56 protein-coding genes (2 of these 56 cut by a window edge) are annotated in these 57,671 nt (G+C 35.2%); 18 read left to right on the forward strand and 38 right to left on the reverse strand.

Annotated elements, in window-relative coordinates; genetic code table 11:
- On the forward strand, positions 1 to 395 hold the 3' end of the coding sequence (locus tag ACXY7N_RS17315) for a TerD family protein (protein ID WP_033659719.1). Its footprint begins 1,717 nt before the window's first position; 395 of the gene's 2,112 nt are visible here — the last part of the coding sequence; its start codon lies beyond the left edge, outside the window; it ends in the stop codon at positions 393 to 395.
- Between the two features lie 212 nt (positions 396 to 607).
- On the opposite strand, the gene cypD is transcribed toward ACXY7N_RS17315, so the two are convergent.
- Together cypD and ACXY7N_RS17325 are read right to left on the reverse strand one after the other, a co-directional pair.
- Positions 608 to 3,805, reverse strand: a complete 3,198-nt coding sequence (gene cypD / locus ACXY7N_RS17320) for a bifunctional P-450/NADPH--P450 reductase (protein WP_488592514.1) — start codon at positions 3,803 to 3,805, stop codon at positions 608 to 610.
- Between the two features lie 508 nt (positions 3,806 to 4,313).
- On the reverse strand, positions 4,314 to 5,792 hold the full coding sequence (locus ACXY7N_RS17325; RefSeq protein ID WP_033660094.1) for a DHA2 family efflux MFS transporter permease subunit: 1,479 nt from the start codon (positions 5,790 to 5,792) through the stop codon (positions 4,314 to 4,316).
- A 287-nt stretch (positions 5,793 to 6,079) separates the two neighbouring features.
- On the opposite strand from ACXY7N_RS17325, the gene ACXY7N_RS17330 reads away from it, so the two are divergent.
- Complete coding sequence (locus tag ACXY7N_RS17330; protein ID WP_016134888.1) at positions 6,080 to 6,682, forward strand: hypothetical protein; 603 nt, start codon at positions 6,080 to 6,082, stop codon at positions 6,680 to 6,682.
- A gap of 316 nt (positions 6,683 to 6,998) precedes the next feature.
- On the opposite strand, the gene ACXY7N_RS17335 is transcribed toward ACXY7N_RS17330, so the two are convergent.
- From ACXY7N_RS17335 to ACXY7N_RS17345, 3 genes are all read right to left on the reverse strand, one after another.
- Positions 6,999 to 7,634 carry a YwbE family protein gene (locus tag ACXY7N_RS17335; RefSeq protein WP_088084493.1) on the reverse strand — a complete coding sequence of 212 codons (636 nt, stop codon included), beginning with the start codon at positions 7,632 to 7,634 and terminating at the stop codon, positions 6,999 to 7,001.
- A gap of 287 nt (positions 7,635 to 7,921) precedes the next feature.
- Positions 7,922 to 8,308 carry a DUF1259 domain-containing protein gene (locus ACXY7N_RS17340; protein WP_016134890.1) on the reverse strand — a complete coding sequence of 129 codons (387 nt, stop codon included), beginning with the start codon at positions 8,306 to 8,308 and terminating at the stop codon, positions 7,922 to 7,924.
- Between the two features lie 301 nt (positions 8,309 to 8,609).
- Positions 8,610 to 8,771: a hypothetical protein gene (locus ACXY7N_RS17345; protein WP_488592515.1), complete on the reverse strand. Its 162-nt coding sequence runs from the start codon at positions 8,769 to 8,771 to the stop codon at positions 8,610 to 8,612.
- Positions 8,772 to 9,141: 370 nt separating this feature from the next.
- Here ACXY7N_RS17345 and ACXY7N_RS17350 point away from each other — a divergent pair, with 370 nt between their 5' ends.
- From ACXY7N_RS17350 to ACXY7N_RS17365, 4 genes are all read left to right on the forward strand, one after another.
- On the forward strand, positions 9,142 to 9,498 hold the full coding sequence (locus ACXY7N_RS17350) for a hypothetical protein (protein WP_016134891.1): 357 nt from the start codon (positions 9,142 to 9,144) through the stop codon (positions 9,496 to 9,498).
- A gap of 104 nt (positions 9,499 to 9,602) precedes the next feature.
- Positions 9,603 to 9,980, forward strand: coding sequence for a hypothetical protein (locus tag ACXY7N_RS17355; protein ID WP_098646106.1), 378 nt, complete (start codon positions 9,603 to 9,605; stop codon positions 9,978 to 9,980).
- A gap of 832 nt (positions 9,981 to 10,812) precedes the next feature.
- The gene (locus tag ACXY7N_RS17360) at positions 10,813 to 11,604 is read left to right on the forward strand and encodes a collagen-like protein (protein ID WP_488592516.1); all 792 of its coding nucleotides are present in this window, start codon (positions 10,813 to 10,815) and stop codon (positions 11,602 to 11,604) included.
- A gap of 384 nt (positions 11,605 to 11,988) precedes the next feature.
- Complete coding sequence (locus tag ACXY7N_RS17365) at positions 11,989 to 13,422, forward strand: IS4 family transposase (RefSeq protein ID WP_488592517.1); 1,434 nt, start codon at positions 11,989 to 11,991, stop codon at positions 13,420 to 13,422.
- 420 nt (positions 13,423 to 13,842) lie between these two features.
- Here ACXY7N_RS17365 and ACXY7N_RS17370 read toward each other — a convergent pair whose 3' ends face one another.
- Positions 13,843 to 14,166 carry a PepSY domain-containing protein gene (locus ACXY7N_RS17370; RefSeq protein ID WP_016087219.1) on the reverse strand — a complete coding sequence of 108 codons (324 nt, stop codon included), beginning with the start codon at positions 14,164 to 14,166 and terminating at the stop codon, positions 13,843 to 13,845.
- A gap of 20 nt (positions 14,167 to 14,186) precedes the next feature.
- On the reverse strand, positions 14,187 to 14,657 hold the full coding sequence (locus tag ACXY7N_RS17375) for a hypothetical protein (protein WP_098506123.1): 471 nt from the start codon (positions 14,655 to 14,657) through the stop codon (positions 14,187 to 14,189).
- Between the two features lie 175 nt (positions 14,658 to 14,832).
- Between ACXY7N_RS17375 and ACXY7N_RS17380 the strand changes: the two genes are divergently transcribed.
- The gene (locus ACXY7N_RS17380; protein WP_016087217.1) at positions 14,833 to 15,507 is read left to right on the forward strand and encodes a response regulator transcription factor; all 675 of its coding nucleotides are present in this window, start codon (positions 14,833 to 14,835) and stop codon (positions 15,505 to 15,507) included.
- Positions 15,504 to 16,877, forward strand: coding sequence for a sensor histidine kinase (locus tag ACXY7N_RS17385; protein WP_098560883.1), 1,374 nt, complete (start codon positions 15,504 to 15,506; stop codon positions 16,875 to 16,877). Before ACXY7N_RS17380 ends, ACXY7N_RS17385 begins: the two co-directional genes overlap by 4 nt.
- A gap of 192 nt (positions 16,878 to 17,069) precedes the next feature.
- Here ACXY7N_RS17385 and ACXY7N_RS17390 read toward each other — a convergent pair whose 3' ends face one another.
- The 3 genes from ACXY7N_RS17390 to ACXY7N_RS17400 all read right to left on the reverse strand — a co-directional run bounded on the left by ACXY7N_RS17390 (position 17,070) and on the right by ACXY7N_RS17400 (position 20,520).
- Positions 17,070 to 17,285, reverse strand: a complete 216-nt coding sequence (locus tag ACXY7N_RS17390; protein ID WP_016087215.1) for a hypothetical protein — start codon at positions 17,283 to 17,285, stop codon at positions 17,070 to 17,072.
- 364 nt (positions 17,286 to 17,649) lie between these two features.
- Positions 17,650 to 19,095 carry a L,D-transpeptidase family protein gene (locus tag ACXY7N_RS17395; protein ID WP_016134893.1) on the reverse strand — a complete coding sequence of 482 codons (1,446 nt, stop codon included), beginning with the start codon at positions 19,093 to 19,095 and terminating at the stop codon, positions 17,650 to 17,652.
- A 1,002-nt stretch (positions 19,096 to 20,097) separates the two neighbouring features.
- Positions 20,098 to 20,520, reverse strand: a complete 423-nt coding sequence (locus ACXY7N_RS17400) for a YhfM domain-containing protein (RefSeq protein ID WP_488592518.1) — start codon at positions 20,518 to 20,520, stop codon at positions 20,098 to 20,100.
- A gap of 101 nt (positions 20,521 to 20,621) precedes the next feature.
- Between ACXY7N_RS17400 and ACXY7N_RS17405 the strand changes: the two genes are divergently transcribed.
- A complete protein-coding gene (locus tag ACXY7N_RS17405; RefSeq protein WP_016134895.1) occupies positions 20,622 to 20,912 on the forward strand; it encodes a hypothetical protein in 291 nt (96 codons plus the stop codon).
- A 170-nt stretch (positions 20,913 to 21,082) separates the two neighbouring features.
- On the opposite strand, the gene cuyA is transcribed toward ACXY7N_RS17405, so the two are convergent.
- From cuyA to ACXY7N_RS17460, 11 genes are all read right to left on the reverse strand, one after another.
- Entirely contained in the window at positions 21,083 to 22,078 is a 996-nt protein-coding gene (gene cuyA, locus ACXY7N_RS17410) for a D-cysteate sulfo-lyase (protein ID WP_488592519.1), read from the reverse strand.
- Positions 22,079 to 22,301: 223 nt separating this feature from the next.
- Positions 22,302 to 23,534, reverse strand: a complete 1,233-nt coding sequence (locus ACXY7N_RS17415; RefSeq protein WP_488592520.1) for a DUF4073 domain-containing protein — start codon at positions 23,532 to 23,534, stop codon at positions 22,302 to 22,304.
- 281 nt (positions 23,535 to 23,815) lie between these two features.
- A complete protein-coding gene (locus ACXY7N_RS17420; RefSeq protein ID WP_098646082.1) occupies positions 23,816 to 24,928 on the reverse strand; it encodes an aminopeptidase in 1,113 nt (370 codons plus the stop codon).
- Positions 24,929 to 24,987: 59 nt separating this feature from the next.
- Complete coding sequence (locus ACXY7N_RS17425; RefSeq protein ID WP_116363702.1) at positions 24,988 to 25,323, reverse strand: hypothetical protein; 336 nt, start codon at positions 25,321 to 25,323, stop codon at positions 24,988 to 24,990.
- A 75-nt stretch (positions 25,324 to 25,398) separates the two neighbouring features.
- Positions 25,399 to 26,544 carry a hypothetical protein gene (locus tag ACXY7N_RS17430; RefSeq protein WP_016087208.1) on the reverse strand — a complete coding sequence of 382 codons (1,146 nt, stop codon included), beginning with the start codon at positions 26,542 to 26,544 and terminating at the stop codon, positions 25,399 to 25,401.
- Positions 26,541 to 27,878: a F390 synthetase-related protein gene (locus ACXY7N_RS17435; protein ID WP_488592521.1), complete on the reverse strand. Its 1,338-nt coding sequence runs from the start codon at positions 27,876 to 27,878 to the stop codon at positions 26,541 to 26,543. Before ACXY7N_RS17435 ends, ACXY7N_RS17430 begins: the two co-directional genes overlap by 4 nt.
- Positions 27,871 to 28,722, reverse strand: coding sequence for an MBL fold metallo-hydrolase (locus ACXY7N_RS17440; protein WP_016087206.1), 852 nt, complete (start codon positions 28,720 to 28,722; stop codon positions 27,871 to 27,873). Before ACXY7N_RS17440 ends, ACXY7N_RS17435 begins: the two co-directional genes overlap by 8 nt.
- Positions 28,719 to 29,705: an NAD-dependent epimerase/dehydratase family protein gene (locus ACXY7N_RS17445; RefSeq protein WP_016134897.1), complete on the reverse strand. Its 987-nt coding sequence runs from the start codon at positions 29,703 to 29,705 to the stop codon at positions 28,719 to 28,721. The genes ACXY7N_RS17440 and ACXY7N_RS17445 overlap by 4 nt, the downstream gene beginning before the upstream one ends.
- Positions 29,702 to 30,865, reverse strand: a complete 1,164-nt coding sequence (locus ACXY7N_RS17450) for an ATP-grasp domain-containing protein (protein WP_116363692.1) — start codon at positions 30,863 to 30,865, stop codon at positions 29,702 to 29,704. Before ACXY7N_RS17450 ends, ACXY7N_RS17445 begins: the two co-directional genes overlap by 4 nt.
- The gene (locus ACXY7N_RS17455) at positions 30,855 to 31,844 is read right to left on the reverse strand and encodes a beta-ketoacyl-ACP synthase III (protein WP_016134899.1); all 990 of its coding nucleotides are present in this window, start codon (positions 31,842 to 31,844) and stop codon (positions 30,855 to 30,857) included. Before ACXY7N_RS17455 ends, ACXY7N_RS17450 begins: the two co-directional genes overlap by 11 nt.
- A 431-nt stretch (positions 31,845 to 32,275) precedes the next feature.
- The gene (locus tag ACXY7N_RS17460) at positions 32,276 to 33,196 is read right to left on the reverse strand and encodes a class I SAM-dependent methyltransferase (RefSeq protein WP_488592534.1); all 921 of its coding nucleotides are present in this window, start codon (positions 33,194 to 33,196) and stop codon (positions 32,276 to 32,278) included.
- A gap of 202 nt (positions 33,197 to 33,398) precedes the next feature.
- Between ACXY7N_RS17460 and ACXY7N_RS17465 the strand changes: the two genes are divergently transcribed.
- Both ACXY7N_RS17465 and ACXY7N_RS17470 read left to right on the forward strand, forming a co-directional pair.
- Complete coding sequence (locus ACXY7N_RS17465; protein WP_488592522.1) at positions 33,399 to 33,992, forward strand: ATP-binding protein; 594 nt, start codon at positions 33,399 to 33,401, stop codon at positions 33,990 to 33,992.
- 149 nt (positions 33,993 to 34,141) lie between these two features.
- Entirely contained in the window at positions 34,142 to 35,260 is a 1,119-nt protein-coding gene (locus ACXY7N_RS17470; RefSeq protein ID WP_488592523.1) for an LPXTG cell wall anchor domain-containing protein, read from the forward strand.
- 64 nt (positions 35,261 to 35,324) lie between these two features.
- Here ACXY7N_RS17470 and ACXY7N_RS17475 read toward each other — a convergent pair whose 3' ends face one another.
- Both ACXY7N_RS17475 and ACXY7N_RS17480 read right to left on the reverse strand, forming a co-directional pair.
- Positions 35,325 to 35,996 carry an ABC transporter ATP-binding protein gene (locus tag ACXY7N_RS17475; protein ID WP_016512575.1) on the reverse strand — a complete coding sequence of 224 codons (672 nt, stop codon included), beginning with the start codon at positions 35,994 to 35,996 and terminating at the stop codon, positions 35,325 to 35,327.
- Positions 35,996 to 37,060 (reverse strand): ABC transporter permease, encoded by a 1,065-nt coding sequence (locus ACXY7N_RS17480; protein ID WP_016087195.1) that lies wholly within the window; start codon positions 37,058 to 37,060, stop codon positions 35,996 to 35,998. Before ACXY7N_RS17480 ends, ACXY7N_RS17475 begins: the two co-directional genes overlap by 1 nt.
- 185 nt (positions 37,061 to 37,245) lie before the next feature.
- Between ACXY7N_RS17480 and ACXY7N_RS17485 the strand changes: the two genes are divergently transcribed.
- Together ACXY7N_RS17485 and ACXY7N_RS17490 are read left to right on the forward strand one after the other, a co-directional pair.
- The gene (locus ACXY7N_RS17485; protein WP_016087194.1) at positions 37,246 to 37,866 is read left to right on the forward strand and encodes an ArsR/SmtB family transcription factor; all 621 of its coding nucleotides are present in this window, start codon (positions 37,246 to 37,248) and stop codon (positions 37,864 to 37,866) included.
- A 165-nt stretch (positions 37,867 to 38,031) separates the two neighbouring features.
- Entirely contained in the window at positions 38,032 to 39,291 is a 1,260-nt protein-coding gene (locus ACXY7N_RS17490; protein ID WP_353811153.1) for an MFS transporter, read from the forward strand.
- Positions 39,292 to 39,408: 117 nt separating this feature from the next.
- On the opposite strand, the gene ACXY7N_RS17495 is transcribed toward ACXY7N_RS17490, so the two are convergent.
- The 6 genes from ACXY7N_RS17495 to ACXY7N_RS17520 all read right to left on the reverse strand — a co-directional run bounded on the left by ACXY7N_RS17495 (position 39,409) and on the right by ACXY7N_RS17520 (position 44,556).
- Positions 39,409 to 39,879 carry a DinB family protein gene (locus ACXY7N_RS17495; RefSeq protein WP_016134906.1) on the reverse strand — a complete coding sequence of 157 codons (471 nt, stop codon included), beginning with the start codon at positions 39,877 to 39,879 and terminating at the stop codon, positions 39,409 to 39,411.
- 200 nt (positions 39,880 to 40,079) lie between these two features.
- Complete coding sequence (locus ACXY7N_RS17500) at positions 40,080 to 41,456, reverse strand: sensor histidine kinase (RefSeq protein ID WP_000839488.1); 1,377 nt, start codon at positions 41,454 to 41,456, stop codon at positions 40,080 to 40,082.
- Between the two features lies 1 nt (position 41,457).
- Positions 41,458 to 42,135: a response regulator transcription factor gene (locus ACXY7N_RS17505; protein ID WP_000781965.1), complete on the reverse strand. Its 678-nt coding sequence runs from the start codon at positions 42,133 to 42,135 to the stop codon at positions 41,458 to 41,460.
- Positions 42,136 to 42,287: 152 nt separating this feature from the next.
- Positions 42,288 to 43,127, reverse strand: a complete 840-nt coding sequence (locus ACXY7N_RS17510; protein ID WP_000747488.1) for a YitT family protein — start codon at positions 43,125 to 43,127, stop codon at positions 42,288 to 42,290.
- 339 nt (positions 43,128 to 43,466) lie between these two features.
- Positions 43,467 to 43,736: a 2TM domain-containing protein gene (locus ACXY7N_RS17515; protein ID WP_000438995.1), complete on the reverse strand. Its 270-nt coding sequence runs from the start codon at positions 43,734 to 43,736 to the stop codon at positions 43,467 to 43,469.
- Positions 43,737 to 43,914: 178 nt separating this feature from the next.
- Entirely contained in the window at positions 43,915 to 44,556 is a 642-nt protein-coding gene (locus tag ACXY7N_RS17520; RefSeq protein ID WP_016134908.1) for a F0F1 ATP synthase subunit alpha, read from the reverse strand.
- Between the two features lie 467 nt (positions 44,557 to 45,023).
- Between ACXY7N_RS17520 and ACXY7N_RS17525 the strand changes: the two genes are divergently transcribed.
- The 5 genes from ACXY7N_RS17525 to ACXY7N_RS17545 all read left to right on the forward strand — a co-directional run bounded on the left by ACXY7N_RS17525 (position 45,024) and on the right by ACXY7N_RS17545 (position 49,423).
- A complete protein-coding gene (locus tag ACXY7N_RS17525) occupies positions 45,024 to 45,527 on the forward strand; it encodes a hypothetical protein (RefSeq protein WP_353811150.1) in 504 nt (167 codons plus the stop codon).
- Positions 45,528 to 45,823: 296 nt separating this feature from the next.
- Entirely contained in the window at positions 45,824 to 46,927 is a 1,104-nt protein-coding gene (locus ACXY7N_RS17530) for a tetratricopeptide repeat protein (protein WP_088084502.1), read from the forward strand.
- Positions 46,924 to 47,142, forward strand: a complete 219-nt coding sequence (locus tag ACXY7N_RS17535; protein ID WP_016134911.1) for a hypothetical protein — start codon at positions 46,924 to 46,926, stop codon at positions 47,140 to 47,142. The genes ACXY7N_RS17530 and ACXY7N_RS17535 overlap by 4 nt, the downstream gene beginning before the upstream one ends.
- A gap of 657 nt (positions 47,143 to 47,799) precedes the next feature.
- Positions 47,800 to 48,831, forward strand: a complete 1,032-nt coding sequence (locus ACXY7N_RS17540; RefSeq protein WP_016087187.1) for a S66 family peptidase — start codon at positions 47,800 to 47,802, stop codon at positions 48,829 to 48,831.
- Between the two features lie 196 nt (positions 48,832 to 49,027).
- The gene (locus ACXY7N_RS17545; protein WP_088084503.1) at positions 49,028 to 49,423 is read left to right on the forward strand and encodes a DUF3224 domain-containing protein; all 396 of its coding nucleotides are present in this window, start codon (positions 49,028 to 49,030) and stop codon (positions 49,421 to 49,423) included.
- A 200-nt stretch (positions 49,424 to 49,623) separates the two neighbouring features.
- Here the strand turns inward: ACXY7N_RS17545 and ACXY7N_RS17550 are convergent, their stop codons facing one another.
- The 9 genes from ACXY7N_RS17550 to ACXY7N_RS17590 all read right to left on the reverse strand — a co-directional run.
- A complete protein-coding gene (locus ACXY7N_RS17550) occupies positions 49,624 to 50,001 on the reverse strand; it encodes a hotdog family protein (protein ID WP_016087186.1) in 378 nt (125 codons plus the stop codon).
- An 86-nt stretch (positions 50,002 to 50,087) separates the two neighbouring features.
- Positions 50,088 to 51,335, reverse strand: a complete 1,248-nt coding sequence (locus ACXY7N_RS17555; protein WP_098486728.1) for a DUF1015 domain-containing protein — start codon at positions 51,333 to 51,335, stop codon at positions 50,088 to 50,090.
- Positions 51,336 to 51,350: 15 nt separating this feature from the next.
- Complete coding sequence (locus ACXY7N_RS17560; RefSeq protein WP_353811149.1) at positions 51,351 to 52,523, reverse strand: 3-phosphoglycerate dehydrogenase family protein; 1,173 nt, start codon at positions 52,521 to 52,523, stop codon at positions 51,351 to 51,353.
- Between the two features lie 12 nt (positions 52,524 to 52,535).
- The gene (gene serC / locus ACXY7N_RS17565) at positions 52,536 to 53,618 is read right to left on the reverse strand and encodes a 3-phosphoserine/phosphohydroxythreonine transaminase (protein ID WP_353811148.1); all 1,083 of its coding nucleotides are present in this window, start codon (positions 53,616 to 53,618) and stop codon (positions 52,536 to 52,538) included.
- A gap of 212 nt (positions 53,619 to 53,830) precedes the next feature.
- Positions 53,831 to 54,022, reverse strand: coding sequence for a DUF378 domain-containing protein (locus ACXY7N_RS17570; RefSeq protein ID WP_000670802.1), 192 nt, complete (start codon positions 54,020 to 54,022; stop codon positions 53,831 to 53,833).
- A gap of 89 nt (positions 54,023 to 54,111) precedes the next feature.
- Positions 54,112 to 55,179, reverse strand: a complete 1,068-nt coding sequence (locus ACXY7N_RS17575; protein WP_353811147.1) for a glycoside hydrolase family 113 — start codon at positions 55,177 to 55,179, stop codon at positions 54,112 to 54,114.
- Positions 55,180 to 55,383: 204 nt separating this feature from the next.
- On the reverse strand, positions 55,384 to 56,157 hold the full coding sequence (locus tag ACXY7N_RS17580) for a DUF6612 family protein (RefSeq protein ID WP_098506108.1): 774 nt from the start codon (positions 56,155 to 56,157) through the stop codon (positions 55,384 to 55,386).
- An 85-nt stretch (positions 56,158 to 56,242) separates the two neighbouring features.
- On the reverse strand, positions 56,243 to 56,608 hold the full coding sequence (locus tag ACXY7N_RS17585) for a hypothetical protein (protein WP_016087180.1): 366 nt from the start codon (positions 56,606 to 56,608) through the stop codon (positions 56,243 to 56,245).
- Positions 56,605 to 57,671: the 3' portion of a tetratricopeptide repeat protein gene (locus ACXY7N_RS17590; RefSeq protein WP_353811146.1), read on the reverse strand. It continues 673 nt past the right edge of the window; 1,067 of the gene's 1,740 nt are visible here — the last part of the coding sequence; its start codon lies beyond the right edge, outside the window; its stop codon occupies positions 56,605 to 56,607. The genes ACXY7N_RS17585 and ACXY7N_RS17590 overlap by 4 nt, the downstream gene beginning before the upstream one ends.

Here is a 57,671-nt window from a genome sequence, read left to right on the forward strand (position 1 = left end):
GGATGGTTCGTCAATATCCTGGTTCAGGTGAAATATTTGAACCTTCTACTGTTCAAGATAAAGTGGATATTACTGCCGACACCCAAATATCTATTCCAGTTATCTTAGACTTAAAGGAACGAAAATTGATTTGGACAGATTTGTCTCTTACAAGAGATCTAACTTATGATAATACCATCGAGGCTAATCAAAAAGGTATGATACTAGTTGGAAAGGCTTTTACTAATTTAGTTAAACCGAATTTATATGATTTGTTCCGATTACATATTGAAGCTAGAGGTGAACTCGTTCAAGACATCGAAGAAGCAGAAAGCATTTTTTCTTTGGATAAAGGGATTACTCCTTTTGATATCGAAAAAATAATATCTGATTTTATCGCTGACCCACAAGACTAACTACATTACAAACATTGATAATGTGTGGAAAATATCCATGTATAATGTCTATGTGAAACAGGACCTGATAGATGAATATCAGGTCCTGTTTTTTTATTTAGTAGATACTAAATAGTCCGGTTAATCACTATTCATCTAAATACACTATACTAATAAAGTGAAATTTATTCGAAAGAAGTTCATTAGTTAATATGTATCTAATTAAGAAACATTCATATACCAGCCCAAACATCTTTTCCATATCGCCCTTCATCTTGCACACGATCCAACCAATTCCTTGCTTCTTGTTCACTGACTTCATGAATTTCTTGATATGCTTGACAAAGGGTATCTTCTACGTCAGGAGCCATTTTACTTCCATCACCACATATATAAAGATGGGCCCCATTATCTAATAACGAAATTAAATGGATTCTATCTTCTTTTATTACATGCTGTACATATGTTTTAGGGTGTCCTTCTAAGCGAGAAAAAGCTGTGTGTAAAGAGATTAATCCCTCTCTTTCATCATTTTCTAATTCTGTACGATAGAGATAATCCTTTTCAGGATGACGACAACCAAAGTATAGATGTGCTTCTCCTACCTTCATACCTTTTTGCTTTTGCACACGACGCGCTTGTAAGAATCCACGGAATGGTGCAATTCCAGTGCCTGGTCCAACCATGATAATTGGTGTTTCTGGATTTTCAGGTAATTGAAAGTTTGATTGTGGCGTTCGAATGAAACAGATAATCTCATCTTTATTATGACGCTGAGCTAAATAATTAGAAGCGACTCCTTCATATGTTCCTTCCCCACTCCATGCAGGCGCATGAACAACACCAACCGTAATGCTCAAACGATCCTGTGCAACGAGTGGAGAGCTCGAAATAGAATAGTAACGCGGTTTAAGCGCAGGAAGAAGTTCTAAAAAGCGTTCAAATCGGATTTCACAAGCCTCATACTTTTCAAGAAGATCCAACATTGAAATACGTTTCTTTAATATTTGTTCATGATAAACTCCTTCTTCCAATAATGATTCCAATTCCTTTTTATGAGGAGGGCATGCTGTGAATGTCACCATTTCTCGTATTTGTGCTCGAGTGGCTGCTTCTTGAACTTCAATACTATAACTAAGAAGCTCAATTAAACTAACAGGACTGTCTAAAGGTATGTGATTTACACTGCGTCCACTTGCGCTCAGTATGACTTGATCCTTCCCATTTAATCCAAAGCGTTTTAAAATTCGGTTGACATTTTTCTCACTATTAATTGGCAGCACCCCAAGGTGGTCTCCTTCTTGATACGTAGCGCCTTCTGGCAAGGATATCTCGATATGTCGTGTGCTTCTATCACTGCTAGATGATTGAAGTTCACGATTTTCCAATATAGATGCATAAACTGCTTCATATGTTCGCGCAAGAGGCGATCCTCCAAGACGACTAACAAATTGTAAACTTAATGTACTGCGTTCTTTCTCAATGTTTTTGTTAAGTTCCAATCCAAATGCCTTCATCGCATCAGACCACATACTTTGTTTCCATTGCTCGAGCTGTTCCTCGAAATCACCACTTGCATCCGCTTCTCCACGTGTAGAAAATCTTGTTGCTCCTTTTTGAGCCATTTGCTCATCAATGTATCTTGGAATTCGCTGATAAGTACTAGCCCAATTATGATCTCCACAACCAAAAACTGCGTATTGAACACCTTTTAGTTCATCCGGTTTTAATTCCTCCAACCATTGCACAAACTGCCCTGCATTACTTGGTGGTTTTCCATTATAAGAAGAAGTTACAATAAGAACCGCCCCTTCTTTTGGCAGACTTCCAATTCGATCGTTAAGAGCTACCACTTCCGTTTGAACACCTTCTAAACTAGCTGTATCTGCTAGTTCTCTTGCAATACCTTCTGCTACCCCTGTATCCGATCCATACAGAACAAGAAGCGAAAGATTATCGGCTCCAATAATAGAAGGAGTCTTCTGAACTTGCTGTTCGATTTCATCGTTTTTCAATTTCTCCTCTATAGGCGCAAGAACAGTAGTATGGCTAATAGTTTGATTTCGGGGTAGAATCCTAATTTTAAAATCACCAGGCTTTAGCGTTAATGTTTGTTTTACGTCCAGCTGATAGTCTTGATAATCGATGAATTCAAAATGTTGAAGAAGCATTCCCATTACGAGTGTGGCTTCATGAAGTGCAAACTGCATACCGATACATGCTCGTTGACCATTTCCAAATGGCTTATAAGCATGATGAGGAACCTTATCCAACTCTTCAAATCGTTCAGGTTGGAATTCTTCCACATTATCTCCCCACGCGTCTTTATCCCTATGTAGCTGCGGAATAAGAACAGAAATACGATCTTCTCCTTTTTTAATTGGATATTTCCCACCAATCACTGTATCTTCTTTTGCATAGAGACTGAATGCTGGAGCAGTAGGCCATAGACGTAGCGATTCATTTAAAATCATCCGGATATACTTAAGTTTCATAACTTGTTGGTATGTTGGTGTAGGATCTGTCAAAACACGATCTACTTCTTCATAGGCTTTTTTCAATTTATCTGGATTCTTTAATAAAAAATAGATTGCAAAAGATAACAATCCACTTGTTGTCTCATGCCCAGCTATTAAAAAAGTGATAATTTGAAAACGAATATTTTCATCATCTAATTTTTCACCAGTTTCCGGATCCTGCACATTTAACATACGGGAAAGTAAATCATTTTCTTCCTGATTTCCACTACTTTTACGTTCAGCAATAATATTATCTACTAAAGAAAACATGGATTGAATATCATGCTGAAATTGACGTTTCGTTCTCCACATGAGTTTGTCTTCTATATCCAGTCGCTGTAATTGGTGCATCGCCTCATCTAGAGCACGGGTCATGCTAGTGATAAAAGGATGAGAGGTCTCACGATAAAAGCTATTGAATCGGTAATTAAAACCACACAGACCAATTGTATCTAATGTAAGGCGAGTCATATCCTCCGGAACATCCACGTTTTCATTTGGATTAAGCCGTGCCCATTTTTGAACGAGTTGTACGGCAATATCGACCATCATGGCATGGTAATCTTTCATTGCCCGTTGGCTGAATGTGGGCATCAAAATATTATGAGCTTTTTTCCAGTTAGGCTCGTGAGTCTCGCTTGTAAATAATCCGTCTCCAGCAAAGGCACGAACCTTTGCTAAAGCACCCTCTATACTTTTATCGAACCGTGTTTCGTCACAGACTTCTGCTACCAGTTCATGTCCAGAAACGACAATGATGGTATCACTTAAAGTTTGAATTCGAAAAATGGGACCATACTCTTCCGCCAACTTGATAAACGATAAGGTCGGTTTATCTTTATCGATTAATGGGAGATTCCCCAGCGGTCCATATGTTTTCGGCTGAGGAATGGCAGATACTTTTTTATCCATTAAAAACACCCTTTCAAAAAAGCATGAAATAAAATATCCCATTCAATAAAAAGAAGATAACAATGAATCGCCTGGGATAAAGATATGTAATTGATTACCTTATTTTATCTTTTCCCTAACTATTCACGATTATGATATTGCTTATAAGGTTGGTAATCTAAGTTGTTTGTTGACATTAGTTTTATAACTTGCAGAAAAAAATACTAAATGAAAATGAAGCGTATTATTATTATGTTTATCAGAAATTGAGAGCTAAAGATTGTAGTATTTGGAAAATCAGTAATTTCTAATGTCTATTCAAACAAATACGATAAGCAAGTATACTGCGTTACTAGTGAAAAGGATCTGATATGAATATCAGATCCTTTTCACTATGTGTAATTATTTCACTGGTTCTTTTCCAGGTTTAAATACCAGCGCCTTAGCAACAGAAATTTGCATTTTTTCATGGTCTAACTAATCAGCAAAAAAAACTTGTAGGAATCATTATCTCGCGTTTTATTTTGCTCTACCGATTTAACCTCTCGACAGCTTCCGGGCTTGTATCTACACGTTTAACGAAAAAAACTAATAGTAGTGCAACAACATTCATGCCAAGCGCTACATAGAATGAATATTGAATTCCGGATAATAATGCCTTCTGAGTTAATATTGCCTTCGTAGCTTCTGTGAAGGTTGTTGGATCTACTTCAGACATTAGACTTTCAGCTTTTGTTTTTGTTACTGAATTCATAATCGTAACAAGAATAGCAGTACCAATCGAACCGGACACTTGTTGAGCTGTATTATTAACAGCCGTACCGTGCGGATTTAAGCGAGTTGGCAATTGATTAAGGCCATTTGTCATAAGTGGCATCATCACCATCGCCATCCCAAACATCCGCAGTGTGTAAATAAGAATAATATGTGTGTGACTAGAGTCGATTTGCAGGTTTGCCAGCATATAAGTTGAAACAGCTGTAATGGAAAGTCCTACTATGCCAAGAATTCGCGGGCCATATTTATCAAATAGTTTACCTGTAATTGGTGACATAACCCCCATTATTACCGCACCTGGAAGCATCATCAGCCCAGAGCTCAGCGGCGAAATACCGCGGACATTTTGTACATAAGCTGGTGTTAAAATCATACCCGAAAACATAGCCACCGCATTGACAATTGCAATTACAGACGCAAGTGCAAACATTGGGTACTTGTAAACACGTAAATCCAATAAAGGCTCATTCATTTTTAATTGACGGATAATGAAAGCAATTAGGGAAATAGCGCCTATGATTAAGGCTGTTAAGACCACTTTATTCGTCCAACCATCGGAGCTTGCAGAACTGAATCCATATAACAAACCGCCAAAACCGACAGAAGATAATAGTAATGAGAGATAATCAAGTTTTGCATTTTTGTTTTGTCTCATGACATTCTCCGATTTCCAAATCCCTAACAGTAAGCTAATGATTGCTAGCGGTAAAATCATTTCAAACAGCAAACGCCAGTCATAGTACTCTACAATATAACCTGATAGTGTCGGTCCGATTGCTGGAGCTGTAATCATAACTAATCCAAAAATCCCCATTGCTGTTCCCCTTTTTTCTCTTGGAAAGCTTACTAGCATAATATTCATTAACAAAGGCCCCATGACTGAAGAACCTGCTGCTTGAACCATCCGGCCAGTAAGTAATAAACCGAAGTTCGGTGCTACAGCTGCTAAGGCCGTACCAAAAATAAAAATCACCATAGATGTAATAAATAAGCTCCTATTGGAGAAGCGGGTTATTAAAAATGCTGATGCCGGAATTAATATACCACTTACAAGCATATACCCTGTAGAAAGCCACTGGATTGTTGAATAATCTTTAATGTCTAAATCCTTCATGATTGATGGCAAGGCTACATTTAAAAGGGAGTTATTTAAAAATGAAACAAATGCCCCAATAAAAAGGATTACAAGCATTAAATATGGTGGTTTTCTTTTATGTAATGTTTCATTCATATATTTATTTGCCCCTTCATTATAAATTCCATTGATTCGTTTAAATCGTTTGCATATCTGCACAAAAATACATTATCCTTGCAGTATTTTGCCAAACTCTTCGTATAGATATTCTCTTTTTAACAATTCCACTTGATCAACATAACATTTTAAAATTTTTTTATTGATTACACTTTTATAAACATTTAAATACAGGCTTGTAAATCTAGTTATGTAACCATCCATAAAAAGGAATATTACATAGGCTAAGTCAAACATTACATTTTTAAAGTGAGGGGATTAAGCTTATGTACCAATATTGGTATTTGAATTCAAAGGGAAACGGTGAAACATATAATAACCAAATTTCAATGTCGTCATTATATTCACAGCCCCAAATAACTAAAGCGGAGGGAATGGATAGTCTGAAGGTTCCTGAGAATTGGAGTTGTCGAGTCTATCCATTTGGTTGGGATTCACCAGCCAATTATACGGGTTTCAATCCCCAATTCCCTCCCTTCTCTTGGGGGCAGCCAAGCCATTATGCAGGGATGATGCCCCAAGGTCATCCTGCTAATTGGACTCCATTACCAGGCCATGCTGCTTTTAATTTTCAAAAACCTCCCTTCCCCTGGGCCCAACCATTCAATCATGCAGGGATGTTCGCACACGGTAATCTTGCCGCTTTACTATCGCCGCCAGCTAAGGCTTTTAAATTCAGTACCAATAACTGGGGTATTTTCGGAAACTCTCCAGGATGGGGCGGACAGATAAGTCCCATGGGATGGGGGAATAACGGAGGTTACGGTCAGCCAGGAATGCTTGGAAACTTACTTACAGTGGGAAAAGGCACCATGAATGGAATCGGAATGCTTAGTAGTCTAATCGGTATGGGGAAGTTCTTCTTTTAGTTCATTAGCACGGGCGGATAGGTCCATAGCCCAGACAAAAACACATTTCCTTTTCCATTGATTTAATCTTCTCAAATATGCCCCCTGAGTGTATTTATTGTATGGTTCCAGTACTCCCTCCAAGCTCGTTTCCTCTCCTTTCAAATTATAAAAACATCTATTACCTTGTATGTGATAACTTGATAGAGGTGTGGTGACATCAACAAAACGCAAATTTCGTACACTAAGCAAAACGTTACAAAAAAACGGTTCCTTTACGAAAGAACCGTTTTTTTGTAGTTTTTATTTATTTGAAAAGTAGTCAAATCTTCTTTCACTAGTTAACACTTTGAACACGGCCAATTTGTCCATCTTGTAATCGAACTTTAATGCCGTATGTATGTGTTTCACTATGTGTTAAAATGTCTTTCACAACACCACTTACAGTTTTGCTATAGTCATTATCTAATTGAATAACTACATGTGAACCAACTGAAATTTGTGATCTTGTTGGTTTCCCACCTGTTGCTTGTGTTGTTTTTTCTTGTTTTTGTGTTCTCTGTTGTTGCTGAGTCTTCTGCTCTTCTTGTTTACGCTTCTCTTCTTCTGCTCTTTGCTGCTCTACTTGCTTGCGTTTTTCTTCCTCTACTCTTTGTTGCTCTTCTTGTTTACGCTTCTCTTCTTCTACTCTTTGTTGCTCTTCTTGCTTACGTTTTTCTTCTTCTGCTCTTTGTTGCTCTTCTTGCTTACGCTTCTCTTCTTCTGCTCTTTGTTGCTCTTCTTGTTTACGCTTCTCTTCTTCTGCTCTTTGTTGCTCTTCTTGCTTACGTTTTTCTTCCTCCGCTACTTTTTTATCTTCATCTATTTTTTGCTCATCTGATGCTACTTTTAATTTTTCTTCTTCACCTTTACAAGCACTTAAAGACATTACACACAAACTCAAAAGTACAAAAAATAACAATTTCTTTAACATTAAAAAATCCTCCTATATATACATTACAAATCAATAACTTTCATATCATAACAAAAATGTATGTATTTCTTTGTCAAAATTTGTCGTATATATTTAATTTTGACTAACACTCACGCTACAATAAAGGCGGAGATTATTATTATATCGATTCGTGCATAGGAATTACGTTCGTTTGCTAGTCAAGTGAACTTAATTAATGAAATACAAAGAAAAACCTTCACCTTATGTATAAAAGGATCTTTCGATTGAAGATCCTTTTATATTGCTCATTTAACTAAATAGATTGGTTAATTACATAACGCTTTTCTAACTTTCCTTGCGAAGCTTAGCGGATCATCAACGTCTTCGATATTAACGTAAATTAAATTTGGATCATCACATAACCACTCATTGTGTATAGACGAAACGATTATTCCTTGTTTAATAATTGTAGCAACAAATCCATTGACCTCTTTTTGTAAGAGCGCTACCCGTCCTAAACATAATGCCCGTCCAGTTTTATTATCTCTTGATTCGAATGAGAAGGAAGTTGTTACTCTAAAACGTTTTCCTAAAATTGTTGCCTTTATTTCATCCCGATTTATTGTTGCCACGCATTTTCCACCGGCGAATCCTTCTTGGCCACCGATAATTCTTACAAACTGTTGACAAATTAATTCATCATTACACGCCATACCTTGAATCATCCCCCTTTTACTGTTAGGTTATGAATGAATACGTCGGTCTGAAACGGTAATGAATCTATTCTATTACAAAAAAGATTATCGGAATCTCACGAAATCTATTATATGGTAAAACATTTTTAGAGAGCATAAAAAAAAACACCCTAAGGTGCCATCCTCCGACTTGAGAATCATATCTATGTATGGAGAAATTTTGAAAAGAGAAGTTTCTAACTATAATTTATAGAGCTCTTATACCATGAATTACTTACGTACATATTCCCTTATTTACCCGAAGAAGAATCCCGTTATATTACTTTCTGACCAGTCTCGTTAAAGCCATCCCAATAAATCCAGCACCCATCCCTATTAGCCATCCAGCATGCGTATCGCCTAATATAGATCCCACTCCTCCGCCAAGAAACATGCAGCCAATGAATACTAATCCTCCAATTCCCCAATTCGGTCGTTCCATAATGCAATCACATCCCTTCAATAAAACATATGCGATTAACTAGCCTAACTTTCTTGCATAGGATAGTTAATTATTTTGCTTATGCTTAGCACTTCAGGGAATTCAAAAAAAGCGGAGATTGAGCCATTTGAATGGATTGCAGAAGGAGAGTTTCATTTTTTCATATTATAATAACTTAGGAATGTGTTCCACAATTTATGACTCACCCCACCGCTATCCAGCTCAGAAAAGAAAGCAAAAACGAAAATTATATGCATCATTGACTACTGTTAATGAGACGTTATGTTAACCTCACATGAAGACCCTATTCATCCAAATTTATACAAAGTTGTCCTTGCTGATGGTACAATTAAAGTCATGGAGGGATATTATGGGAATTTATTATGTAATAACATTACTTCTTATAAACGGCGCTGCAATATTATTGTTTTTCTTGTCTGTTTCACCAAAAATTAAGGCTAAAAATCTATCATCAATAATGGTCTGTTTAGGGATAAATCTAATCATAAGTCCAGCGGCTCTTCTTATAGGTGGGATAACTGATTATGCAGGTGTGGCGGCTAATTATGGAGCTTATTTTGCGGGTGAGTCGGCAACGGCCCCTCCTCCAGTTAGTCGTGCACTTTATTTTTTAGGAGGATTTCTCTTCATTCAGGGAATACCGCTTCTCATACTACTTGCAGCTTTTTGGAAGTTTGCAAGAGCAAAGAAAACAAAACTAGTATAGAAGAATGAGTGGGTGCCTTTTTAGAGTAGGGATCCGTTTTTTTCTTGCTACCAATAATAGGACGTTATGTCATACAATGGAGTTACTATTAGAAAACTATGAGGATGATTACGTTGATAAAATTTGTAATTAGTTATGCTGCAAGTCTGTTTGCTTTTATTTTCGGATGGTTCTTGATTTCATATATTTCTCATCCTAGCTTTATTCACCCGAACGTTGTATTAGAATTCATTAAAACGATCGTCACTTATGGTAGTATACCGGCTCTTGTAGCTTGTCTAATTGGGGAAGTGTTATACAGGAAAATCAAACGATGTAGAGAATTTCAATTTGGAATTCCTGTATTTATAGGACTAGCAGTTATCTATACACTTATACCCTTTCTTTTTCTTTTTCCTTTTAATTTTTCCCATTTCTTTGATTTCGTTGCACCTGTTATTATGGGGGCCTTATCTTTTTATTTAGTACGTAGAAAAATATAATTAACTTCCATTAACGAGAATGATGTAAATAAGCTGTCCATATGGGCTAGTTTATTATATTTTTTTCTTAGCGTAGTTTTTTTCCGAAATGCTGATGTGGTACCCTTATATAGGGCTTTTTCTCAATAAACCATACAACTTAACATGGTAAAATAATAGTTGGATGGGAGCCCAATACATATGATGGTTCAAGTTGAAGAAAGACACCTTAGAGTGTCTTTTCTTTATAAGGGTCCCGCCCCATCGCCATCAAGCTAAGAAAAGCAAATACCCCCAAAAAAGAAAAATTGAGCCAAACTCTAATAAATAACTGTGAAAAGGTAAAATTTTTGTTATGGGAGGTTTCTCAAAATATTAGCTTGATGGGCATGTTGTGGTACCTATTTAAGGGGAATTATGGATGAATTCCTCTCATTCTTTATTTTTATGACATTAGGAGGGGCTAGTCCCTATTTTGTAAAAGAGAAATAGAAAAAGAGTGCTTTTGTAAATAACACTCCCCCATTATTCTGCCATTCTCTTTTATCAATAGGCCCAACAGGAACAGCAATAAAACTAGTATTTGGATCAGTAACTACTGTACTTAGATAGTTCAGACTGCTATATCTAACACAAATGTTAACTTTCAGGAGGGGGACCCCCTTTTATATATTGAAAGCTATTTGGAGTGAATCTGTGTTCCTTATATATTATGAAATGGGTTTACAATTGTGACATAAGGGCTTGTTTTTAATATTTTTTTAATTTTTATAGGTTTTTTCCTTATACTAGTACGTTTGCGGATTCATAAGTTATAAGGTGTAAGTGGGTGAAAGATAAGGTTGGTGTATAAATGAGTGAATTTAGAAAGAGATTTGAGATTCCGTGTGAGTGTTTTTTCCCCCCTGTACCTCTACCTCAAATAGGGCCGACTGGACCAACAGGACCTACTGGACCAACGGGACCTACTGGATCAACTGGGCCGACTGGACCAACGGGACCTACTGGATCAACTGGGCCGACTGGGCCGACTGGGCCGACTGGGCCGACTGGGCCGACTGGGCCGACTGGGCCGACTGGACCTACGGCAGTAGCGTGTTGTCCATGTACTAATATTCTTGATAACCCTGGATTTGACGAACCGCCATTAGTAGGCGATCTAGTTCCAGGTTGGAATCAAATTGGGGATGTTACAGAAGTAGGTTTTCCAAACGCCCATAGTGGTCGTATTCTTTCAAATGGGACACTTAGTATCTTAGCTGCGTCAATTGAACCAGGTGGAAGTATTAATCAATCGGTTGATGTTGGCGAAGGTTGTTGTTTTACGTTTTCTTTTGCTGCGGATATAAGGGATGGTGCACTTCTTATAGCTTCTGTATCTTTCCCAGAACTTGGACATGGATGTCCTCCTCTCCCTGCAACTCTTGGACCATCGAATATTCCGAATATTATCCCAGCTTCGAATCAACCGCAATCTAGCTTCCAACATTATACTCTTGTTGTGTGTATACCTGCTGGTGTGACTACAGCATGTGTTGCTTTCCAAAATATTGCTACAGGTGGGGAAGGAGCAACAGCTTTTGTTGATAATGTTGTATTCCAACCTACTGGTGGACCTTGTACTTCATGTTCACAAAACTTCTAATGTATTGATGCACTTGCAGTTTTTTAATGAGGTTTTTAGTATAAAAAAAGAGAAAGATTATAAAAATCTTTCTCTTTTTTATTTATAAATTATTATCTATTGTAATAAATCTCAAAAAAGGAAACAGGTTTTTTACTTCCAAAAATATCTTAGCGTATAATATCCGCTTTTTGACGTCAGGACCCATGCCCATTTTTAATGGATAAATAGTGTTTTAAGAGTTTTTTAGTTTATTTGAACGAAAGTTCACTTTGTTTCCGTTCTTAAGTTGATGGGCATGGGGTACCGCCACATTGCTAGTAAGCTAACAAAAAGAAATCCCCTCAAAGTGAAAAAAATACGTTATTCTTTCTGTAGAATCATAGGAAAGGATGGCGTTTTTTTATGAATCTTTCGATTCTTGATGAACTTCAACCGATTGCTGAAGAATTACAACGACATATGTCCCCTCATGTTCTAGAACACCTAGCTAAAGAAAAAGGATTCGTTCAGCGAAAGAGTAAATATCAAGCAAAGGAACTAGTTGCTTTATGTGTATGGCTTAGCCAACAGGTTGCAAGTACATCACTCACACAATTATGTAGCTGTCTTGAAGTATCTACAGGTGTTCTTATCAGTCCTGAAGGACTTAATCAACGATTTAATGCTTCCGCAGTACAGTTTCTTGAACAAGTTCTAGCTAAACTTCTAACTCAAAGAATTCATTCAACACAAGAAATAATTCATCAATACACCACGACCTTTAAGCATATTCGGATTTTAGATTCTACAACATTTCAGCTTCCAAATAAGTTTTCTTCACATTATCAAGGTTCGGGTGGAAGTAGCCATACGGCAGGAGTTAAAATTCAATTGGAGTATGACCTATTGAGCGGAAAGTTCCTGCACGTTTATATAGGAGAAGGAAGAGAAAATGATAAAACCTTCGGTTCAACAAGCCTACAAACCATTCAACCCAAAGACTTGTGCATAAGAGATCTAGGCTATTTCGACTTACAGGACTTACAGAAGATCCATGATAAAGGAGCTTACTATGTCTCGCGTTTGAAATTAAATTCTCGAATCTATCGTAAGAATGATGAGCCAGATTATTTTCGAAATGGGATCGTAAAAAAAGGAACACTCTATATTCAGTTAGATATGGAAGAACTCATGAATCAATTGCCCCCTGGTCAAACAATGGAGATTTCAGATGCATACATTGGACAGTATCAAAAATTACCAGCTCGTGTTATTATTCATCGATTAACAAAGGAACAAACAGAAAAAAGGTTGAAAGAACAAGTCAAAAAAGAAAAAAAGAAAGGTATTACCTACAAAGAACGAAGTAAACGGTTGAGTGGAATCAATGTGTATATTACGAATCTTTCTGTAGAAAATGTTCCAACGGAACATATCCATGACTTGTATTCATTACGCTGGCAAATTGAAATTTTGTTTAAAACATGGAAGTCTTTCTTTCAAATTCACAAGTGCAAAGAAATCAAGAAAGAACGCTTAGAATGCCATTTATATGGGCAACTAATTAGTATTTTACTCTGTTCATCAACGATGTTCAAAATGCGGCAATTACTTTTGGATAAGAAAAAGAAAGAGCTAAGTGAATACAAATCCATCTATATGATAAAAAATTATTATCTATTGTTTTATGCAGGATTACAGAAGGGCATCCATGAATTATTAAAAGTTTTGCTACGTTTGTTTTATCTTTTAGAGAAAAATGGGCGGAAATCTCACCGGTACGAAAAGAAAACAGTCTTTGATATCTTAGGCATTGTGTATGATTGTACGTTGTCTCAAAGTTCCAAAGTTGCATAATATTTTTTTAAAACACCTATTTAATAGGTTTGTTTGTTATGCATATCTTTAGTATAGTCGTAGAAATTTTAAAAAATAACACTCACATATCCCCTCCTGGCATCCTTAGCTTGATAGCGATGGGGTACCGCCAGTATTTCGGAAAAAACCACGCTAAGAGTATACAAGATTTTATACAGTTTTTCGGTTAATCCAATAACAGACAAGAACCCTAAAACCGCACCAGGATAGGAATGTATAAAAAATGCATAGATCCATAGAACAAAAAAGACGATTCCCTTGTGAAAGTAGGGATTCTTCTTTTTCTTCGCTACCGTTAACAAGAATTGTGTAAATACGCTGTCCATATGGGCAGCTTATTTTATTTTTGCTTAGCCTGGATTTTTTCAAATATACGATATTTTATTTGTCGATATTTTTTTAATCCTCATTATTGATTTCTATCGTACCTGTTCTAGCACTAACTTTTAAACTATTTAACAGATTATCAGGTGTCTTGATTTCCACTTCATATTCAAATTTAGATTGTGTTAAGTTTTCATCTTCTAATTCGAATTCTTTTTTCACATTAATAATTTCCCCATTTGTATGAGCTAAAGAAATTTCACGAACTTGTTTCTCTGTGTAGTTTTCATTCTTTTTGGCATAATTGTAGCCCATACCATAATATCCACCAACAATAGCAATACCACTTACTAAAATTGCAATTACACTTATCATTATTTTCTTTTTATGTTTTAACATTTTCATCCACTCCTTCATGATTAATCATCTATTCCAAATCTTGCTTCAAGAGCATTTTCTGCTTGCTCTAATTGATCTTCCAGTATATCGTGTTCTCTTTCTTGCTTTTGATATTGTTCAATAGTTATCGTTCCAGCACGATAATCCGCTTCTAGCTGATTATCAGATTGTTCTATCTTGTCATCTAATTGATCAATTTCTTTTTTGGCTGCTAAGTACGTATTTAAGTTTTCTTCTTTTGCTCCAACTGGTTTCGTGTTATTTGCCTTTTCTACAATAGATGAGACTTCGTTTTTGAAATCTTGTATTGGCTTCGTATCATTCGCAGCAGGCCCTGTTTTGTTTGGTTCTTGTTGTAGTTGCGCAACTTCTTTTTGTAATGTATCATTTTCCACTTTCAGTTGTTGTACTTCTGTATTGTTATCAGCTTGAGTAGAACAAGCTGTTAAGAATAAACAAGACATTGCTCCAATCAGCATCCACTTTCTCATTCTGTTTTCCTCCCTTTACATGTGCACCTTATCCTTGCCTTTATATTACTGAACAAACATTAAAGGAAGATTAATGTACAAAAAATAAAATGATATAATTAAATCGTTTCTAATCTTTCTTTAATGTTTTGGAATTATAGTGATACATATTAATAAGAAGAAAAGGAGAATGTTAATGCGAGTTCTTATTGTCGAAGATGAACAAGACTTACAAAATATATTAGTAAAACGATTAAATGCAGAACACTATAGTGTCGATGCATGTGGGAATGGAGAAGATGCCTTGGATTATATAAACCTGGCTACCTACGATTTGATTGTGCTTGACATTATGATTCCCGGAATAGATGGTTTACAAGTATTACAAAGATTACGCGCGGACAATAATACAACCCCTGTCTTGCTTCTTACAGCTAAAGATACAATTGATGATCGTGTAACAGGACTTGACTTAGGTGCGGACGATTATTTAGTAAAGCCGTTTGCTTTTGACGAACTGTTAGCAAGAATTCGAGTGTTAATGCGAAGAAATACAGGAAACACATCTAATGTGTTTGAAATCGCTGACCTAGTGGTAGATTGCAATATGCATAAAGTAACAAGAGGAGACCAGGTTATCACTCTTTCCAGTAAAGAATTTGCTATTTTAGAATATATGATTCGTAATAAAGAAGTTGTGTTGACACGAGATAAAATTGAGCAACATGTGTGGAATTACGACTATGAAGGTGGCTCGAATATTATTGATGTTTACGTCCGCTATCTTCGTAAAAAAATTGATAGCCAGTTTGAAACGAAGTTAATTCATACAGTACGAGGAACTGGTTACGTATTGCGAGTAGAATCATGAAAAGACTATCAATAAAAATGAGAGTAACCCTGTGGTATACGGGGCTAATTGTAATTATTATGGCACTCGTGTTAGCTTTTATTTTAACTTCTTCAGATAAAGTTTTGCTTTTTAATATGAAAGATCAATTGAAGAGCACAGTAAAAGAAAGCATTGAAGATATCGAATATAAGCATGGTCAATTAAAGATGGACGATGATTTTGAAACCTTTGAAGATGGAGTAAATATCATCATTTATAGTAAACAAGGTGAGCCGTTGGCAGGACATAGTCCAACAAGCTTTAATAAAAAGATATCGCTTAAATCCGATGAAATACAAACTATTAAAGACGATAATAAAGAATGGATTGTATATGATTTTCTCCATAATGCAGGCGGCGATGAGCAAGTGTGGGTTCGTGGAATAATGACTATGAACCAATTATCATCAACGATGAATACGCTTATTGTGATAACACTCATCTCATTCCCATTACTGATTCTCATTGCCGCAGTAGGAGGATATTTTATTACGCAAAGAGCGTTTCGACCTGTGCAACAAATGAGTGACTCAGCTAGTAAAATTGGTGATGGTAAAGACCTTTCGAAGAGAATTCATTTACAAGGTTCACCGAAAGATGAAATGTATCATTTAGCACAAACCTTTGACAAAATGTTTGAGCGATTGGAAACATCATTTGAAAGTGAAAAACAATTTACATCTGACGCATCTCATGAATTAAGAACACCAACATCTGTTATTATTTCGCAATGCGAATACGCTTTATCGCAGAGGAATAATCCGAAAGAAATGGAAGAATCGTTAGAAGTAATTTTAAAGCAATCACGCAAAATGTCCGCGCTAATCTCACAACTCTTATTATTAGCAAGAGCTGACCAAGGAAACCATAATACTTTTCAATTTGAATGTATCAATATGAGTGAATTAACGGAAATCGTTGTAGAAGAGCTTTCACTAATGGTTCAAGAAGCTTCAATTGATATAACAACTACTATAGAGGAAGACCTATTTATGAAAGCAGATCAAACATTAATGATGCGTTTATTAATGAATTTACTAACGAATGCAATTGCTTATAGCAAAGCGAACGGAACTGTTCATATGCAACTGTTCCGTGATGAAACCAACATAATAGGTAAAGTTTCCGATAATGGCATCGGCATCAGCGAGCAACATATTGATAAAATATGGGACCGTTTCTATCGAGTTGACGCAGCACGAACATCTTCAAGCACCGGAAACACAGGTTTAGGATTGTCGATGGTAAAATGGATTGTCGAACTACACGGAGGAGAAATTACGGTTGAAAGTGAATTAGGAGAAGGCAGTACTTTTACATTTAAACTACCAATTGAAAAACGAGCATAATTTATGCGCATCTGTAGCTTCAGAATAAAGATTGATTCAAAAGCTCTCTTCAATCCTTATGTAAAAATAACTGAAACATTTTAAACAGCATCGATTTTATCATTTTGGACAACCTGGTCTGTTAAGCTGATATACATGTGGGAAAAACGATCGAAATAAAACCCCAGAAATCCAAAGGTCTCTGGGGCTTCATTATATATTTAGCTCTTTTTGCTTTTTGTTTTGTTTATGTCTATGCAGCAATTTTCGACTTATGAGAGATATCAGTAATAAGATCAGTATTAGTACGCAAAGTTGCATAAATGACAAATCAAAATATTTAGCACCAGTAACGATTAAAAGTGTAGAAATCGTGCCTTTTACAACGAAAAAAATAATAACCCATAATCCGCCTTTTTTCCAGTTCATTTTATATTACCCTTTCCTACGTTTAAATTCTTAAAAGATTTAATGATAGTTCCTAAATATGACAATTTAATAGAAATCTATTATATTAACAAAAAATTCATGTCTAATTAAATGCGACGATTCTATATTAAGTGAAAATGATATTCATTGTCAATTTTATTGACTATTTGAATACTTATTCTTTATTTTAATCTCTTTTTACTTTGTTTCTTATAAGCAATTAACTCTTGTATACAAACAAAAAACACCTCCATTGAATTCCCACACTTAGTATGCGAATTCAAGGGGTGTTTTTTTTCATGGACCATCAGGTAAGATTTTCTGCTTTGTTTATTCGTATAAGTTCTTAATACATAGCGATTTTTTAGTACACGATAACTGGATCATAAGTATTCAAACTATCATACACAGTTTTTGCAACATTAGGAAGAAGGTTCACACACCCACCTGATCCCCCTGTTAAATAAGCATTATTTCCCCAGTCTTTTCGCCAGCCTGCATCATGGAATCCTTGACCACTATTTGTGAATGGAACCCAGTAATCTACTTTAACTGCATAATCAGCTTTACCTACTGCGCTTCCTTTCAGCGTGTATGGTGTTCGTTTATATAGAACGTACCACACACCTGGTGATGTATCTTCACTCGTGCTATGTTTACCCGTTACTACATTTGTTGTGACGACTAATTTCCCATCTTTATAAATCCAAATTTGTTGATCTGCAATTGAAACTTCTGCATATGTGTCTCCGATGCCATTATTCGATGTTGTTTTATAGCCGATTCCTTCCTTCTCCCAACCATTCCCGTGAATATTAGAAGCAGAAAGCGATTTTTCGCCTTTCTCAAAGGCTTGTTGAACCTGTTTTGTTTCTTTTTCCACATCTAGTGCCCAGCCGTATCCTTGTCCTTTTACTGATATAACCGAACCAGAATGTGTTTTAAAAGCGAAGTCTTTATGTAATGTAGATTTAGCCTTATTAATTTCAGCAATCTTATTCTTAATTTCGCTCGCATCGATTGTCACTTTCATGTCCTTTGACATAGAGGCATTTTGAATTAAATCTTTTGCTTTTAATGAATACACTTCATCCTGCACTTTATAATCAACAGACTGCCTAAGAAGATTTTGTAATGCTTTCTCTTCTTTTTTGATAATCGGATCGTCTTCTTTAATAGGCTGTATGTATGCAGACTTTAGATGAATTTCGCTTTGATGCTTCTGCTTGTCGTAATCTTTTAGTAGATTCGTAACGTCATACTGTTTTCCATCAACACTCTTCGAAATTACAACTTTTCCTTGTTCGAGCTTCGCCATAGCATCTTGAGGCGCTTTTAATTTTTCATTCATAGAAACAAGCTTTTCTTCTACAAGTTTTTTCATCGTTTCACTACGATACTGATCCGCTTCTTTCGGTAGCAATGAATAATCTTTTTCCTTTGCGGAAGGGAAAAATGTCCACTGGCTTTTTAATAGTTTCTTAACTTGTGGCAAATCTTTTTCCGTCAGTTCCGTTTTTGTATCTTGTTCATCTAAAATTTGTTGTTGATCAATATAGACTTTATTTGCTAGTCCAGATGTTTTTAATTTCTGTATTGCCTGATCAGCGCTCAAACCACCGACCTTTGTATCATTAATCGTAACATTCGAATTGAAGTGAGTTGCCTGATAATAACTCATTCCTCCAATAAGAAGTGCAATTACACCGCCACCCGCAGCGATTAGCTTCCAATTTGTAAAACGTTTTCTTGATCTTACCCGTTTTTTCTCAACTTCTTCAACTGATTCATGTACTGTATTGTTATTCATCAATTTTTCCCCCGTATATATTAACGTCAATCGATTTTAAACCAAAACCATTGAATAGTGTACCTTATTTTTCCTAAAATTTCATTGTTTTTAACCAAATTTTATCTCATTTAATCGATTAAAGTTAGATTTTTTAATAGTAAGATATATAAAGATGGTAGATAAAGTGAAAAAAGGACCACACCAATCGAGCTATTACAGGCACCTCGCATTCGCCGAATTTTAAAGGGCGATACTACTTAACTTGGTAAAATAATTTTCAGATGGTTCAAATCAGAGGAAGGCACCATAGGATGTCTTTATTTATGAAAAATATCCACAAAAAAGGGTCTACATGTAGACTCTTTTTTGTGAATATTTTAATCTCGCATTTTTTATAAAGTTATAATCCCCCTACTTCACTACATTTAACTGCTTTCCGCTGTTCGCCAAGGTTCACAACATCTACTATCAGCCTAACTAATTTCACCTTATGACCTGTTATCATCAACAATTTCAAGTTTCTTTAAAACTATTATATATGTTTGTACCACGCTTTGTTGATACGTTTAATCTTTACAGATGTTGAAGTTTTAGACTCATTCTTTGGTGTAATCATATTATTAGAACATCCTGCAATAGTGAGACAGCATGTAGCCAATAAAACTAATAATATTAACTTATTCAAATAGCCACTCCTATATAAGCGAAATATTATATTGAGAAAATTAAACATAACACCGAACCTTTGTAAAAACAATATATTTCCTGTTTTTATTATTAATTAACAGATTACTGGACACCTTAAAGTTCTTTTTTGCACTTCTAAGGGTAAAACCTCACGCTCATCAAGTCAAGGTTCAATTTCTATTTAATCCTATTCTCAATATTTATTCCAAAATAAAAAGATAGCCATTTTTGTTGAAATTTATTCATACATTCCTTGCTAATAAGAGTAAATTACAAACTCGTTATCTCCCAAAATGAAAAATACGATTTGAATTCCTATAACTATATATACATTTATTCAACTAACTTCTCCCCCGAAACAATCCGAAACAAAGTGGCTGCATGTTTTCCTTCTAATTGAGCGTACTGATTATCCCCCGCCTTAATTTCCACTTTATCCTTATTCGGGCTTATCCAAATTTGATACAACACAGCTTTCGCCTCTATTTTCGGATTTTTAAATTGAAAAATAAAGCGATAATCACCTGGACGAGACATTTCCACTTTTTTATTTTCAAAATTAGTATCATTTAATATTTTCTTTACTTGCAACACTTCATCATTTTCTGTCACTACTTTAAGATCCTCATATTCATTATCACCAATATATTTTTCTACTTCAATTCTTTGCTCTTCATTTCCTAGTATATTTGAACAGCCGGTTATTATGAATATACAGATGGCAATAAAAACGAAAGACAAATTTCTGATCCTCACATTCATCTACCTCTTTTCAATAAAAATACACACATTGTAAAATAAAGGTAATTATCTTATAGTTAGAAATATAAACAATAGTAAGGAAGGAGTGCCATTCCATGCAATTAAAAACATACACTTGGAAAAGTTATACGTTTCTCATTGTAAGTATATTCGTTACTATTAATCTCTTTCTCTTCACACCTATTTTAGACAGAGTTGGAGTCGAATATGTCGTGCCTTTCGCCTACTTCATACTTGCTTCCGCTCTTATAGCAATCCTATTAGCCGTTATCTCTTTTTGTAGCCGAGCTGAGAAAAAAATTTTAGCCATAATCGGTTTATGTTTTACGCTATGTAACACAGCGATTATTTTATTTTTCCTTTGGTTTGGTTACCATTTCACTTAAGTGAAATATAAATACACTCCATAAGCCACAAATGTAATTAGTAAAATAGAAATGCTGAGCACCGTGTATATAATCCATTTTACATTTGAACTCATATACTCCCTCCTCTCACCTTCTGACAATTCCATTATATAACAAAAAAGCATTGGATACCCAATGCTTTTTTACACTTACGCAAATAAAGACGTATTCGCATATAACGCTGGTGAACCACCTGAATGTACGAATAAAATGTTGTCTTCTTTATTAAATGTACCTTTTTTAATTAAGTCGATTAGTCCCGCTACCGCTTTACCTGTATACACCGGATCCAGTAAAATACCTTCTGTTTTCGCAAGTAATTGTACTGCTTCCACCATTTCTGGCGTTGGTAACGCGTAACCTGGTCCTACATATTCATCAAAGCATGTAACCGCTTCGCATGGGATAAAGTTCGGAATACCAACGTGAGCTGACGTTTCCTCTACAAGTTTTGCTACTTTCTCTTCCTGCTCTGCTTTTCCTCTACTTACGTTGATTCCAATTACAGGAATGCTACTTTGTGTTCCAGCAAAACCAGTAATTAAACCAGCATGCATACCAGCGCTACCGCTTACGCAAACGACTGAACTGAAATCAATTCCTTGGTCGAATGATTGCGCCATAATTTCTTGCGCACAAGCAACGTATCCCATTGCGCCAGTAGGATTTGATCCACCAACTGGTATTACATATGGTGTACTACCTTTCTCACTTACTTCTTTCGCTACTTTATGCATCTCTTCCATAAGATCTGCTCCGTTTGGTACAACAATTACATTTTCAGCACCTAGTAAATGATATAAGAAATAGTTTCCGTTAAAATCCGGCTTCTCTTCTGGCTCAAGCCCTTCTTCTAATACAAGAATACATTTCATTTTTTCTTTTACCGCAGCTGCAAGTGTTAGACGGCAATGATTTGACTGAATACCACCAGCTGTAATTAACGTATCTGCACCTTTTGCTTGTGCATCCGCAACTAGAAATTCTAACTTTCTCGTCTTATTACCACCAGCTGTTAAACCAAGTAAATCATCTCGTTTAAAATAAATAGTTGGTCCACCAAGTGCTTCAGAAAAATTGTTCAATTTTTCAATTGGTGTATATGACTCTGTATATTTTTTTCTCGGGAATTTAGCTAAATTCATAAATAACGCTCCTTTTGTACTTCTTTCACAATGTATGTAACGATACTATTATTACATGTAAAAATGATGAAGTCATCTTTCTGAGATAAAAATGTATTGAAATTCGGTTTTGGTGAATGGATTTACATGAAAGATTTTAACTACAGTACGGTACATGAAATTTACATCAACTTACCGACAAAACAAAAAGACCCACTCATTAAAAAAGCAGGCCCTCTTCCAATCACTTATTTGCCGAAAATCGAAGTAGCTGCGTTAATCCTGGTTCTAAATTCATTTCGCCTTTATGACGTACGTATACAATTTTTTCCCCATCAAATTTTGGTGGGTTTCCTGAATTATACGTCAACCACTCGTTCGTTCCTTCTACAGAGTACTCCATATACTCCGTTGCACCAACGATTACGTTTTTACTATCATCAGCGGTTACATTTGGTGCCATTTGTGCCATTTTCGAATCACTAATTAATAATTTTTTTATCTCCTTATCACGTTTGTAATCATACGCTGTTACCATTACATCGCTACCATATGCTTTCACTTGCAACCCTTGTTTAAATGAATAGCCATCAGGAGCAGTCTTCTCTCCGCCATTTGGTCCAGCTGACATCCAGCCCGTTTCAATTCCGCCCGTATTTACAACAGTAAATCCTTTTTTATCTCCGCCTGCAATTTTCTTTTTACCAGCCCAGTCTGGTAAATTTAAATCCCAATGCGTGTGACTCGAGAAGAAAACAACTTGCGGATAGTCTTTTAATATATCGTACAACTTATCAACATTTAAATAATCTTGTAAGTACGGTGATTGTCTTGATCCAGATACTGTATCAGGTAAAACGTGATGAGAGAAAATGAAGATTGGCTTATTTTTATCTTTTTGACTGTACTCTTCTAAATTTTGTTTTAACCATCCTAATTGCTCATCACTCATAAATACTTCATCCCACATTTTTGAATCGTGGTATTTCATATATTTTTCAGTTCCTAAAAATAAAAGCGGATAACCGTCTAATTCTTTTTTATGATATACCTTTTCTTGCCCGCTAAATTGTAAGTAGCGGTTGAATAGCGTTTCTTCCGTTACACCATTTGGCCATGTACTTTGAGAGAGCTTCCCATCAGCTGTCCATTTACCAGCATAAAACTCATGATTCCCAACAGTTGACCATACATTCTCTGGATGCTTATTTTTGTTTAACACACGCTTCACATCATCATATTGCGACTGCTGTCCAGTTGGCGTTATATCTCCATTCATAATAAGCGCTCTAGAAAGTGGCGTCACTTTGTTCATATCTTTTAATACGTGATCAAAATCCCCTAAGTCCCCTTGAATATCACTAATAACATTAAAAGTTGTAGCTGATTTTCGGATTTGCTCTTTCCCTTCCGCATGTGCTGAAAATGTCGGTAATAACGCCGCCATAACAGCTAATGAAGCAACTGCCTTTTTCATACAAATTCTCCCCCTAATAATAAAATGTACAAACTGACATGTTCTGCTTTCTCTTAGTTGCTTGTCCAATTCACATTATAGGGAGAGATTGTAAAGGTTGATTAGGTAAAAAATTAAGAGTTTTTTAAGGGGTTTTGTCTTTTTTTGCACTTCATAATTATCGAGTCGAGTTAATCTCGCTATCTACCCATTAACATTAAATACATGTAAATTTTTATGATAAACCTTTTAGTTTAGTACGTTGTGTTTTAATCTACTTTACTCAAACTTAATAATAGATTTTACCTTTTCAAATTTTCTTCATTTAATCCGAACAACTCTTCTAAAATAAAACGTCCATCTTTTCTTATTCGTACATCATCAAACCAAATTTCACCACCACCATACTCTGGCCTTTGAATGTTTACTAAATCCCAATGTATCGCTGATTTATTCCCGTTGTCTGCACCTTGTAACGAATCCCCAATCGCTACATGATAACTACCATTTATTTTTTCATCAAATAACGTATTATTCATCGGATGTAATATACAAGGATTAAACGCTAGTGCAAATTCTCCAATATATCTTGCTCCCTCATCCGTATCAAGAATTCGATTCATTCGCTCTGTATCATTTGCATATGCCTCTATTATTCTCCCCTGCTTAATATGTAACTTTATATTTTGAAATGCATAACCTTGTTGAACAGATACTGTGTTACATGTTATTACTCCATTTACTGAATCTTTGACAGGTGCTGTATATATTTCACCATCCGGGACATTATCCGTACCATCACCCTTTAAAACACCTATTCCTTCAATGGAAAACTCCAAATCCGTTCCCTCTCCAATAATCCTCACTCGTTTTGTCTTTTCCATTAATTCTTTTAATGGCTCCATCGCTTTGGACATTTTATTATAATCTAGCGTACATACATCAAAATAAAATTTTTCATAAGCCTCAGTACTCATATTCGCTTCTTGTGCAGAAGCCGCATTTGGAATTCGAGTTGTCACCCATCTCGTTTTATACACTGCTTCACTATGCGCTTTTCCAAATACCTTTTGATATAATTTCATTTTTTCTGTTGGTACATCTGCTAATTCATATGCATTTCTAGGACTACGGAGATTAATATATACTTGCATCTTGCTTAATCGATAACACTCCCAATCTGCTAACAACTGAAATTGTTCTTCAGATCCTGATAAAATTAATTGCCTTGTAACAGAAACATCGCGCATTGATACATGCGCATATCCACCTGCTTTTTCCACTGCTTTAATAATTTCACGAACTACTGCGGGATCTATTTCCGTAACACTTTGGATTAACACTTGATCACCAGGCTGCACTTTCGTAGAATGATTGACTAACACATCTGCTAATTTAGATAATCTCTGCTTCACTACACCTCTCACCCTTTCATTTCCGTTTCAAAAACTTAATAAAAAAAGAGAACTACTTTTTAAGCATTTCTCTTTTTCATCCAAACGATAGATATAAAATAAATCATTAAAAATATAATATATAAATTCCATAAAGTGGGTATAGCAGCTACACTTAAATAAAGAGTTCCAGGTAACAACCAAATGCTACAAGCAATCATAAAAATCTTCTTCCTTGCCACTGCCGCAATTACCGCTAGAAAAGAAGGAAGTAAGAACATGAAAAATACGGTGATATATACTTCCTTATCAAGTATTTGCTTACTATACGGATTGAAATATAGAAAAACAATTGAAAGGATAAAAATACTTATAGCAGCGACTACCCCTATATAAACCCTTCTATAATTTTTCATAATTCCCCGCCTTCCAATAGCACTGTACTTACTACTTTTAACGACTACATATTACGAGTTTTATCCCTTTTTTGCTTAAAAGCGATTTTTTTTTGCCATCGGTTCTATATATGTGTTTAATATCCACGTTAATACTTTCCATACCTTTTGTTGCCTAGGTGGTAGATGAGCATTATATACATAACTGTATTCAATCTGCTGTGTTGCACCACGATTTCGTTTGAACTCTCCAGCCCCAGCACTACAATGACAAATTAAATCTTTTTCGATTGAATCCATTGTAATAAGGAGGGAAAGTATACGGTATAAACCTTGTTGCTGGTCAGAGTTTGTATTATAGCCAAGGATCGGCGTTGTCATAACTCCATCCCTAATAAAATAAGCAATGACACCATCAATTGTATTCCCTTTTTTTATAGCCTTTATCTCAAATAAACGATGCTGCAGAGCATTCCATAAATAAGCGGGTGTAAACATTGGATTATGGGCGGAATATTTTTCAATATATAGTTGGTTGTATAACTGGGAAATTTGTAAAATATCCTCTTTCGTTAATTCTTCATTCGTAATGATTTCATACTTGCTTTTCTCTAATAAACTTTTATCATTTAATAAGTCTTTTCGTTTTTTTCGATTCATTTTTTTATAGTGTTTCGGATCAAATAAGTATATAGAACGAGACATAATTTTCTTGTAACCTACCGTAGATAGTGCTTCTGTCGTTACAGGATATAATTCGTTATTTAAAGAGCGAAATAGAATTGTATGCTCCGGAAATTTCTCAACTAATACATTCGTTATTTGTTCGATTTGTTGTTCGTTGATCGAGTGATAAAGGTTTGTTGAAAGCATCCAATTATTTACGACAATTACTTTATTAATATTTGTTCGTCGTAACCAACTTCCCATAAGATGAATTGGATAGGTTAATAGCTTCTCTAGCCATGGTTTTTTCAACTCCCATAGCTCTTCTAACGCATAAGATACGTAATGTGTATAAGGAGAACATACATATGAATTTTCGAACTCTGCGTTATTAAGAGTAACTGGCAAGATGAGATCATCAATTTCTAATAGAAAGAGCTGCGTGTTAACATTTTCAATAAATGCTGTAACGCCCTTTTGAAAAAGAGGCAGGAAACTATCTCGCACATATGCTCCATCTTTTTTTGATTCCCAATCAATGCTATGCAAGGAATGAACATCGTGTAACTTAATCATTTATGTTCACCAAGCCTTACAAGACTTTCTATTCTTTTTAATTTTTTATCATATACTTGAATATCGTAATGCGAAAAGAAAAAATGTGGTATCGCACACTTTTTAGTAGACCACAGTGTCTGTAATTCTTGCATTACCTTTGATTGACATAATTCGAGATCTTCAGGTAGTGCTTTAAGTTTAATTTCAATTTTGTCTACACTGTGTTGTATCACTTTAAATTCTTGAATGTCACTAGATGCAAACAAAATTGCTCTTCTAATGAAATCTGGAAAAATAAATATTTCGCTCTTATCCAATTCACTTATTCCAATAAATATATCGTCACATCGACCATCAATTCGTTCTAATGCTAAGAAAGGTGAGCCACAGCTGCACGGCTTTTTTTTCTCAATTAATATGTCATTGAGACGATAGCGTATAATAGGCTGTGTTTTCCTCATGAAATCAGTAATAATGGGAACAAATATCCCTTTCTCTTGATCTAAGTATTCTTTTTCAATATGAACGAGGTCTTCATTCATGTGTAATGTCCCCTGCTTACAGGTGGTAGCAAGAAAACCTTCTGTACATTGGTAAACTTGGTGTACTGTTTGCTTGAAAGTTGCATGAATAAAGTCTCTATCAATATCTTCAAGAACTTCTGCTACAGAGATAATTTTCTTAGGACAAATCGTAATCAGTCCTTCTTGCTGCCAATAAGCGATTTTCCGTAACATAGACGGCGGTGCAATTAAAATAGATGGCTGTATTTCATTTAATCGCGTGATATGCTGCTGAAACGAATCTAGTAAATCCAAAAAATGAAATGAGATTCGCTTATTTTTTGTCGCTTCGTATAAATTGCTATTTGCACGTAAGAAAAAAGCAATCGTGTGTTTATGTAGAATGCTAGAAGGAAGCACCTTTCCTATAATCGAGCCAGCCCACAACGTTTGTTCTTCCTCGGAAACGAGAAAAACCCCACGATTTCCACTAGTGCCTGATGATAAACCGACAGTTATATTACGAATGGTTGGTGAGAAATTCCGGGTCTTTTCTGCTTCAAATGCTACATGAAACGCTTCTTCCTTTGAAATATGGACTGTATTTAATGTATCAAAATGTTCCATCATTACTTCTTTATCAATAATAGGGAGTGCAGCCAAATTCCCCTTTTGAATTTCATTTAAAAACGGTGTATATAACTGGCGATAAAAAGGAGACGCCTCTATCGTGAACAAAAGTTGTTTTTCTATTTGTTGTTTATGAAACTGTTCCAATTGTTTGCGATTTGAAAAACGCAAGCCATATTTAGTTTTCAAATATTGCTTGAGAATCCGTAGTTTATTCATAGTACACCCCTGCTTTAATTTTATCCCATGTATGTTCACAATGAGTTGGTACAATTTCAATCTCAGGTGATGTTTGTGATAAATGGTGTAACTTCTCAATATTCTTTCGGTAAGATTTTGGATCGCTCGTTAAAAGGTTGGCAATCTTACTAGGAAATACAAGGTTTTGATACGTTTTACTTAGCCACACTGCGTCTGCACAAAGAAAGACAATTTTTTCACTCTGTAAATGGACGAATATACCGAATTGTCCTGTTGCATGTCCTGTTAAGTCAACAGCAAATAATGAGCCATCCTCAAATACATCATACCCCTCTTCAAACTTTCCATATGTAGAAGGTAAGTTAAAGGATGGCGTTTGATCAATGAATGACATCCTTTTCTCTAAATCTATCGGCAGTGTATCTTTTAGACACCCTTTTAATAGAGCACCAAATTTACTTCTTTTTTTAATATCCTCATAAGCTTTTGCGAAGGTTACTATTTTCGCTTTTGGAAAGTCAGGTAAACCAGCTGTATGATCGCCATGAAAATGAGAAAGAATAATATATTTAATTTCTTCTGGCTGAATACCATCAAGAAGAAGTTGCTGTTTAATAGATTGCTCTTCCGTAAAATGAACAGGCGTAAGTTTTGCATATACAGAGTAAGGAAATTTTTTTGTCGCCTCTTTAAAATGTCCCGCGTATCCAGTATCAAATAAAATATAACCTAATACTGGATGCTGGAGTAATCCTACTGTAGCCGGAAAACGGATTTGTTTCCAACTGCCCTTGGAATATGCAATTTTTTCTGGATGTGTGCAATATCCTGTATCATATAGCTTTAAAGATTTGATTTTCATTGTATTTTCCACCAGTCTACAAATTTTGTAATTCCTTCTTCTATACTGATTTTTGGAGCATATCCTAGTTCTTCTTTAGCTTTATCAATATTTAATGTCTGGCTTTTTGAAAGGACACTAACAGTATACTTTGTAAGAATAGGTTCTTTTCCGAATAAAATAGTTTTTGAGATTCCTTCTAGTATAGCAGCTAGTGAAAAAGCGGTTTTGTAGGAAATTTTTTTATATTTTACTTCCTTATCCAGACGCTTCATTACATTTTCTATAACCTCATATAAATTTACACGCTCGTCATTTGTTATATTGTACTTTTGCCCTAATGTATGTTTTGGGGAATGCATACAAAGAAGTAAAGCATCTACAACATTCTCAACATACGTAATATCAACAAGAACATCTTCAGTACCAATTCTCGGTAAAGCACCCTTTTCACATACTTTAATAAGACGCGGAAGAATTGCATTATCTCCTGGTCCGAATAAAGCGCGCGGGCGTATTGTAATAACTGGTAAACCATGCGCGAAAGCTTGATCAATAGCTTGTTCAGCCATGTGCTTCGTTGTTGCATAATGATTTACAAATGTATCAGGAAGTTTCGCGTTTTCAACTACATTTTGTCGCTCATCATAATAGAAATAAATACTTGGTGTTGATACGTGGATCAGGCGTTTTATACCGTACTTTTGACATCCCTCGATAATATGTTTCGTTCCTAACACATTCGCATTATAAAAATCTTCATATTTACCCCAAGGGGAAGAAAGTGCGCCGCTATGAAAGATATAATCTTTATCTTTACAAACTTGTAGCACACGATCCCTGTCTTCAAGAGGACAATGAACAAACTCGATTCCATTTTGTTCTAATACCTTACCGATTGTTTTATTTCTTCCCGTTGCCGTTACTTCATAGCCCATATTTTTCAGTCGAAAGGCGAGTTTTTGTCCTAGAAAGCCCGTTCCACCAGTTACTAGCATTTTCATAAATCTTCACCATCCCACGATATGTCATATGTTGTTTGCTCTAAAATAGTCCGTTCCTGTTTATAACTTTCACGCCACAATTTATACATGCTAAAGAACTGATAAAAAAATGGTTTCCAATCATTGTGACGATAAACGATATCTGGATAAGAACTTAGAACTTTTAACCATCGCTTACGTCTTTGTTTACTTTTTAAATAAGGAAATCCATATAAAAGCATCGCTAACCGAATTGCACACTCCGAATTTTGTCTTGGAATGAATGTATTGTTTACTGTTTCATTAAAAAAAGCGGGCAATATTTCCTCATCGAATAAATGTAATCCACTAGTAGTACGTGGATTACATTCAATTGGAATCGCGTCTCCATCCTCTGTAACGATAAAATCAAAGGCAATTTGTCCTGAGAAGTTTAGCTCTTTTACAATATGTCTAACAAACTGGTCAATTTTAGGATGATTCATATGCTTAAACGCAATGGTAGCACCTAAGCCTGCCGTGAATTCCGTTTTATAAGTAGAGTGAGCTAACACTTCCCCAGATTGTGCGATGCTGTAGGAACAATGCTGCGTCCCTTGTATAAACTCTTGCATAATATAATTCGACTTATCTATCATGCTTTCTTTTAGAGCATCCTCTTTTGTAATAAATTCCACCTTATCAGAGAAACGGGAGAAAATCGGCTTTCGTACAAAAGGAGTATGAGCTGGTGTTTTGTGCATCATTGAACGTATCGCTTCTTCATTATTTATTCTATATGTTGCAGGTACTTGCCACCCTAAATTCGCTACGAACTGAATAAATTCCCACTTATTATGCAGTAATGAAAGTTTTTGAAAATCATCTACTAATACATGACAAAACGCGCTTAACTCTTCTCTATATTTAGATATATAAAATATTTCTTCACAAGTAGGAATAAGCAAATCCACATTGTGACGTTGAATAATGGATAGTAGCGCACGGATACTTTCATTTGTTTTCCACTTTGGAGAAGGAATTTCATAAAAGTAATCCGTACTGGATGAGACTTTACTTAATGGATAAGGAATACTATCTGCAATAATAACGGTATGTCCGGCGCTATGAAACAGTCTGCATACATGCAGAGTTGCTGGTGCACGTGCCCCTGTAATTAATACTGTTTTCTTAGTATTCAAGAAGGATGCCTCCGATAGAAAGTCCCGCAGAAGTACCTAGTAATAATATTTTATTTCCGCGTTGCACTTTCTTTTGCTTAATCGCTTCGAAAAGAGCGACTGGAATAGATGCGGAAATCATATTACCGTAGTCTTCAAAAATAGTCATAAAGCGCTCTTCATCAACCCCTAATTTTTTACGAATGAGTCTCATAGCTGGTCCACTTGCTTGGTGAGGAACAATTAAATCAATATCAGCCAGGGAATAACCAGTATCCATAAGTAGCTTGTCGATAAACTTCAACAAATACTTAGAAGATAGTTTAAAAATAGCTCTTCCATTCATATCGAACAAGAAGTCTTCTTTTCGTTCCTCACTATACTCCCGAGGATGAATCATCGTTCCACCGCCACGAATTTCTGATAAATGCGCACCAGAGCTATATGTTTCCATATGGGAAGCAATAATAGAAGATGTATGATCGCTTTTTGTTATGACTACAGCTGCCGCACCGTCACCAAATAAAATGCTGCTTTCATTTTGTCCCCAATTTAATCCAACAGAAGAAATTTCAGAAGAAATGATAACAACATTTTTATATCTTCCGCATTCCATTGCGTAAGAAATCGTATCAAGTGCTGTTATGAAACTTAGACATGTTGAATTGATATCAAAACATGGAATACCAGAGTGCTGTAGCCCGAGCTGTTCTTGAATAAGTGATGCTGTAGAAGGAATTGCCTGTTGAATCGTTCCGCTTCCGCAAATAATACAATCAATATCATCCCAAGTTAACTTAGCATCTTCTACAGCTTTTTTTGCAGCTTCAGCCCCCATATAAGAAGACGTTTCCTCATCAACAAAATACCTTGTTTTTACCCCAGCTTTTTTTAATGTCCAGCCTTCTGGCACATGTAGCATACGATCTATTTCAAAAGAATCTACCTTTCTTTTTGGAAGATATGTACCGATTCCCTTTATACTAATATATCTTTTCATTTTCTATCGCCTCTTAATCTTTTTATAAATTTAAAAATCCTTTACATCTAAACATCGTTGTGGATACATACAGAAAGTCCTTTTATAAAATTCTGCTACCCCCTTATGTACTTCTAATCCTATTTCTCTTCAAAAAAGAGCAAATTCTCTACTTGAGAACTTGCTCTTTTTACATGAGAATTCTTCAAATACATACTCTAGAAAAAAACTTTTATAGCAATTTAATTATATTATAACAATTATCCGAAAATATTTAATAGTATTTTTTGTAAATAAAAGTGAAAATGTGGTACAAACTTACGTGAGATGATCGTTTATTGGGCAGCAAATATACACATATGGAACGTATATACATCTCATTTCAACATCTTCTATTTTCTCTTTTGTTTCCAAAAAAGACACAGAGATTTCTCCCCATGCCTACTAATCCCCTACTTCTTCACTGCATGCACATAATGCACCGTCTCAAAAGCTTCTAAATAATCGTTTCGTCCTTCAAAATATAATGTATGAATATCCTCTGGTGATAAGTGCTCATAAATGAGTAAGCCTGCCTTCTCTAACAGTGCTTCCATTTCGGCATAAGAAAAACACGATTTCATCGGTTCTCCGCCTACCGAAGCCATTTTTACCATATTTCCAACTCGATTGGACAGTCCCTTTTCTGTAAATAAGTTTTCATCAGGATAATCGAAAACGATAGAACTCCCTACCGGAACCATTTCAAATAAACATTCTATTAAACTGGAAAGTTCCTCTTTCGTTAAATAGTACGTAACACCTAAAAGACTAAAGAAAGTCTTTTTATTTTCAAATCCTTCATTCCGTAACTTTTCATAGAAAAATCTTTTTGTGAAATCCATTGAAACAAAATGAAGGTTGTTTGGAATTTCAATTTCTGCTTCTTTTATTCTTTCCTTCTTAAACTGCTGCGTAGAAGGATGATCCACTTCAAATATTTCTAATTTATTTTCTAACTCTCGGTGTCTGAAACTGAACGTATCTAAGCCTGCACCGAGTATGACGTATTGTTTTGCGCCTAATGTAATTTCATGTAGTAATACTCTTTCACAATATGCCGCACGTGCTAAAGGTGTTGGTGATAATTGAACTTGTGTAATCCATTTTAATATTTCTTGTGGATTGTCTTGAAACTTCTGTGCAATGTCTGTATTGAAAAACTGTATTCCTTGAACCATATTCGTTTCAATATCGTTACGTTCTTTTTGTGGAATGAAATCTTTAGCTACATAATCATCAAAGATTTTAGGACGATCAAATTCACTATGATACGCCCTTCCGAAAGCTGATACTAGCGACGTTACACTCGCTTCACCTTTTTTCACACACATACACTCCTTCATTTTCACAACAAAAATAGGGTTCCCCTGGCCAGGAGAACCCTATTATACACTTTATTTTTATATTGGTAAATTATAGCATAAATAAGTTTTTTTGTCAAGTTTTCAGCCTGCTATCACTCCGAAACTTTGTATATTCTCTAGCAGGAAAATTGTCGATTCACATTGAATATTCCTGCTTATAACCATACATATGGAGGCCAATATGAAACGATTCGTCATTATTACAGTAGGAAAAACACACAGCGGAAAAACTACATTTGCTAAAGAACTAGAAAAAAAGTTACCCCACTCTTTCGTTATGGATCAAGATAACCAAGCTGAATTCATTAACACGCATTATGAAAAATTACAGCCGGACGAAGGCCCAAATACATTTAAGCACGGTCTTTCGAAATTCATTGTTGATTATGCAAAAGAATATACAAATCTACACCTTATTATTTGCAACTCCAATCGCAGTAAAAACGGAAGGTTATATTTACTAAACGAATTATTTCCACAAAATGAATATGTACGCATACTCGTTCATTTTGATATTCCAGATGATGTACTTTACGAAAGATTAGCTCAAAGCACGCGAAGTACCAATATTTTTAGAGGTGGTTATTCCAATTTCAAAGAAGTACTCGATCGACAACAAGCTGAATCACTACATGAAGATGTGGTAGATCCTATAGAAAACGAGGCTGATTATTTGTTTGTTATTCGCAATAATCAAGATGTAAACTTTACTATTGAAGAAGTTGTTCATCTAGCTAAAGATTTGTCCCCTACCCAAAAATAAAAGACTATAAGAATTACATAATCATAGATTATTATGCAAATCCTTCCTCTAAGCGCCTAACATGGTATATAATGATAAGATAATCTACTTCTATATGCTCATTTTTACACAAAACAGCTCATGCATATGAAAGAAAAGAGGTACAAAATATGAAAACAAAACAAACAATCGCAGCTTCTACACTAGCTTTAGCAATGATTGCTGGCGCAAACTCTGCTCATGCAGAAGTAACTGACGCTACTCCCCAGCAAAGTACGGGAGATCGATTAGCTGAAATTAAGCAACATAAACAAGAGTTAGATGCGAAATTGCAGCAACACAAAGAAAACGTGGATCAAACATTGAATGAACTTAACAAGGTTAAGGAAAATGTTGATACAAAGGTGAATGAACTACATGAACGTAAACAAATTGCTGATGAAAAAATCAATGAGATTAAACAACATAAACAAGAGTTAGATGCAAAACTTCAGCAAGACAAGCAAATCGCCGAAGATAAAATCGCGGAAATAAAAGAGCATAAAAAACAAGTAGAAGATAAAGTTGCTGAAGTAAAAGAGCATAAGCAAAATATCGATAATAAAGTGAATGAGATTAAAGAACATAAACAAACTGTCGATGAAAAAGTGAATGAAATTAAGCAACATAAAGAGAACATCGATCAAAAGGTTAATGAACTTAAGGAAGTGAAAAAGCAGGTAGATGAAAAATTAGCTGAGTTAAAGAAAGCGAAACAAACTGCTGAGGACAAACTTGCTGAGCTAAAAGAAAACAAACCGAATACTGGTAACACGTTAGAGGAACTTAAGAAAATTAAAGGCAATTTAGATAGCCTTTCCGCTAACTTAGAACTGGCTAAACAAGATGTAAAAAACAAACTAGCTGAATTACAAAAAGCTAGAGAAGAATTAATCAATAAAATTAACGAAATGAAACAATCGAAACAAACTGTTTCAGACGATTTAACAAAGAAAAAACAAGACTTAGATATTAAAATCAACGACTTTAAACATACTGAGAAAAAAATTGATGACAAATTAGCTGAGGTACATACAACGAAGCAAAATGTAGATAACAAAATTAATGAAGTATCTCAATCGAAACAAACAGAGACAAAGACTGGTACGACAAACGCAAACAATAATGCTAGAGAACTTCCTAACGCTGGTAATGAGCAATCCAATAATATGGCTTTAGGTATGTTATCTGTATTAGGCGGGATTTTATTAGTAACACGAAATAAAATTAAAACGTTATTCTCAAAATAAAGCCATTATACTTATTAAAAACAATTATACAAGGGCCAACCGCATGTACGGTTGGCCCTTTTCTTTATATTAATTGTCCATCTCGAAGCGTCAATATACGATCACATACATCAAGCATTCTTTCATCATGCGTAATCATAATGGCTGCTTTTTGACTTTCTTTCACTTCGCGTTTCATCATTTCAACAACTTCACGCGCACGTTTTGAGTCTAAGCTTGCCGTTGGTTCATCCGCTAATATTAAATCTGGATTGTTCATGAAAGCACGAGCGATTGCTACCCTTTGTTTTTCTCCACCAGATAGTTGATTTGGATAATGATTTTTTCTTTCTCCTAATCCAAATGCTGCTAATAAGTGATCCGCACGCTTTTCAGATTCTTGTTTGTTTTCTTTTTTCAGCTTAGCAATGTAAAGTAATTGTTCTTTTACATTTAAATATGGAACAAGATTTGCGAATTGGAAAATGAAACCGATTTTTTTCAAACGAATGTCTGTCATTTCCTTTTCTGATAACTTCGTAATATTTTGCTCACGAATGTAAATATCCCCTTTTGATGGTGATAATAAAGCACCCGCGATTGATAATAATGTACTTTTCCCTGATCCCGAAGGACCGACGATTCCGATAAACTCTCCAGCTTTCACATCAAGCGACATCGGATGAAGGGCTGTTACTTCCGTATTCCCTTCTCCGTACACTTTACTTACTTTGTCTAATTTTAATAATGAAGTCATTACATCCCGCCTCCAATTGCTTCTAATGCATCAACTTTTAATACTTGATATAACGAAATAAGTGTTCCTAAAATACTAATTACGATAAAGATTGCTGCATATTGTGCAATCATCGGTGTTGTTAATAAGAACGGCATACCTGCTGGTAAAATTTGTTCTAATCCTTGTACAAGAACAATGCTGATTACCATCGCCACAACTGATAAGAATAACGCCTGTACGACTAAGCTATTTGCTAAATAAGAGTTCTTTGTACCAATTGCTTTTAATACACCTAATTGCTGTGTTTTTTGCAGTGTAATGACGTAGAAGAATACACCGATTAGTAACGCAGCGATAACAAGTAAGAACGCAATGATCATCGTTAATGTTCCTTGCTCTTCTTTAAATCCTGGAATACTTTGTAATACTTCTTTTTTGTCGATAACATGTGCATTTTTAATGTCTTTATCTGTATTCAGCGCAATTGCACTATAATCTTTTTGGTTTGGTTGTGAAATAGCACCCCATACGTCTTCATTTACATAAACGACTGGTGTATGGCTAAACATTTGATCTTTCGTAAATCCAACGATTTTAAATTCTTTCTTTGAAACAGGATCGATAATTGTATCTCCAATATCGATTCCTTTTTCTTTAATTGATTCATCAGCAACCATTTCGTTGTTTGCTGTACCTAATTTCTCACCTTTTACAATTTTCGGTTCTAAAAATGAATCGCGTTCACTTGAGAAAATAGCAACATCAACTTTTTTCGAACTGTCTTTCTTTTCATACGTTGAAACTTTCACACGGAACGGAACGGCCTCTTTCTCGCCTACTTGATTTACTACGTTATTTACATCATCTTGCTTAATTTGTGAACGAAGTAATTTATTTTCCGCATCATCTGCTAAGACGAACTTATTTGCCTCCATATTTTGAATCGATGAAGCATTATCATATGATAATCCATTTGCTAATCCTGAAATAACAAGAACTAAAAATGATAATAACACCATAATCAGTCCGATTAATCCGTATCTTAATTTTGATTGTTTTAATTCACGCAGAGCTAAAAACATTTCGCTCGCTCCTTCCTCTTTCTTTCTATGCACTCATCATAAAAAAGAAATATGAACGGAATATGAACAGAAGATTACAGAGGATAAGATTAAATTTTCAGAAAGTATTGAAAATAATTTGAATCCTTGATACAATTCAGTCAAATAATATTGACCGAGTAATTTTATTTGAGGAGTTGATCATTTTGAAGCCCATGTTAACACTAACTACTTATAGCCAACTAAAAGCAATAAGCGATCCACTACGTGTCGAAATGATGATGCGTCTATGCGAACGACCTTATACAGGACAACTACTATCTGAAAAATTCGGCATTTCAAGGGCTAAAATTCATTATCATTTAAAAGAATTAGAGAAGAATGGTTTTATAGAAATTGTTTATACAGAAGAAAAGAATGGCATCGTTCAAAAGTTTTATCAATCTGTCGCTAGAGGTTTTACCCCTGCTGCTGAACTATTACCTCATTTAGAAATATTAAGTGAATCAGGTCGCCAAATCTTTTTACAAATGACAGAAAGAACGAAAAGCCATATTCTCGCTGCACCAGAAGAAGCTTTTACATTACGAAAAGTAAGCGAAGATCCAGCTGAGTGGAATTACGTTTCGTCTTGCTGGGAGTTTGATGCAACGCCAGAACAATTTCAAGTATGGGTGAAAAAGTTTCATGAATTAATGGCTGAATTAAATGAGATTGCAAAAGACGCAGATAAAGATCCAAATAGTAAATCTTATTACATTTCTACTACTGCACTACAAATCGATGAGCGAGCAATGCAGCGCTTTGTGAAAAAAGAAGAGGAATAAACTTGTCGGTGTTTGTCGATAAGTCGATATCCCCTGTCGAAACGTCGATATATTTCATTTTGCGTCGATATAGTTTCATTTAAAAAAAATCGTAATACGATTTTTTTTTACAACAACGGTCAATTTTATTTTACCGAATAAATTTATTATAAAGGAGTAGATAAAGTGGACATATTAAAAAACCGGAATTTCCTCTTATTGTTTTTAGGGAGAATTTTTACAAACATAGGAGATAGTTTGTACTATGTAGCGGCGATGTGGCTCGTATATAAACTGAGTGGTAATCCTTTCTATTCTGGATTAGCTGGTTTCCTTACATTATTACCTTCTGCACTTCAATTTCTTACTGGACCATTCGTTGATAGATGGTCAATCAAAAACACTCTCGTCATCACACAAGTCCTGCAATGCATTCTTATTTTAATCATTCCTATTACACACTACTTCGATCTATTAACAGTTCAACTACTACTCATCATTATGCCCATCGTAGCCTTTATCGAACAATTCGCCTATCCCGCACAATCAAAAGCTTTACCACTTCTACTGCATAAAACACAATTATTAAAAGGTAATTCACTCTTTTCATTTGCGTATCAAGGCATTGATTTAATTTGTACGACTCTTTCTGGCATATTAGTAGCACTACTTGGCGCAATCACTTTATATGTGATCGACTCCTTAACATTCGCGATTACTGCCCTTCTGTTCTTTTCATTAAAAATGCCAAAGCAAACCGAAGCGGGCACATCGCTTTCAACTAAGCAATATTTCTCCGATTTAAAAGAAGGTTTTTCAATCGTCTTTCGTTCCTTAATGGGTGTCTTCTTAATCGGTTCAGTTGTTGCTAATTTTTCTATCGGTATGACGATGGCCATACTCCCTTCTTTCGCTGACTCTTTAGGAGGCGTGAAATCATATGGCTTCTTCTTAGCTGCTATATCAGCAGGTAGTCTCATCGGTGCTTTATTCAGTTCATGGGTTGGCAAACGTAATGTTGGCCGTGTCTCCATTATTAGCTTTGCGACTGGCGCTATCTTTTGGTTTCTCTCTACCATTGTACCGTTCCAATGGCTGTCTATTCTCTTATTCGGCTTAGCTTGGATACCAATTGGTGCGACCAACATATTATTTGCGACAATTAGTCAAATTGTAATTCCAAATCAATATATTGGACGTATCAACTCAGTCATGCGAAGTATGGGCACAATTGCTATGCCGTTCGGTTCTTTAATTGGCGGATACACGGCAAATGTATTTAGTAGCCAACTCATTTTCGCGCTCGCTAGCATCGGGATTTTATTTATTTCTCTCGTATGGCTACTTCATCCAAAATTACGGGCATTACCGAAAGCTGATGAAATTACAGCGGATACTTTTGGGGTTCGGTTTAAAGAAGAGTGCGGGAAAGGTGCGGCTTTATAACAGAAACAAACATAACCCCGTTCTAAATTTGGAACGGGGTTAAACATATAGTTATTTAATTTTGAATGAAAAATACTTCACTAAAAATATAACAATAGCACCAACTAAAACGTTCAATTATCGATTTGATGGCCAAGACCCCTGCATTTTCCTTAATTGAATAATTTGGCCTGTATGATAAGCATCATGAAGCATGATATCTAGTAATTTCCCCTCAAGTGAATTTTGTTCAACCTCTTTTTCAGAAATTGCACTCAATACATGTCTTAAATTACGCTGAGCATTTTCAGAACGTTCAACAACTTTCTTCCATTCCTCATCATCATTGGATTGCTTAGTAAGATAAAAGGTGTCATTACCGTCAAGATTATGTTTCCATTCACGACCTTCTAAGTTTGCAGCAAGCCTCTCTTTGTAATAAATGAGATGATTAACGTTCTCCCAAATGGTATTCGTTTCCTCACCAGATGGTTTCCACATAGCCTGTTCGGCTGTAAGTCCTTCTATAGCATGTTTAAACGGTGCATACCAACTCTCTTTATCGAATGTTGAATCTAGTACGTTTAATAACAAGTCAATTCGTTTCAAAGTAATTTCCTCCCTAAATAGTTAAAGTCTCAATAAAATCCTTATAACTCTGTAGAGATTCTACATGTTTAAATAAACTTCCTCCTGAGCTCACTCCACAAACTCGTCCGATTATGTAATGAAAATGACTCACATTTTTTCACTTTACACGTATACTAGAAACCAAAAAGAAGAGGCCCTTCCGAAGCAGCCTCTTCCATCTATTTCGGAAGCTCAACCTGAACGGTCGTCCCTTCCCCTTTCGTACTATACACTGAAACATTTCCATTATGCAGTTCCACAATCTTCTGCACAATCGATAATCCTAAACCACTACCTTCTACGTTTCTTGCTCTTGCTGTATCTACTTTGTAAAAACGTTCAAAAATACGATCCATTTCTTCTTGCTCCATACCGATTCCGTTATCTGATATAGAGATCATCACACTTGATTCTAATTCTTCTACAACAAATTCAATCGTTCCAGCATCATTTGAAAACTTAATGCTATTCGTAAAAATATTGCTCCATACTTGATGAAGTAAGTTTTCATCACCTTGTATTGTAATGTCCGGCACATCAAATTCAACAGCAATATCTTTTTCACGCCATTTCCATTCGAGCATAAAAATGACGTCTTTAATTTGCTTCTGCAAATTGAATTCTTTTATTTGTAATACTTTCTCTTCTTTATCTAAAGAAGCGAGCGTAAGTAACTGTTTACATAAACTAGACATTCGCTTACTTTCGCCCTCAATAATTCGTAAGTAATGATTTCTTTCTTCTTCACTCATCTTTTCTGATTGCAATGTTTTCGAAAAACCTTGTATAGAAGAAAGTGGCGATTGAAATTCATGCGAGACGTTCGAAACAAATTCTTGTCTCATTTCATCTAATTCTTTTATACTCTTCGTCATCTTCTGGAAGCTTGTAGATAACGTACCAATTTCATCTTTTCGTTTTACATCTAATTCAATTTCATATTTACCACTCGCAATTTTTTGCGTAGCCTTCGTAAATTTACGAATGGGACGAACGATGTAACCTGCTGCAATCGCTATAAAGATAATACTTAATAGTACGATAAATCCAAGTAATACCGCTAAGAAAATTCGCATCTCGCCAAATTGGTTCTGAATGTCGGGACGAATAAATAAAGCGTACTGTTTATCACCGTGTTGCACTGGTACACCGACACTATTTATTAATTCATTATCGAAAAATCCTGTAATAAATAAGCGCGTTGGATATGTGGAAACACCATTAAACGTTTCCCCTTGTAATACTTTATGAACTGTATCGTCGCTAATAGACGTCTTACGAAACGCATTTCCGATACGCTTTCCATTCTTTTGATCATCGACAATATAAATTTCATATCCTAATTTCGCAATAGAATGTAAATACGTCTCTTTATTTTCTTCACTTTGCTTTTCATATAACGATTTAACTTCCTCAGCGTACTTTAAAATCTTTTCACTGTTATACGGTTTTAACTTCACTTGATAGTACACATTTGTTAATAAAAAACCGATAATACTACTAAGAAGCATAATCCCAACCGTCATAAATACAAATCTAGAGTATAGTGATTTCATTTTATTTCAACTCCAACTTATAACCGAGTCCGCGCACCGTTGTAATGTGAAAATCGTCTGTTCGTTTTGAGAAACGATCTCGTAGTCTCTTCACATGAACATCAACTGTTCGTTCATCTCCTTCAAAATCCATTCCCCATACTAATTCAATTAATTCTTCTCTTGAAAATGTTCTTCCAGGATAACTAGCAAGTTGTGATAATAACTCAAATTCCTTTAACGGAAGTAAAATCGTTTGACCGTTACACTTCACTTCAACACCTTTACGATCAATTGTCGTTCCGTGAAGTGTAATAATGTCAGCACTCAGCATTTGATAACGACGCAATAATGCTTTCATACGGAAAATGACTTCAGCTGGTTCAAATGGCTTTACAATATAATCGTCCGTACCAGAAATGAATCCTTTTTCTTTATCGACTAACTGATCCTTTGCTGTTAATAAAATAACAGGGATATCATGATACTTACGAATTTCTTCACATAACGTATAGCCATCAACGAACGGCATCATAATGTCTACTATCGCAAGATGAATGTTTTCCTTCTCTAATACTTCTTGCGCTACCTTCCCATCTTCCGCTTCAAAAACTTTAAACCCCTCTTTTTGTAAATGGTAATGTAGTAACTCTCTAATATGCTTATCATCATCAGCTAATAAAATATGTATCATCTTCATTAAACCCTCTCTCGTTCATCCTTCTACATCACTACATTAAGAAACAATTGAATTTTTTGCAAGAAAAAGAAAAAGAATCTATTTTGAAAAAAGATTATTCAAAATAGATTCTCACGTTTTAGTATTAAGATTATTTTAATGAAAAGTAATTTCTACGCTTTAGAAATATCAACGAATCCTTCTCCAAATACGTCACGAACATCGTGTATAGCGATGAACGCAGCTGGATCTGTAGTTTGAACAATCCGTTTTAGCTTGACTACTTCTTGCTTATTAATAACAACATAAAGAATTTCCTTCGGAGTTTTCGTGTAATAACCATGACCTGAGTACACAGTAACCCCTCTGCCCATTAAGGTAGTTACCTTCCCGGCAATTTCATTCGGGTTATCAGAAATAATCGTAATGGCTTTCTTCGGATTTAAACCTTCAATTACAAACTCCATCACTTTCGTTGCTACATATAGCATAATAATTGTTATCATCAGTTTTTCTGCACCAATGATGAAATAAGATGAAAACGCAACAATTAAATCGAAGAACAGTAAACCATAGCTAATGCTCCATCCTAAATATTTATGCGTCATCCTTGCTAAGATAGTAGTACCTGCTGTTGTTCCGCCAACGCGAATAATAAGACCAATCCCGCATCCGATAAATATTCCACCGAAAATGGCATTTACGAGCATTTCATCAGAAGCAATCGTCCATCCTTCTGTTAAATGAAGAAATAGCGAGTTCGTAACTACAGCGATGATCGTATAAATTGTTGTGATCTTATTCAAAAATTTATAACCAGCTATTAACAATATCGCATTTAAAATTAAGTTAACTAAGCCTGGTGACCACTCAAATAAATAGTACGTAATAATCGTGATACCTGTTACCCCGCCCTCACCAAACTCGTTCGGAATAACAAACAAATTGACACCTAACGCAAAAAGAAATGCACCGATAATAATAAAAATAATGTCTGTCGTTCTTTTTTTCATACAGTACCTCACTTCTTATGTAAATATTTATTCTGTCATAAACTCTCACTATTATATCGTGGAATATTCAAATCGAACAGTGGTTTATTTTTATTTTAATATAGGATGATAAAACAACTTTATCCTATATCCACATGTAATTTAAAAAGTAAAACAACTGTATTTATTATGTACTACAAGTAAAGTTTTGATTTCACATGCAGTTGATGCTAAAAAAATGAATATGAACACTCACTCGCACAAACTTCGAATACAAAGCAAATAGGCGAAGCTATAGAATAGACTTCGCATCAAACATTTGATCCCAGAGATTTATATTCATACATTCCAGAAATAAATTTACTTATCTTTCTCCATATATTCTTTAATCTTTCGTTCTTCCCACTCTTTTCCGAATATCCCAACTGGAAAAGTTGTCAAACCATGTATAACGATACCGATCCCCCAACCTCCAAGTGGATATAAAAACCATAATTTACTTGAATCAGAACTTATATTTATGAAAAAAAGCATTAAGTTAACTAGTATATACACCGTTAAATGAATATAAAACGCTTTTAAATTCTCCACCCTTTTTTTAGCTCGTAAATAATTCTCATCTCGCTCCATATATAAACACCTCTTTCATTATTGTATTTTTTAATTCGCTCCGATTTAAACATCATATTCAAATCGGAAATCCCTTATTCTCAATAAAATACAAAACAAAAAAGTACCCATCAAATAATCATACACATGATCATTTGATGGATACTGCATGATACATTTGTTATTTACAGAAGTCTAATTAAGACCAAATCCAAACATCATCATTATTTTCAACACTGCTCTTTACCTCATAAACCTTTTCGATATGATCCGTTGTGTTCCAGTTAATAGAACTGCCGCCCCAGCCCACATACTTCATATCAACTTTCACTTTCTCACCCGTTTTAAACACTTGCCCCTTTGTTAAGAAAACATCAATAATAACTTTCTTCCCGTTTAGCGATGGATATTCAACTACGACATATGTAGTAGCACCGTCTCCCTCATCTTCCATCGTTCCTATTTTTGATACTTCACCAATTACATAATCAGGAGAACCGTCTTCTTTCATATGCATGCCCAACTTGTTTGTTGTATTTTCAACTGCAGTTGCAACCATATATTCTGTAAAATTACGCATCATAGATCCAGTAGCTTTTACTTCATCCCCTACTTTCACATTTGAAAATGAATCCATATATACACTAACAGGTTCTTCGTATTGCTTAGATTTTACAACAATTACACCGTTATCTACTTCTACCACTCGTCCTTCTAATGTTGAGAAATTCGATTCAATAGAAGCAGCACTCGCTTTTGTTAGTTCTAACCCTGGTAAATTCGTTCCTGATAATGCTGCGATCCCTAAAGCACCTGCTAAAATTATTTTTTTCATACCCATATGTAACCTCTCCATTCATGATGATTTTATTTTTGATTGGTATCGACCAACCTGTAACTATTATAGTTACAAGTTGTAGGAAATAGCAACCATCTTTCTTATGCAATGTTGCATACTGTAACTTTTAAATATGCAGCAAGAGGACTAAATTCTCGAATTATAATAGTTAATTTAATTCAAAGCTAAAATAACCTTATGGGCACGGTATAAAGAAATTAAGAGCCGCTTTCGGTCCTAAAGTTAGCGAATAGCTTTATAAAAACTCAATCAAAATCTATTCAACGAATTGAAAAATGAACCATGTCGAATTTTATTTTCATAAATTTCAAATTTCAAGGAGGTTTTACAAAATATTACACAGAATCATTCGTATATCGTAATATAATCGGTAATTTTTTACGATTTATTTCATTTTATCTACCACGTTTAGACAAAATGGAAAACCATAGCAAAAGGAGAGATATAGATTGAAAAGAAAAATTAGTACAGCTGTTGTAGGTTTATCGGTATTCAGCTTTGGTCTTTTTGGTATAAATATTGGGGATGGCGGCGTTGTAAAAGCGGAGCATGGCGATGTTCCTGCTCCTAAACTAGAGAGCCATGCTGATCTTCCTGCCCCGAAATTAGAGGGACATGGGGATTTCCCTGCTCCGAAACTTGAGAGCCATGCTGATTTCCCTGCCCCGAAATTAGAGGGACATGGGGATTTCCCTGCTCCTAAACTAGAGAGCCATGCTGATCTTCCTGCCCCGAAATTAGAGGGACATGGGGATCTTCCTACTCCTAAATTAGATTCACATGGAGATTCATGGGCTCCTGCTTATGATCATGGAAGACCTCCTATTTCATCATATAATAAAGGGGATACTTGGGCTCCTGCTTTCAATATTGGCGATACTCCTGCTCCGAAACTTGAGGGGCACGAACATTTCCCTGCTCCAAAACTAGAAGCTCACGGTGAAACTATTTAACACACACCCCCCTAGCTATATAACTAGGGGGGTTATCTTTTCATCCTATTCAGACCTCATGCATACTTTCTCAACTTTTATTTTAGTACTGTGCATGTGACATCATTTTATTAAGATTCTATAGTTAATTATGATCCCTTTCCCCCAAAAAACATGGACAATACTATAAAAACATATAGATTGACAAGTTTAAAAATTCAGAATATTATTTATCAAGAAAATATTCCATATAATTACTTTTTATTATGTTACCATTATAGTTACAATTATATAGAAAAATATACAAGGGGGCTAATATGAACATTTCATTAAAGGGACATACGTATACAACAAAACATTTAGAAGCTTGGTACCATGCAATCTTAACGCAAAACGTTAAGGAAGCACAAATTCAGTTTCAAGAAGCTAAAAAAGAACATGAAGAAATGCTTTTGAAAGAAACAGAAACATTTCCACTTTATCACTTATATTACGCATTACTCCAGTTCCGACATACAGCTCTGACAGATGGACTATCAATCACGAAAGATAGTTTTCAAATCATAGAAGACCAGGAAAAACCAGAAGATAAACATTTATCTTACCTATATCATTATTATAAAGCGATTCATTTTGCAGCAATTAATCATTATCAAGAAGCAGAAGAATATTTCTTAAAAGCACAAGCACTTTTATCCGGACACAGCCAAATTGAACAAGCTGATTTCTATTACCGATACGCTGCTTATCATTGTCACCAACAACAACCAAGTTTTGCGATTGTAAATGCTTCTAAAGCATTAGAATTTTTTGAAACGCAACACGGATGTGAAAGAAATATTTCATCCTGTTTAAGTGTACTTGGTGCTTCTTATGTAGACGTAGGACATTTTGAACAAGCTGAGGAAAGCTATAACAAAGCGTTAGATATTCTCCAAAAATTAAATGAAGAATCATTACAACTGTATGTGCGCGGTAATCTAGGTCATCTATATGCTAGCCAGAATCTTTCTGAAGAAGCGATTCGTCACTTGACACAAGTTGTTGAAAAAATCCCATCTCACTACAAAGCTATATTCTTACTTGCACAAGAACATGAAAAATTAGGACTTATCGACAAAGCAAACCACTACATTAAAATAGGGAAACAACTTATTTCTGAACTTGGTAATGAAGAGCACAAACATCACTTTGCTATATTAGAAGCTTTTACGAATCAAACTGAATTAGACAAAATTGAACCGATTGTTTTAGAAGGAATTGAATACTTCAATAAAGAATCTTTATATATCTATGTTTCTGAGTATCTTGAAAAACTAGCTCTTGCGTTTTATAACAAACAACAACATGAAAAAGCAAGTTTATACTTCTTTAATAGTACAATAGCAAAAAAATCAAATGAAAGAGGGTTAAAGAAATGAAAAAAACAATTGGTAAAATCGCTTTAGGTATTGCATTTACGGGTATTGCTGCATTTGGCTTAAACGCAGGTTTCACAAATCAAGCTGGACATACTCACTTCCCGTCTCCACCAGCTCCTTCTTTTTCTGAGGGCCATACTGGCGGCGCTCCTGCATTAAACATCGGTGACACTGGTGGGGCTCCTGCTAATTCTGAACATGGTACAGGTTGGTAAGTTAACAAAATTAAAATCTATTTAGATTACCATTTTCATATACTTACAAGGAAACCATTCGATGTAACGAATATTATGTATATACATGATTTCTATTGTGATACACTCTACCCGAGAGAAATTTCCAATACATATGTGGTTTTCAAGTCTAAAAAATACACCTAGTAATTAGGTGTATTTTTATTTTACCTCTCTATCTAATAATTAAAGAATACTCCCCTAAAAATCCCAACAAAAAAACCGAAGAAACTACCTATGCCTCAGACACTTAAAGTACTACGAACGTTGCGATTTTTAGTGACACTCCGTATCCAATCTCACTTTCATCCCAAGTGCCTAAAGGCGATAGCTTTCTTATTCAGGAAAAGCTGTAACCTCTCCATTCATGATGATTATATTTTTTGATTGGTTACGACCAACCTGCAACCAAAATAGTTACAATTAGTGAAAAATAGCAACCATCTTTCTCATGCAATGATGCATACTGTACTTTTTAATATAAATCGATTATTCCTATATTCAACACTACTGCTAAATTCTTGCATATCAGCAGGTAAACGGATTGATGATGAAGAAACTAATGTCATGCATCATGTTTTTTCAATGATACAGTTTGTATAATTGTAGTCCATTACATTATGTAGGAGCGGTGTTAACATGTTAATAAAACCAAAGAGGTTACAAGCAGGAGATATCGTAGCAACAGTAAGTCCTTCATGGGGAGGCGCAGGTGATTCTGAAATAAGCTGGCGATATGAACAAGGAGTAAAAAGATTAGAAGAAGTTTTCGGTCTTACAGTTGTCCCAATGCCGAATAGTTTAAAAGGTAGCGAATTCATTTATAACAATCCACAAGCTCGTGCGGAAGATTTAATGACAGCATTTAAAGATACGCGCGTGAAAGCAATTATTGCGAATATTGGCGGTGAAGATAGCATTCGCTTACTTCCTTATATAGATTTTAATGTAATACGTGAAAACCCGAAAATTTTTATGGGATACTCTGACGTTACCGTTTCACATTTATTTTGTCATAAAGCAGGTCTTTCCTCTTTTTATGGTCCGGCAATTTTGACCGACTTTGCCGAAAATGTAGAAATGGATCCATATACAATTGAAATGGTAAATCGAACTCTCTTTTCAAATGAAACGATTGGCGAGATTCAATCAGCTCATGAATGGACGAGTGAGCGTTTAGAATGGATAGAGATAAATAAGGATACAAGACGTACAATGCAGCAAAACAGTGGATATGAGCTACTTCAAGGCTCTACTACTGTACAAGGGCGCTTAATTGGTGGTTGTATAGAAGTATTGGAATTTGCAAAAGGAACGGAACTTTGGCCTGAGAAAAAACATTGGGAGAATAGTATTCTCTTCTTTGAAACTTCTGAAGATCATCCAGAACCAAGTTATATAAAGTATTGGTTACGAAATTACGCAGCGCAAGGCATTCTACAAAAAGCAAAGGGTATCATCTTTGGTAAACCAAAAGACGAAATGTATTATGAAGAATATAAACATGAAATACTGCAAGTTATGAAAGAACATAACTTAGAAGATCTGCCGATTCTTTATAATTTAAATTTTGGCCATACCGAGCCGAAGTTTATTTTACCTTACGGTGCGATGGCAGAAATTGATTGTGAAAATGGGTCTTTCTCTATTTTAGAGAGTGGCGTGGAATAAAGGGAAACTTTAAATAAGTATAGCCATTTTCCTGATCCTACAGAAAAAATAGCGTGTTTTTTCATGTTAGAGAGTATTTTATTTTGGTTAGCTTGATAGCGACATGAAAGGACCCCAATAAATAAAATTACTCCTATGAGATATGACTGTGAATTGATACTTTTTAAAAGTATATAATTGGAGGGAGATTACGTGTATGGAAGTAACATTTACAGTAAGTAAATGGGATGAAAAACTAATCGATGATACTAGAAAAGATTTCCCTATCAATATTGCCCATGTTGAATATGATATTGATGGTGAATTAAAAGGAAAAGCTTTTGTTGAATACTTGTTATATTATTTAGACTCAAATATAAATGATGGTCACTTGGCTACTGCTAAAATTTCTGGATTTTTACACTTTGAAGGAATTTATAAGGGGCAACAAGGGACATTTACAGCTATAGAGCAAGGAATATTTGATAAAGGAAATCTAGATTCCCCAGGAACAATTATTAAAGCTACTGGTAACTTAGAAAATCTGAGAGGATCCTATCATTATCAGTTTACAGTTCAAACTAGTAAACTAATTTTAGAGTTTGAATTTTAACAAAATACCTTACATTTTAGCGGAAAGGACATTTCTTGTAATACTAGGAATGTCCTTTTTGTTGACGAGCTTATTCAACTATTTCCTAATAGTTAAGAAAAGAACAGAGTATATTACATAAAATTTTCGTTCTGAGAGGAATTAAAACTCTAAGTCTGAGAGGCATGAAGCCCCCACCTATTCATTACTTTTCCTACTAACTAAAGAATAATCCCAGAAAAACTCCCCTTCATTACTTCTTTTTCAATTTGATTTATACAAGTAAACATCGCAATAATTTTTGTTCGATTTTTTTCATCGGGCTCAAATTGTTCAATGGTTACGTCACAACGAATTGTATCACCGCTAAAAACAGGACGTATAAATTCAAAATCCATCTTGCGAGCTAGTACGTTATAATCACCGCCAATTTTTGTAGGCAGCGTTGATGTTAACAGCCCTTGTACAACAAATCTCCCCTGCTCATCTGGAGTAACATGATGAACACCTTCATCTTTAGATACTTCTGTAAATAAAACAACATCCTCTTTCGTAAAAGTTCGTTCAAAGGTGATTTTTTCGCCTACTTGCAATTTCATCCCTCCCCCTCCTCAAAAACACTTTTAAAATAAGAAAAACCGAAACTAAAAATCATTTCGGTTTTTCAATCTAAAGAAGTCTATATTTACTTTAAAGAATGTACAAACAACCCGCTGCGAAGTTTCGGTTCAAACCACGTTGATTTTGGTGGCATAACTTCTCCGGCGTCTGCGATTGCTAATAAAGCTTCCATTGATGTCGGATATAACGAGAACGCTGCTTTATATGCACCGCTATTCACAAGGCGTTCTAATTCTTCTAATCCGCGGATTCCTCCGACAAAATCGATGCGTGAATCAGATCGCGGATCGTGTATTTCAAGTACTTGGCTTAATAAATGATCCTGCAGAATAGATACATCTAAACCTTTCACGAGATCATTCGCATCAAACGTTTCTTCTTTCACAGTAAGCTTATACCATTTCTCGTTTACATACATTCCAAATGATTTTGGCTCATTTGGTTTATACGGAGAAACAGATGCTTCTTCTACATAAAAGTATTGCGTGATTTGCTTTAAAAACTGATCTTCTGATAAGCCGTTTAAGTCTTTTACAACTCGGTTATAGTCCCAAATGGATAATTCATCGTGAGGGAATAAAACCGATAAGAAGAAATTAAACTCCTCTTCTCCTGTGTAATTTGGATATTGTTCTCTTCGCATTAGCCCTACTTTTGCCGCTGAGGCAGAGCGGTGATGTCCGTCTGCAATATACAAGTTAGGAATATCTTCAAATAAGTTTACTAAACTTGCAATTACTTCTTCATCAGCTATTTTCCAAGCAACATGCCTAACGCCGTCTTCTGCTGTAAATGTATAGATTGGCGCATGTTCTTCTTTCCAGCTGGCAATGAAACGTTTCACTTCTTCTTTTGTACGATACGTTAAAAAGATTGGACCTGTATTTGCGTCACACACATCTACGTGACGAATGCGATCTAGTTCTTTTTCATGACGCGTTCTTTCATGTTTTTTAATTGTATCATCTTCATACTCATCAATAGATGTACAAACGACAAGACCTGACTGCGTTCTTCCTTGCATCGTCAATTCATAAATGTATAGCGCTGGCTCTTCATCTTGAATGAACACTTCTTCTCGTATAAATTGATTTAAATTTTCACCCGCTTTTTCATATACACGATCATCATACGGTGAAAGTGCCGGGTCTAAATCAATTTCTGCTTTATCAACGTGTAAGAAAGAAAATGGATTCCCTTTTACAACCTCTTTTGCTTCTTCACTATTTAATACGTCATACGGTAAAGCTGCAACTTGTGCTGCTTTTTCTTCTACTGGACGAATGGCCCGAAACGGTCGGATTTTTGCCAAGTTTCCCTCTCTCCTTTACACAATCATTCGAACGGCTACAACACCTGTAATTTTGCTTATATTTTCCACAATGTTCTCTTTTATTATATCATCAATTCCGTTATCAATATCAATCATCGTGTACGCCCAAGAATGTTTACTACGATTAATCATATCCGCAATATTAATATGATGTTCTGCTAAACATCCTGTAATTTGTCCTACCATGTTCGGAACGTTTTGATGCATAATCGTAATTCGTTTTTTTCCGATATACGGCAGTTCGACGTTTGGATAGTTGACTGAATTACGAATATTTCCTGTCTCTAAATATTCACGTAATTGACGCGCTGCCATGACTGCACAATTTTCTTCCGATTCAGACGTAGATGCACCAAGGTGTGGCGTCGCTGTTACATTTTTCATCTTTATCACATTTTCATTCGGGAAGTCCGTTACGTAATGTGTAATAATATCTTCTTCTAACGCTTTTTGAAGAACCTTTTCATCTACAAGTTCTCCTCTAGAGAAATTGAATAGACGCATTCCCTTTTTCATCGTCTCGATAGCGTGTTCACCAATAATCCCCTTCGTTTGATTCGTAAGCGGAATATGCAGTGTAATATAATCACACGTTGCGAAAATTTCATCTAAACTAAATGCTCTTTGCACATGTGTAGAAAGACGCCAAGCTGTTTCAACTGAAATGTAAGGATCGTATCCGACAACGTCCATTCCTAAAGCTAACGCATCGTTCGCAACTAAAGCACCAATTGCGCCAAGACCGATAACCCCTAGACGTTTCCCCGCAATTTCAGATCCAACAAATTGTTTTTTCCCTGTTTCAACAAGCTGAGGTACTTCTTCACCTTCTAAATTTTTCGTCCAGCTTACTCCATTAATAATGTTACGTGAAGACATAATAAGGCTGGCAATAATAAGTTCCTTTACTGCATTGGCATTAGCCCCTGGTGTGTTAAATACTACAATCCCTTTTTCTGTACAGCGATCTACAGGAATATTATTTACACCAGCACCAGCTCTGGCAATCGCCTTTAAATCTTTTGAAAACTCTTCTTGATGTAAAGAATAGCTGCGAAGTAAAATACCGTCTGGGTGGTCCATTCTCTCCCCTATTTCATAGCGCTCTCCGCTAAGCACTTGCAAACCTTTTTCTGCAATTTGATTTAACGTTTGAACACGAAACATATCCCCATCTCCCTATCTATTCTCAAGCTCAAATTCTTTCATATAATTTACTAATTGCTGTACGCCGTGTGCTGGCATCGCATTGTAAATACTAGCGCGCATACCACCGACTGAGCGATGTCCTTTTAGCGTAACAAGACCGCGTTCTTTCGCTTTTTGTAAAAACTCATTGTTTAGCTCTTCTGACGGTGTTGTAAACGGAATATTCATAAGTGATCGATACGTAGGATCAACTGGTGAAGTAAACAATTTTGATTCATCTAAGAAATTATAAAGAAGTGAAGATTTCATTCTATTCTGTTCTTCAATCGCAGATACCCCGCCCTGCTCTTTTAGCCACTCAAGTACAAGTTTCGTTACGTAAATACTAAAGGATGGCGGTGTATTATATAAGGAGTTATTTTTGCTGTAAGTTTCATAGTTTAACATTGTAGGACAAGAGCGATCTGCTCCTCCAATTAAATCTCTTTTTATAATCGCAATCGTTAAGCCCGCTGGCCCTAAATTCTTTTGCGCTCCCGCATATATAAGACCAAACTTCGAAACATCATATTGTTCTGATAAAATATTTGAGGACATATCCGCAACGAGCGGTACTTTATCTACATGTGGAATGTCCACATATTTCGTCCCCTCAATTGTATTGTTCGTTGTAATATGTACATAATCTAGGTTTTCATCGCTTCGTAAACCATTCAGTTTAGGAATTGTCGTAAACTTCTCATTTTCAGAAGAAGCAATCACTTGTACTTCCCCTACTTTTTCAGCTTCTTGCATCGCCTTCTTAGACCATGAGCCAGTCAATACGTATCCTGCTTTTTTATACGTATTCATTACATTTAACGGTATCATAGAGAATTGTAATGACGCACCGCCTTGTAAAAACAATACCTCATACTCATTAGGAATGTTCATTAATTCACGAATTAGGCTACTCGCTTCATCAATAATACTTTGAAAATAAGAAGATCGATGACTCATTTCCATAATAGACATGCCTGTCCCGTTATAATTTACAAGCTCCTTTTGCACTTTCTCTAAAACTGGCAAAGGGAGTATAGATGGTCCAGCTGAAAAATTATATACTCTCTCCATCACCCTAATAACCTCCCTCTTTCTCATTCTTATTATTTTTTAAACTTTCTGAATTATAACCCGAAATATAATATACGGTCAATTTGTTTTCTATTATTACGGCGCAAGAAGCAATGGAATCGCTTGCATGTGCAAATACTTTTTTCACAAACATACAAAAAAGTGTTAAGTACATAATCGTACTTAACACTCTAGTAATAAAAGAATAATAGCTAATTGTTCGTAAAGAACCGATCAAAAATTTGATAAATAGCAGAAAGACCAAAGAGCCAATAAATAGTGTCCACAAGCGCCGGCATAGAACCAAACCATTTCTCAACTACATTGTAATCTAACGCCACAAATAACCAATTCAAACCGCCAAGAATCACCAAAATTACTGTAAGGTAAGACAAAAATTTCATTATGATTGCCCCCTAGGTGATAAGATGGTGAAAGGCCTTTCACTAGAAATATATGTGGTGAAATTCAAAACTTACCTATTTAATAAAAATTATTTTTGGTACCAGCCATTAATAACCATTTCGGCTTCTTTACTATGTATTTGATACGCATGTGTACTATCATTAGAGCCAATAAACCAAATTGAAAAACCTTTAAAATACGGTTTCGGTTCTAATACATCACGGTAAGCGCGCCATCCGTTTAATTGTACGTCTTTTGAAAACACATTTGAAACATCTGGATTCCACGGATTTTGTAGTCCAAGTTCACGCGCTGGAACGTTAAACCCACCAAAATAAACTGGCTTTCCTGTTGCTTTATGTAATTGTTCCAATTGCTGAACAACGTTTTGCCCACGATTATATACTGTCGTCGCATATAAACTTTTCTTCACTTCTTCGTATGTTGGATTTCTATTTCCTGAAACTTCAAACCAACTATCGATACTAACAATGTCTACCTTCTTTAAATACGGACGGTTTATTTTCTCTACAAACTTCGCTTCATGAGATGGATCCCAATTTGCTGTTAACCACCAATTCATTTGATACAAAATATTTCCTTTATACTGCTGGCGGACGAAATCAATCGTATCGCTCCAATATCCTTCTGCATATTCCATATTAACGAAATTAGAAGCAATCTTGAGCCCGTACACATTGTATTTACTTGTAATGGAATGAAAGATTTCTTGTAGAATTACCGTTTTCCAATTCCAGAAGAAATCATTAATATTACTTGGATTCCATTCTGTTTCCCCAACATTTCCTTGCTGAATATATGGGAACGGTTCCACAATAACTTGAATATTACGCTTTAATAATTCTTGAATTAAAATAATCGCCTGTTGCTTTTGCTCTTGATTAATTACCATGTTCGTAGAAGTCACGTTCGGAATATCTACCTGAATCGGTACATTTACTGTATTTAAATTTAAGCGCTCTACATCAGCTAACACTTTCGCCACATTTCCAACTTCCCATACCGTTACGTTTCCTGATTTTATTTTTCCAGATTGAACAGTATTTACATCTGCCTGTACATTTCCTTGAAAACAAAAAGAAAGCAACATAATAAACACTCCTAAAAAACTTATTAAACTCTTATTTTTCTTCACAACTTTCCCCCTATAATTTTTGGCATTCTTGCTTATTCTATACAATGTTTCACATATATTCCATAAAAAAAGGGGGGGATTTTCATCCATAAAAATGCTATTCATCCTTTATTCAACCCTTATTCATACTAACCTCCTAAAAATAGTAAGGTAAATAAAAAAGGAGCGTATTTCCGCTCCTTTTTTTCCCTTATATGATTGAATTTATTGACTTCCTTCAGGTAACTTAATTGGATCAAATTTATCATATGAATCAATTTTTATGCTCACAACTGTATCCAATTTTTCTTTATCCGCACTAGATTTCTTATCTGTATTACGTTCACTCAGTTTTATAGCTGTGCGCATCTCTTCAAATTTATAATCTTTCGTTATTATATATTCAACAGTTAACGCATCCATATTAAATCCTTCCGTTAATTTTTTCATATCTCCATTAATTTTCTGTAATGTATCTACTGCTTCTTTCCCCTTTAAGTCAAGTGTAAGTTTATATGTATCTCCATCCTTCTTTGCTTTCATTTTTTTAGCTAAAGCTTCCGGTAAATCTAACTCATTAAGTAAATTTTTACTTACCATTACGTCATCAACATTAAATTGATCATTTGGTATCGTAACTAACTCTCCTGTATTAGGATCTTTCACTTGAACAGCGACCTTTCCATCTACTTCGTACGTTATAATATCTGTTCCACTTATTTTCATTTCTGCTCTAGAATTCTTTCGTTTCGGCTCCATTTGAATGTTCATTTTAATCTCTTCTGATTGGCTGTTCCCCTTCATTGACATAAGAGACGTTAATGTGAGAAATTCCTCTTGTTTTAATTTATCACCTGCTTTTTTAAAAATATCTTTCGCTACTAATTCTTTTTCTTTTTGTACAGATACTGGTTTTGTAACATTCGTTTTCTCACTACTACAACCACTTGTCAAACCTACTATTAACGCCAAACTAGATGCTATAATCATTTTCTTCACAATGATCCTCCCCATTCCCTCTTAAAAATAATTACACTTCATATATAGTAAATGAAATGAATTAATACAAAAACAGATACCATACTTATTTAACTTCTAAACTAAACCAGTTATTCAATCCATATATTAACGTAACTAATGCTCCTATAACACCAAAAACAACAATATTTATACCAATTGACGAACCAAATAAAACAGCCATCATTGACACCACCAGTAATAGCATGGCAATACTATTTATCTTAATTTCTACTACATCGCCATCCTTTACTTTCTTTTCTTTACTTCCAAAAAAGAATTGTTTCACTTTTATATTTGCTTCATCTAACTCGCAAGGAAGCGTATATTCTTCGTTATTTTCAAGTTTCATTACTACTTCATTATCTACCTTTACAGCGACTCTTGCTGCTCCTCCCATCATTCCGGTTGCCCTTATTACTTTAATACTCATGCTAAATCCCCCCCTGTTTCAACACCTTGTAACTCTATTTTCCCAAGTAACTCTTCATATTTTTGCATCTCTTCTTGCGCATTATTCCAGCTCTCACCATAAATATGAGTTAACTTTCTTGACGTTATTTCAATAATAAAAGAGCTATCTCCATTTTGAAGTAATACATACGTTCTTGTATCTTCTTTATATATTTTCATAGGAGTTGCTTTTTTTAACTTCTCCCCGGCTGGCTGTCCTACTTTTTCTAACATAACCGGTACATAACTTTTCTCTATAGCTCCCTCGATTGTACTTCCATTCCAATCACCTTTTCTTAATACGTATAATACAGTTACTACTTCTAACTTATCGAATGATTCTTTTGTATCTTTGAGAGCTTTATCTTGTTGCTCCACAATAATATCCTTCGTTTCTTGGCTAATTTTCGGTGTCGTATGCGTCGCATTTGTATTATTTAAGTTATACAATTTCCCAACTTTAAATATAAAGGAGATCGATAAAACGATAATTAAACAAATATACCATTTATTATATTTAGGTGATTCAATATCTGAATATGATTGAATCTTTTTATGTTCAGCTGATGATAAAGCGGGCTCTTTCACTGCCGCAGCAACCTCTTGCTGCCCCTCATACACAGTTCCTTTACTCCAAAACCCTTCTAATTGTGCTTCCAGTTCCTCTTTTGATAGTTTCGCAGTCGGAATAGTAGTAGCCTCTTCTTTTTTAACTGTACTCTCCATATTGGAAATTTCACGATTTCGAATGATTTTATTTCTTTTCACATTGTATTCAGCATCAAAGGGGGTTCCTAATCCTACTTCTTTATGAATCCGTCCTTTTATAATAGATGAAATGCTATACATCATAAAAATAACTATATACACGGAACCGGCATACCAACCTGTTAAATATACAGGGAGGATTATCCAACCTAAAAGGCTTAAAATAACTAAAATATAATGCAATTTAAGATTCCTCTTACTTGCAAACGAAAATATTTTACAAAACTTAGAAAAAACATTCCAAAATGTATACGTAAAACTTGCCATAAAAGCAC

The sequence above is a fragment of the Bacillus sp. 5w2 genome, from assembly GCF_054353775.1.

What these genes read in the sequence shown, in the direction of transcription:
- ACXY7N_RS17360 (WP_488592516.1), top strand. Translation starts at nt 10,813, where the DNA reads ATGAGTGAATTTAGAAAGAGATTTGAGATTCCGTGTGAGTGTTTTTTC.
- serC (WP_353811148.1), bottom strand. Translation starts at nt 53,618, where the DNA reads ATGGAGAGAGTATATAATTTTTCAGCTGGACCATCTATACTCCCTTTG.
- ACXY7N_RS17560 (WP_353811149.1), bottom strand. Translation starts at nt 52,523, where the DNA reads ATGTTTCGTGTTCAAACGTTAAATCAAATTGCAGAAAAAGGTTTGCAA.
- ACXY7N_RS17520 (WP_016134908.1), bottom strand. Translation starts at nt 44,556, where the DNA reads ATGGGTATGAAAAAAATAATTTTAGCAGGTGCTTTAGGGATCGCAGCA.
- ACXY7N_RS17430 (WP_016087208.1), bottom strand. Translation starts at nt 26,544, where the DNA reads ATGATTAAGTTACACGATGTTCATTCCTTGCATAGCATTGATTGGGAA.
- ACXY7N_RS17530 (WP_088084502.1), top strand. Translation starts at nt 45,824, where the DNA reads ATGAACATTTCATTAAAGGGACATACGTATACAACAAAACATTTAGAA.
- ACXY7N_RS17380 (WP_016087217.1), top strand. Translation starts at nt 14,833, where the DNA reads ATGCGAGTTCTTATTGTCGAAGATGAACAAGACTTACAAAATATATTA.
- ACXY7N_RS17475 (WP_016512575.1), bottom strand. Translation starts at nt 35,996, where the DNA reads ATGACTTCATTATTAAAATTAGACAAAGTAAGTAAAGTGTACGGAGAA.
- ACXY7N_RS17505 (WP_000781965.1), bottom strand. Translation starts at nt 42,135, where the DNA reads ATGAAGATGATACATATTTTATTAGCTGATGATGATAAGCATATTAGA.
- ACXY7N_RS17375 (WP_098506123.1), bottom strand. Translation starts at nt 14,657, where the DNA reads ATGAGAAAGTGGATGCTGATTGGAGCAATGTCTTGTTTATTCTTAACA.
- ACXY7N_RS17370 (WP_016087219.1), bottom strand. Translation starts at nt 14,166, where the DNA reads ATGTTAAAACATAAAAAGAAAATAATGATAAGTGTAATTGCAATTTTA.
- ACXY7N_RS17510 (WP_000747488.1), bottom strand. Translation starts at nt 43,127, where the DNA reads ATGAAAAAAAGAACGACAGACATTATTTTTATTATTATCGGTGCATTT.
- ACXY7N_RS17435 (WP_488592521.1), bottom strand. Translation starts at nt 27,878, where the DNA reads ATGAATAAACTACGGATTCTCAAGCAATATTTGAAAACTAAATATGGC.
- ACXY7N_RS17330 (WP_016134888.1), top strand. Translation starts at nt 6,080, where the DNA reads ATGTACCAATATTGGTATTTGAATTCAAAGGGAAACGGTGAAACATAT.
- ACXY7N_RS17550 (WP_016087186.1), bottom strand. Translation starts at nt 50,001, where the DNA reads ATGAAATTGCAAGTAGGCGAAAAAATCACCTTTGAACGAACTTTTACG.
- ACXY7N_RS17500 (WP_000839488.1), bottom strand. Translation starts at nt 41,456, where the DNA reads ATGAAATCACTATACTCTAGATTTGTATTTATGACGGTTGGGATTATG.
- ACXY7N_RS17515 (WP_000438995.1), bottom strand. Translation starts at nt 43,736, where the DNA reads ATGGAGCGAGATGAGAATTATTTACGAGCTAAAAAAAGGGTGGAGAAT.
- ACXY7N_RS17345 (WP_488592515.1), bottom strand. Translation starts at nt 8,771, where the DNA reads ATGGAACGACCGAATTGGGGAATTGGAGGATTAGTATTCATTGGCTGC.
- ACXY7N_RS17585 (WP_016087180.1), bottom strand. Translation starts at nt 56,608, where the DNA reads ATGAGTATTAAAGTAATAAGGGCAACCGGAATGATGGGAGGAGCAGCA.
- ACXY7N_RS17445 (WP_016134897.1), bottom strand. Translation starts at nt 29,705, where the DNA reads ATGAAAATGCTAGTAACTGGTGGAACGGGCTTTCTAGGACAAAAACTC.
- ACXY7N_RS17405 (WP_016134895.1), top strand. Translation starts at nt 20,622, where the DNA reads ATGCAATTAAAAACATACACTTGGAAAAGTTATACGTTTCTCATTGTA.
- ACXY7N_RS17455 (WP_016134899.1), bottom strand. Translation starts at nt 31,844, where the DNA reads ATGAAAAGATATATTAGTATAAAGGGAATCGGTACATATCTTCCAAAA.
- ACXY7N_RS17395 (WP_016134893.1), bottom strand. Translation starts at nt 19,095, where the DNA reads ATGAATAACAATACAGTACATGAATCAGTTGAAGAAGTTGAGAAAAAA.
- ACXY7N_RS17540 (WP_016087187.1), top strand. Translation starts at nt 47,800, where the DNA reads ATGTTAATAAAACCAAAGAGGTTACAAGCAGGAGATATCGTAGCAACA.
- ACXY7N_RS17425 (WP_116363702.1), bottom strand. Translation starts at nt 25,323, where the DNA reads ATGAAAAATTATAGAAGGGTTTATATAGGGGTAGTCGCTGCTATAAGT.
- ACXY7N_RS17365 (WP_488592517.1), top strand. Translation starts at nt 11,989, where the DNA reads ATGAATCTTTCGATTCTTGATGAACTTCAACCGATTGCTGAAGAATTA.
- ACXY7N_RS17335 (WP_088084493.1), bottom strand. Translation starts at nt 7,634, where the DNA reads ATGTTAAAGAAATTGTTATTTTTTGTACTTTTGAGTTTGTGTGTAATG.
- ACXY7N_RS17355 (WP_098646106.1), top strand. Translation starts at nt 9,603, where the DNA reads ATGATTACGTTGATAAAATTTGTAATTAGTTATGCTGCAAGTCTGTTT.
- ACXY7N_RS17570 (WP_000670802.1), bottom strand. Translation starts at nt 54,022, where the DNA reads ATGAAATTTTTGTCTTACCTTACAGTAATTTTGGTGATTCTTGGCGGT.
- ACXY7N_RS17390 (WP_016087215.1), bottom strand. Translation starts at nt 17,285, where the DNA reads ATGAACTGGAAAAAAGGCGGATTATGGGTTATTATTTTTTTCGTTGTA.
- ACXY7N_RS17415 (WP_488592520.1), bottom strand. Translation starts at nt 23,534, where the DNA reads ATGAAAAAGGCAGTTGCTTCATTAGCTGTTATGGCGGCGTTATTACCG.
- ACXY7N_RS17325 (WP_033660094.1), bottom strand. Translation starts at nt 5,792, where the DNA reads ATGAATGAAACATTACATAAAAGAAAACCACCATATTTAATGCTTGTA.
- ACXY7N_RS17385 (WP_098560883.1), top strand. Translation starts at nt 15,504, where the DNA reads ATGAAAAGACTATCAATAAAAATGAGAGTAACCCTGTGGTATACGGGG.
- ACXY7N_RS17440 (WP_016087206.1), bottom strand. Translation starts at nt 28,722, where the DNA reads ATGAAAATCAAATCTTTAAAGCTATATGATACAGGATATTGCACACAT.
- ACXY7N_RS17465 (WP_488592522.1), top strand. Translation starts at nt 33,399, where the DNA reads ATGGAGGCCAATATGAAACGATTCGTCATTATTACAGTAGGAAAAACA.
- ACXY7N_RS17350 (WP_016134891.1), top strand. Translation starts at nt 9,142, where the DNA reads ATGGGAATTTATTATGTAATAACATTACTTCTTATAAACGGCGCTGCA.
- ACXY7N_RS17535 (WP_016134911.1), top strand. Translation starts at nt 46,924, where the DNA reads ATGAAAAAAACAATTGGTAAAATCGCTTTAGGTATTGCATTTACGGGT.
- ACXY7N_RS17480 (WP_016087195.1), bottom strand. Translation starts at nt 37,060, where the DNA reads ATGTTTTTAGCTCTGCGTGAATTAAAACAATCAAAATTAAGATACGGA.
- cuyA (WP_488592519.1), bottom strand. Translation starts at nt 22,078, where the DNA reads ATGAATTTAGCTAAATTCCCGAGAAAAAAATATACAGAGTCATATACA.
- ACXY7N_RS17460 (WP_488592534.1), bottom strand. Translation starts at nt 33,196, where the DNA reads ATGTGTGTGAAAAAAGGTGAAGCGAGTGTAACGTCGCTAGTATCAGCT.
- ACXY7N_RS17545 (WP_088084503.1), top strand. Translation starts at nt 49,028, where the DNA reads ATGGAAGTAACATTTACAGTAAGTAAATGGGATGAAAAACTAATCGAT.
- ACXY7N_RS17340 (WP_016134890.1), bottom strand. Translation starts at nt 8,308, where the DNA reads ATGGCGTGTAATGATGAATTAATTTGTCAACAGTTTGTAAGAATTATC.
- ACXY7N_RS17470 (WP_488592523.1), top strand. Translation starts at nt 34,142, where the DNA reads ATGAAAACAAAACAAACAATCGCAGCTTCTACACTAGCTTTAGCAATG.
- cypD (WP_488592514.1), bottom strand. Translation starts at nt 3,805, where the DNA reads ATGGATAAAAAAGTATCTGCCATTCCTCAGCCGAAAACATATGGACCG.